This is a genomic window from Sporosarcina sp. NPDC096371 (assembly GCF_044762865.1).
Taxonomy (GTDB): Bacteria; Bacillota; Bacilli; order Bacillales_A; family Planococcaceae; genus Sporosarcina.
In genome coordinates, this window is sequence record NZ_JBIWFE010000005.1 from 230,687 (window position 1) to 288,357 (window position 57,671).

Genomic DNA, 57,671 nt, shown 5'->3' on the forward strand with positions numbered 1-57,671 from the left:
TAAGAGTACGGACAAGGGGGCAAGCTTTAAGCAGTTGGCCTTTTACGGAGAAATCGATTTTCATTATATGGCGGTGGGATATGATTCGAATGCCATTTACGTATTCAACGAAATGCCAACGAACGAGATGTCTCAAGGATTTCATTATTCCATAGATGAAGGAACGACTTGGCAGCAGCCGGCTATGAATGGATTCACTGCTGAATCTATCTCTAACTTGGCCGCTCATCCGACACGTCAGGAAGTCATTGCAATCGGCAGTGAAGATGGAGTATTTCTATCAGAAAATTATGGTGAAGATTTTACCTTGGTGCATGACACGGCTATGATTACGTATGTAACATTGACGGAAGCAGGAGGGTTATATGCGAACTTTGCCAATGAAGAAGTGAAAATCACGTCATTTGCAGTAGACGGAAATGAAGAGCGAGACATTCCAGTAACGACGAAACAACCGATTGCTTATATCGCAGTGAATCCGGACAATCAGCAGGAGCTAGTCATCGCAACTTATAATAATGATATTTATCTAACGACAGACGAGGGTTCCACTTGGGAAACGCTCGCTGATAGTGGAGAATTAGCAAATTAGCAAAGGTAGGTGACAAGATGTCGCCAGCAGCAGAGAAAAACAAGAAGGAAAATAAGAGGAAATCACTATTATTGCTACTCCTCTATGTAGCAACCGCTTTATTTACAAGCTGGTTGCTAGTTGTATTGATTTTCACATTCTTTTTTTCGCATGAACAAGTGAAAGAACAGCATTTTGGGGATGAAAAGATTGTTACCACGAGTTCTGATATAGATGAGCCTATACTACCGGTAGAACCATTACACAGAGATGAACTTGTACCGCCTATGAAGGATTTATTGAAAGACATTGAATTTGATCAAGAGCGCTTTGAAGAGCTATTTGAAAATATGAAGTCACTAAGTGACAAGGAAGTAAGTGTATCGCATTCTACTTTTGGACGGAAGGTCATTTATATTTATCATAGTCATAGTCGAGAATCCTTTTTACCGTATTTGAAAGGTACTAATAAGCCAGGCGAGGCTTTTCATTCGAAGGCAAATATTACGGCTGTTGGAGAGCTGCTTGGAAGAGCACTTGAAAAAAGAGGAGTAGGGACGAAAGTAGATTCGACTGATATTGTACAACAATTAGATGTGAGAGGGCTGGACTATGCTAGTTCTTATACTTTATCCGGAGAACAGGTACGGGCTGCACGTGCTGACAACAAGGACTTGGAAATTTTCTTGGACATCCATCGTGATTCGCTGCGGAGGGATTCGACTACCGTAGAGGTAAATGGCAAAGACTATGCACGTCTGTTGTTTGTTGTGGGAACAGGCCATGAAAATTATGAAAGTAATCTGTTGTTTGCGGAAGGCTTAAATGATCTTCTCATGACTAAGTATCCCGAGTTGTCAAAAGGAGTCCTCCAAAAAGATAGTCGTCAAGGGAATGGTGTGTATAACCAAGATATCTCACCAAATGCAGTAATTGTAGAAATTGGCGGCGTCGATAACACACTAGACGAACTCCAGAGGACGACGGAAGCGTTGGCAGATGTACTCAGTGACTATTATTTTCACACTAAGTGATGAAATAACCAACTTAACAGATACCCCATAAGGATAAATGTCAGAAATGAACCGATAGGCACAGCCCGACGATTATGTAGAATAAATTCGGATATACTTGTCGCTGCAATTAAGCTGATCGAAATGCCTAGCAAATTGCCTTGTGCCAGATCAGTTAAATTTACATAATGACCAATCCATATAAACAGACTAAAGCACATCGATAAGCTGATAAAAACAAGCAGTAGGCCCCATAATTTTTTGCCTTGGGATAGCATTGCCGTTGTCAAAGCAAATCCTTCGGGCAGATGATGGAGTATGGTGGAAGTGGTGATGGCGATGCCGAAAGTGGAATCGCCTAGTGCGTTTCCGATGGTCATACTAAGTGGAATCGTGTGAAGTAACAAGGCGATTGTTAGCAAGAAAAGGGATGGTGTTTTAGCAGTTGTTGGATGAGATACATTGCGAAGCACTTGAAATAATAGATACCCCATCAGGGCACCAAGGATGATGCTGAACGTTTGGTACATGTGTATAGCGCTTGGAATGATGTCAAGGGCTAGTAATCCGACCAAGAATCCACCGCATAATAGGGATAGACCTTGTGTAGTTTGTTGGAATAGTTTCGAAACGATCCATGCAAAAACGCCGCCTGCGCTGACGCTCATAAAAAGGAATCCACCCAGTATCATGGCACTCAACTGCTTTTTCCTCCTAGCCCGAAGTCTTTTTAAAATCACTATATGCATCAGGTAGAAGGGGTAGCAAAAAAGATTTCTTATTCACCTCTTGACATACTGTATAGGGGTATAGTAAATTGAAGATGTTGATGGAGCAAGTGGATCGTAAAATTATTTTTTTGAATAAAATATACCCCCTACCTGTATTGGGAGCGTGAAGGCGGTCATACTGATATAACACGAATGGGGTACATGAAGAAAGTAGGATTTGATGTGGAGAAAATGGTTAAAATAGCTGTCAATGGCGGAATCGCATTCGGCTCGAAACTGAATGCGAAGCAATTAGCTGTCATAGCAGCGTATATGAATGAAGGCGATGAGCTGGAGATGACGACGTTCCAGCAGTTATATATCGAGGTAGCAGAAAGTAAAGTAACAGAGATGACCGAGCGATTTGAGGAAGTGGGCTTGGCCTGTTATCCAGTTGGGAACTTTGTGAAAAGCCTACGGACCTGTAATTTCTGTAAAGGTGAGGAACAAGAAGGGATGCCCGTAGCCAAAGAACTCAATAAGCGCATTGCCGGACAACCAGTGCCATTTACTTTACGACCTGCTTATACAGGATGTCCAGTTGGCTGTGGTGAACCATTAGTCAATGACATTGGTGTAATGAAAGGAAGAAACGGGTATGATTTATATGTAGGAGGCAAAGCAAAAGGGCTAGATGCTACAGCGGGGACATTATTGCTCGCACAGCTACAGCCGGATCAATTATATGACGCTGTGGATAAAATCATTTCGCTGTACACGGAACAAGGAAAAAGAAGGGAACCTTTCTTCAAATTCGTCAATCGATTTGGTGTAGAAAATTTGAAGAGTGAACTCGTTGACCCGCTTCAGCTAAAATGCTAGTGTAGGGGTACGGGGTATCTGTACCCGTTTAAGGAGTGATAATGTGGAGGAATCAACAAAACAAACGGTTCAACCAAATAAGCAACAGCTTCTCAATCGCTTAAAGCGTGTGGAAGGACAAGTACGAGGCGTCCATCAAATGGTGGAAAATGATCGGTATTGTGTCGATATTTTACACCAGATAAGCGCTATCCAATCAGCGATGAACAAGGTTTCATTAGCTCTATTAGAAGACCATACGCATCACTGTGTCGTCAACGCCATTAAAGGGCAGGATGGGGAAGCAGCGATTAAAGAATTAATGGACGTTATGAAAACGATGATGAAGTAAAGAACTTTTTCACATTGCTTGACATACCTATAGGGGGTATGTTAAATTGGCGATAATAACTAAATAGGAGGTTTTAATTATGAAAGAAATTTTAAAAGTAGAAGGTATGTCATGTGGGCATTGTGTAAATGCAATCGAAACAAGCGTTGGCGAATTGACGGGTGTTTCAGCAGTTGCAGTGGATCTTGCTAACAAAGAAGTTGCTGTAGAATTTGACGGTGCAGCGACATTAGCACAAGTTAAAGAAACGATTGAAGACCAAGGCTACGACCTTGCTTAACTGAAGTTCCGCTTACACCATGTGGGGGTATAAAGCGGTGGAGGAGATTGTACCTCTTGCTAGGTATAATCCTTCTTTTTGAAAAAAATATACCCCCACCTAGTATCGGAGGAGAAATAACATGGCATCAGCAGAAAAAACATTACAAATTAACGGCATGACGTGTGCAGCCTGTGCGAATCGCATTGAAAAAGGATTGTCCAAAATAGAAGGTGTGGAAAAGGCCAATGTCAACTTTGCTTTGGAACGATCGACCATTGTCTACGACCCAGAAAAAACAAATGTAAATGAGTTTAAAGCTAGGGTAGAGAAGTTAGGGTATAGCGTTGTGCAAGAAAAAGTCGATTTTGATATTTCAGGTATGACGTGTGCGGCTTGTGCGACAAGAATCGAAAAACGTATCAATAAAATGGATGGCGTTACAAATGCGAACGTTAACTTCGCGCTGGAAACCATTGCAGTAGAATTTGACAGTAAACAAATTGCAACGACAGAAATGATGACAGCTGTTAAGAAAATGGGGTATGAACTCATTCCCAAACAAGATAGTAAAGACAAAATGGATCATAAGGAACAAGAAATTAACAAGCAACAAAAAAAGTTCATCTTTTCACTAATCTTGACGATACCTTTGTTATGGACCATGGTGGCACACTTTGAGTTTTTATCCTTCATCTATATGCCTCATATTCTGATGAATCCGTGGGTACAGCTGGCATTTGCAACACCTGTTCAATTCATCATCGGTGGTCAGTTTTATAAAGGGGCTTTTAATTCGCTACGCAATAAAAGTGCCAACATGGACGTTTTAGTAGCACTGGGTACGAGCGCAGCTTATTTCTACAGCCTTTACCTATCGATCGAATGGATGAATACAGGAAAAGTTGGTAGTCCTGAGTTATATTTTGAAGCATCCGCAGTTATTATTACATTGATTGTACTGGGTAAATTATTTGAAGTTCGTGCAAAAGGTAAAACGAGTCAGGCGATTCAAAAGTTGCTCGGCTTACAAGCAAAAACAGCAAGAGTGTTACGTGATGGCGTTGAAATGGAATTGCCAATCGAAGAAGTCATCACAGGCGAAATCATTCTCGTGAAGCCGGGTGAAAAGATTCCGGTGGATGGTGAAATTATTGAAGGGCGTTCTGCTATTGATGAATCGATGATTACGGGTGAAAGTCTTCCGGTCGATAAAGTAGTCGGTGACGTTGTCATTGGGGCAACGATCAATAAGAATGGTTCCTTGCAAATTAAAGCGACAAAGGTTGGGAAAGATACTGCATTAGCGCAAATTGTAAAAGTGGTGGAAGAAGCACAAGGATCGAAAGCAGAAATCCAGCGTTTAGCAGACAGGATTTCGGGTATCTTTGTACCGGTTGTTGTGGTCATTGCGGTTGCAACGTTCTTGATATGGTTCTTTATGGTGACGCCTGGTGATTTCCGTTCGGCATTAATTCCAACGATTTCGATCCTGGTCATTGCTTGTCCGTGTGCACTAGGATTGGCAACGCCGACGTCGATTATGGCAGGTTCAGGTAGAGCGGCTGAAATGGGCTTATTGTTTAAAGGTGGAGAACATCTAGAAAACACACGCTCTATTGATACTGTCGTGTTGGATAAAACAGGAACAGTGACAAAAGGTGAGCCTGCTTTGACAGACATTACAGTCACGAAAGGCTTTACGGAAAAGGAAGTACTGCAATTAGTGGCAACAGCTGAAAATCAATCGGAGCATCCTTTGGCACAAGCGATTGTGAAAGGTGTGAAAGAAAAAGGCTTGTCACTGCTTGATGTGACAGATTTTGAAGCATTACCGGGCTATGGTATTCGAGCGATGGTGAGTGGCAGAGAAGTATTGGTCGGTACTAGAAAATTAATGAATGAGCATAAGATTGCGCTGTTGGATTCGAATGCAGCAATGGAAAAGCTTGAGAGTGAAGGGAAAACAGCGATGTTGATCGCTGTGGACCAACAACTTGCAGGTGTTGTGGCGGTAGCCGATACGGTGAAGGAATCGTCGGAAGAAGCCATTGCCAGAATGCAGGCATTGGGTCTAGAAGTGATTATGCTGACAGGCGATAACCAACGAACGGCAGAGGCAATCGGTCGCCAAGTTGGTCTCGCGCATGTTATTGCGGAAGTATTGCCTGAACAAAAAAGCGATGAAATTAAAAAGTTGCAAGACCAAGGCAAGAAAGTGGCCATGGTCGGCGACGGTATCAATGACGCGCCAGCACTTGCCATGGCGAATATCGGAATGGCTGTTGGAACAGGGACGGATATTGCGATTGAGGCGGCAGATATTACGTTGATGCGCGGCGATTTAAATAGCGTGGCGGATGCGATTATTATGAGTCGTAAAACGATGCGTAATATTAAGCAAAACCTCTTCTTCGCATTTTTCTACAACACAGTCGGAATCCCAATCGCAGCACTCGGTTTGTTAGCCCCGTGGGTTGCCGGTGCAGCAATGGCGTTTAGTTCGGTGTCAGTTGTTTTGAATGCATTGCGTTTGCAAAAGGTTAAATTGTAAAAGGAATGAAGCCATGCGGGAAAGATCCTGCATGGCTTTCAATCTATAGTAGAAGGGGGATATTCTTGTGAAGAAAATGCAATTAGAATTGTACACAAGACCTACGTGTTCGGATTGCCAAGATGCAAAAGCATATCTTGCGGAGAATCAAATTCCGTATATTGACCATGATTTATCGAAAGAACCCGACAAGGAACAAGAGCTTATCAAGTTATCAGGCGCAAGAATGGTGCCGACGTTTGTTTTTAGAAACAAATCACTGCTCGGAATGATGAGTAAACCGAAAGTACTTATTGGCTTTGAGATGAATTATGATGAAGTCGTAGAGATGCTAGGCGACTGAGCTTCGTTGTGAAACCTATCCTGCATAAATTCTCCATATTTTCTTGTTACACTGCAAAGAAGTAAACAAGAAAAGGGGAGAAACAGGCGATGGCACTGAAAATAAAAATGACAGCATTAGCGATAAGCCTATTAGTAATCGGCGGTTGCGGGAATACCAATTCGAAACCTGATGAAGAAATGGACCATTCAAAAATGAGTGACGAAGAAATGGATCATTCAATGATGAGCGGCGATATGATGGAAAATGGACATATGAGCCATGATGATATTGTCAGTTTAAACAACTCAACAGGGGAAAATGAATTAAAGATACCCCCGATGTTGGAAGCCGATAACGAGGATGGCGTGGCATACACAGTTAGAGCTCAACAAGGAACAACTGAAATTTTCAAAGGAACTCAAACCAAGACGTCGGGGTATAACGGTTCGTTTTTGGGCCCTATGCTTCGTTTGGAAAAAGGCGAAACGGCAATAATTAAAACGATCAATGATCTGGAAGAAGAAACGACATTTCATTGGCATGGACTGGAAGTGTCCGGGGGGGGAGATGGGGGACCGCATAGCGTACTTGCACCTGGAGAAGAAAGAATCATTGAATTTGAAGTGACGCAAGAGGCAGCGACGTTATGGTTTCATCCACATGCGGTCGGAAAAACGGCTGAACAAGTATACAACGGATTGGCTGGTTTGATTTATATTGAGGATCGAAATTCGACAAGTCTAGGATTGCCAAGTGATTACGGCAAGAACGATTTTCCTTTGATTGTTCAAGATCGGACTTTTGATGCTGATAAGCAATTGGATTATCATTCCGTTATGAATGAAGATGGAACAGCGGGAGATACGTTACTGATCAATGGTACGGTGAATCCCAAATTAACCGTCCAGAAAGAAAAAGTACGTCTTCGCCTGTTGAATGGATCAAATGCGAGAAACTATACATTTAAATTAAATTCGGGTGATGATTTTGTCCAAATTGCTACAGATGGTGGATTCTTGAATGAACCCGTGACATTGAATGAAGTGACATTGACACCTTCTGAACGTGCGGAAATCATTGTGGATTTTTCACAATTATCGACTACAAAAGATGTAGCACTCATTAATGAAGAAGGGGCTATTCTTTTACCGTTTGAGGTGAAGGACCAACACGTAGTGGTGAAACAGGCTAGTGAAAAAATGAATGATTTTTCAGTGACAGCAGAAGAGAAGGCACTGCCTGTGACAAAGAAGGTCGAGCTATTTGGCATGATGGATCAGGTCACGATCAATGGTAAGAAATTTGACCCGGATCGTATCGATTTCATACAGCAACAAGGTGTAACGGAAGTGTGGGAAATTTACAATAAACCGGATATGATGGGCGGCATGATCCATCCTTTTCACATCCATGGTACACAATTTAAAGTGATCTCAAGAAACGGGGAAGAACCGGCGGAAAATGAGAGAGGTTGGAAAGACAGTATCTCCATAGCGCCAGATGAAAAAGTGAAAATCGCTGTCCAATTTAAACATAAGGGTGTCTATATGTTCCATTGTCATATTCTTGAACATGAAGAAAATGGTATGATGGGGCAGATAAAAGTGGAATAAGAAACAATCTTTTGGCATGAAAGGTGAGACACCAACGAATCACAGGTGCTCACCTTTTTTTCATTGTCAGCTGAAATGAGGCTAGGGGTAGATGAATAGAATCTCGATTAAATTAGCGGCTTACTTTTTCATTGCTGTCCTGATCATGGAAGTATTCCTGATGGTGTATTTGCATCAAAATATACTAGAGGAAAGGACTGACGAGGAATACGCTCGATTAGTGGCCAGTGGTGCAAATCATCGTGATGTATTGGAAGACAATTATTCGAATACTACGATTGAACATATTGCATTGATGGAGTCGGATGGGGATCGAGAAGTTGTTATTATCAATCGCCAAGGTATCATTGCAAGCAGTTCTGATGACCATCTACTCATTGAACAATCACTTAAACATGTGCGTAATCTGGCTGCCAATACGGAAGGAATTGTCATTGCTGATTGGAAATCGTCACCTTATATTGTTAGTGTGCATCCTTATCACATAGCGTCAGGTCCATCGGGATATGTGGTGATGTATCAAAGTACCGAACCGATTAAGCTGTTAGTGAATAAGTTAAACTTGCATTTTGGATTGGCGGGTGTGACGAGCTTTGTGGTGCTATTCATCATCTATGCGATCCTTTCTAAATTGTTAACGCGCCCACTCATTCGAATGAAGGAAGCAACGGAGAAATTGAGCAATGGTGATTTTAATGTCAGCCTGCCTGTTGTAGGGAATGATGAGTTAGGAGAGTTATCGGGCTCTATTCAAAAACTAGCGACGGATTTGGAACGACTAAAAACAGAGCGCAATGAATTTCTCGCATCCATCGCGCATGAATTAAGTACGCCTTTAACGTATTTGATTGGTTATTCAACGATAGCGATGAGACAAGGGTTGAATGAGCAAGAGCGTCAGCACTACTTGTCCATTATTGTGGAAGAATCAAATCGCATGAAGGACCTTGTTAAAAACTTATTGGATTTAGCAAAAATGGATGAAACAACGTTTACAGTGTCAAAAGAGCTTTTTTGGACACGGCCATTTTTTGAAGATATGCAGCGGCTTGTGGAGCCTTCTTTTAACATGAAAAATGTACAGCTTGCCGTACGATGCGACGTAGATTTTCAAATCCTAGCCGATCCATTGCGGTTGGAGCAAATTGTGTTGAATTTATTGGACAATGCTTTGAAATATTCAGCTGAAGAGACCGAAGTCACGCTAGAAGTTTATCAAAAGAAAGAGAAAACAGTCATACGTGTGACGGATGTTGGCATGGGCATCCCATCGGAAGAATTGGCGTTTATCTTTGAAAAGTTGTATCGAGTTGAAAAATCGCGCTCTCGTACGTTTGGAGGAACGGGTATTGGTCTTGCGGTTGTGAAGGAACTGGTTGAAGCGCATGGAGGTAGTATTGAAGTAGAAAGTACCCTGGGAAAGGGGAGCAGGTTTACAGTCACTCTGTAAAAAGGAGGCTTTAGTATGCGGACGATTTTGTTAGTGGATGATGAGCCAAGAATGCTTGATCTGATTGAATTATTTTTGAACCCACAAAGATTTACATGCTTGAAGGAAACAAGTGGGGAGCGGGCCTTAGCACGACTTGAACAGGAAAAGGTTAGCCTCGTGTTACTCGATGTTATGATGCCAGATTTGGATGGCTGGGAAGTGTGTAAAAGAATACGTGAATTTTCCGATGTTCCGGTGATTATGTTGACGGCGAGATCTGACAAGCTCGATGTGGTGAAAGGGCTTGGTGTAGGAGCAGATGACTATATTACCAAACCTTTTGATGAACGCGAGTTAACAGCGAGGGTCCATGCGATTTTACGCCGTTTTCCAGAGGATGAGCTGATTATTTATGGTGATTTCACGTTGGATAAAGACACGTTTTCACTACACTATCATGGTATAGAAGCGCAATTGACGTTAAAAGAGTTTACGATTATTGAGGCGTTGATGTCACGACCGAAAAAAACGTTTACCCGTGAAATGGTATTGCATGCAGCGTGGGAATTTGATACATATACAGATATTCGAACGGTCGATTCGCATATACGAAATTTAAGAGACAAGTTAAAGAAGCTAGGCTTTCCGATGGATGAATTTTTGAAAACGGTGTGGGGAATTGGTTATAAGTGGAGTTAAGCAGAAACGATGATGAACAAACGGGTGGTGCTTGAATGGTGTATGGATGGCTATCAAAGTTGAGTGCAACAATTAGTGAGCCGCTCACGGGTCTTATGCATTCTTTTGCAGATGAACCAATGATTTTTGCGCTTTTGTTAGGGTTAATAGGCGCTGCTGCTCCTTGTCAGTTGACGGGAAATTTGAGTGCAATGACTTTTTACAGCAATCGTGCAGTTCAGATGAAAAATGATTGGATCGAAGTGATCTTTTTTATCGCTGGGAAAGTAGTTATTTTTAGTTCGCTTGGCTTGCTAGTCTGGCTATTTGGTCAATCATTTGAGACGAAAATGACGGAGTATTTCCCCTTGTTACGTAAAGTGATTGGTCCGCTTATTGTGATGACGGGGCTTGTTTTGCTGGGGGTTCTTAAGCTAGGGTTTTTACACAGGTTGACCATGCGTATTCCCATGCGGCTGCGTGAAGGGAAAGTGGGCTCGTTTATGTTGGGTGCTAGTTTCTCTCTGGCCTTTTGTCCAACGATGTTCGTCATTTTCTTTCTGTGGCTGATGCCTGTAGTTGCGACGACTTCTTATGGGTTTATTCTGCCGACGGTGTTTGGTATTGCGACGTCGATTCCGCTTGTTTTACTGTTTTTTTTCATCTGGTTCTTTGATGCAAAGCGTTTGATTATGAGGCGGAGCAGGAAAGTAGGAGCAATGATTCAACGGGTTGCCGGCGTACTTCTTGTGATAATTGGTTTATTTGATACGGTAACTTTTTGGGGTATTTAAATCGTGTTCTCTTCGCTAATTTTTTGCGGAGGGGCACTTTTTTTATTCACATATGGGTGGTGGCGATAAGGCTCTTCAATCGGTTCAAGATGGCAAGAGATGTGACAGAGTTTCAAATCTATTTGAAAAATGAAGATTAAAATGTTGCGTTAGGGAAACTTCTAGCATACAATGACAGTATAATGAGAAATTATTAGATGAAATTTATATAGAAAGGGAGAACCACTATGCTAGAATTTTTTATGGGGCTAGATCCCGTTTATCAAGCCTTGATCGCAACTCTATTCACTTGGGGGATGACCGCGATTGGTGCTGCGTTAGTATTTACGACGAAGACGGTCAATCAAAAATTAATGGACGGGATGCTAGGCTTTGCGGGTGGTGTAATGATTGCAGCGAGTTTTTGGTCACTGCTAGCACCTGCTATTGAAATGGCGGAGAGTGGACCCTTTCCTTCCTGGTTCCCTGCTGCTTCAGGATTTTTACTAGGCGGACTATTCTTATGGGCTGCAGATAAGATCATACCTCACTTGCATCCGACTTCTTCCATGAAGGACGCGGAAGGAATCCACCCAGAAAGAAAGCGCCGTAGTACACTATTGATATTTGCGATTACACTGCATAATATTCCTGAAGGATTAGCAGTTGGTGTCGCTTTTGGCGCGGTGGCTGCCGGCTTCCCATCGGCGTCATTAGCGGCGGCTATTGCTTTAGCTGTCGGGATTGGGATTCAAAACTTACCGGAAGGCACAGCGGTTGCAATGCCTTTGCGGAGAGATGGGATGTCTCGTAAAAAAGCTTTTATGTACGGACAATCTTCGGGAGCAGTCGAGCCGATTGCCGCCGTCATTGGGGTTCTCGCAGTTACATTGATGGCACCGATTTTGCCATTTGCGCTAAGTTTTGCGGCAGGAGCGATGATTTTCGTCGTCGTAGAAGAAGTGATTCCAGGCTCGCAGGAAAATGGCAACAAAGATTTGGCTTCCATGTGCTTAATGATCGGATTTACTGTCATGATGATATTGGACGTGGCATTTGGATAAGGAATAATAAAGTAGGCGACTTCACTTCGGTGAAGTCGTTTTTTTTGTAGGATAAGCATGGATAACTATATATGTTGAACTTATGATTTATAAGTAATATCCAGCGAAGGCGCCTTATTGCGAGAGGCATCCCCAAGCGCCGAGCGTTATTAGCAAGCATTTTTAGTTCAAACTAAATAGCATAATTTTAGCTCCTCACTCCTATACTGTGTAGTAAGGAATTTTACAAGATTACTAGATGCTTCATAAATATGTGAATACATTGAACTAAGATGTCTTCGAATGAGTAGCGTTAGCCCAGCCTTAATTGGAAACAGACTACGATCAATATGTAGTAGAAGTAGCAATCTCTAAATAACTAGTCAGCGTGTTTGTCTGAAAGATCATGAAGACAAGGGGGATTTTAGCATGAATATACTAGTAACGGGTGGGGCTGGATTTATCGGATCGAATTTTATCCAACATATGCTTTCCTCATACGACTATACCGTTATCAATTTGGATGCATTAACGTATGCAGGAAATCTGTCTAATCTTGAAGAGGTTGCATGGAGGTCAAACTATCATTTTGTCAGAGGGGAAATAGGTGACGCCCAACTGGTACAAGAACTTTTTGAGCGCTACGACATTGATGTAGTCATTAACTTTGCAGCTGAAACGCATGCGGATCAAAGCATGACAAATCCCGCTCGTTTTTTGACAACGAATGTGACGGGCACGCAGATCCTTCTTGAGGCGGCAAAGTGTTATTGGCAAGCGAATCCCGAGGATGCAGCTTGTAGAAGGTTTATTCAAATCTCGACGGATGAAGTATATGGGACTGTCGATGAAGTAGGCCTGATTTCAGAAGAAACAAGTCTATCCCCGAATAGCCCATATACTGCTTCAAAGGCATCTGCGGATTTAATGGTGAGGGCATATTACGAAACGTATGGGCTGCCCATCCTGATTACAAGATGTTCAACGAATTATGGTCCTTATCAATTCCCTGAAAAATTCATTCCCTTAATGATTGAAAACGCATTACAAGATAAACCACTCCCTCTTTATGGGGATGGCAAACAACGAAGGAATTGGCTTCATGTACACGATCATTGTTTGGCAATCGATGCCGTTCTCCATAAAGGAGAAATTGGTGAAGTGTACAATATTGGTGGCAGTCATGAAAAAGAAAACCTTGAAGTCGTTAAATTAATACTGAAAGCATTAAGGAAAAGCGACTGTCTGATTGAATTTGTAGAGAATCGTTTAGGGCAGGATAAAAGGTGCGCTATCGATTATTCAAAAATAGAAAAAGAACTTGGTTGGGTACCTCGCTATACCTTTGAGCAAGGTCTCAAATTAACCATTGATTGGTATTTGGAGCATGCAGACTGGACAGGTTTTAGGGAAAAAAGGGGAGACTATGGGGCCTATACGCATTGATTGTACGATTGAAAAGCTCTTTTTGGAATACAAAAATTCAATAGGGGTCTAATGTGCAAACAAGAAATGATGATTGTTTCGAGTATGTTGGAATCGGCTAACGTACGTGTAATGCGTGTAAAGTAACGAAAAATCTTCACCCAACTTTTCATGTTGGGTGAAGATTTTACTTAGATGAGTCGCCATTATTTTTCTTCTTCTTCGGATAGGGCCTTATCATTAATCCCATCTCTTTGCGTTCCTTATTGAGTTCCTTATATAGCGAAACCATCATACCGATGATGACGAAGGAGAAGGGTAACGCTGCGATAATCAAGGCATTTTGCAGTGCAGTCAATCCGTTGGCAGATAGTAGGATGATAGCAATTGCTGCTTGAGCAATTCCCCATGTTAATTTGACGACGTTAGGTGGGTGAAGTGATCCATATGTCGTCTGCATACCAAGGACAAATGTTGCTGAGTCTGCTGATGTGATGAAAAAGATAGCGATCAGAAGAATAGCGACAATCGATAGTATCATGGACATCGGTAATTCATGGAAAACAGCAAAAAGGGTTTCTTCGGTTAAAAGATTGGTCAGATCTACGCCTTTTATTTGTACATCCATTGCAGTGGAACCAAAAACAGAGAACCAGAAAAAACTGAGTAATGTTGGTAAAAGCAGGACGCCTACGAGGAATTCGCGTATGGTTCGTCCACGTGATACACGGGCGATAAATATACCGACAAACGGTGACCATGAGATCCACCAAGCCCAGTAGAAAATCGTCCATTTATTAATCCATGCTCGATTATTATCATCGAGTGGTGCAGCACTGAAACTCATACGGGGCAAGTTTTGAAAGTATGAGCCGATTGTGTCGGTAAATGTATCGAAAATCAACATAGTAGGACCGAGAATCACAACAAGAATAAGAAGCAGGGCCGCAAGCACCATATTTGCATTGGACAAATATTTAATCCCTTTACTAATGCCAGACCAAGCAGAAGCCACAAAGAGAATGGTGACAACGATGATAATAACGACTTGAACGGGAAAACTAATCGGTAAATCAAACAAGTAAGAGAGTCCGCCATTGATTTGAATGGCGCCGAAACCGAGTGTTGTCGCAACACCTATAACAGTCGCGAAAACAGCAAGTACGTTAACGATTGTGCCGGCCGCACCATTCATTCGATTGCCAAATATCGGTCTTAATGTTGCAGATATTAGCCCAGGTTCTCCTTTTCGGAATTGAAAATAGGCAAGTGACATGGCGACGATTGCGTAAATTGCCCATGCATGAATGCCCCAATGGAAAAACGTATAACGCATCGATTCTTTAAATGCAGCGTCCGTTCCAGGTTGTTCTGTGGCAGGATCTATCGCGAAGTGGGAAAGCGGTTCCGCCGCGCCCCAGAAGACGAGTCCAATCCCCATCCCAGTTGAAAATAGCATCGCAAACCAACTGATTCGAGAGTATTCAGGTTTTTCATCGGGCTTGCCAAGTGTAATTTGTCCCATGGGGCTGACGATAAAGAATAGACAGAACAGTACAATGGCTGTGACGAACAGTAAATAATACCAACCAAACGCCGATGTGATAAAGTTCTTCATATTATCGGTCACAGTTTCGAAACTCTCGGGTGCTAGTGCGCCATACAACACTGCTATGCATACAAGTCCAAGAGTAATCCAGAATACATTTGAGGTATTTTTCATCTAATCACCTGTATTTTCTTTGTGATAATGATACACGTTGTACAGAGTAATCTTGTCCATTTTTCGTTATGGGTATGCACTTGGATTTTTTTTCCATTTGTTAGTTCTACATAAAAAACAGCAATTCCGCATAATGGAATTGCTGTTTTCAATGGTCTTTACTTAGAAACAGGTAAACCGATCGATTTGATTCAAGCTGATTCCCGTATACTCCCATCTTCTGCGTCTCTGACGCCATCTGTAGCCTGCAACTGAAGTTGGGCCGACAAAGACGGGAAAGAACCAAAAGCCCTGTCTTCTTGAAAGCCAAACGTATGTCATCCTATAGAGGCAACCACGAATGGCGCCGGGGTCTACTGCAAATGCTTGGTGCGTTGGATAAGCAGGAACGGTGTTCGGTGGTGGTGACGTTGGGCCTTGGTGGCCTGGCGATTGACCAGGATTCCCGTTGGTAGGTGGTCGTCCCGGAGGTCCGAATCCTGGAGGCCCGAATCCTGGAGGTCCGAATCCCGGAGGTCCAAAGCTTGGTGTACTAGGTACTGGCGGTCTAAAGCTCGGTGTGCTAGGCACTGGCATTCCGAAGCTCGGCGTGCTAGGTCTTGGTGGTCCAAAGCCTGGCATCCCAGGTCCAGGAGCGAATGCCTGCATGTCGTTTCCAACCATACGTTGTTCTGGCATAAAGCCTTGCATATCATAGCTCATCATACCTTGTTGTGATGAAGAATCTTGCATGTCATAGCCCATCATATTTTGCTGAGGTGAGAATGCTTGCATGTCATAGTCCATCATACCTTGCTGAGGTGAGATTGCTTGCGTGTCATAGCCCATCATATCTTGCTGAGGTGAGAATGCTTGAGTGTCATAGCCCATCATTTCTTGCTGAGATGAGAATGCCTGCATGTCATAGCCCATCATATCTTGCTGAGGTGAGAATGCTTGCGTGTCATAGTCCATCATTCCTTGTTGGGGTAAGGATGCTTGCGCGTCATAGCCCATCATACCCTGCCCAGGGGAGAATCCCTGTGAGCCATAGCCCATCATCTGGCCGCCAGCTCCGTATCCTGGCATACTTTGAGTATTGTTTCCCTCATATCCCTCGGGTAATCTTGGGGACCATTGCTGTCCGCCTTGACCATCCGGTTGCATGTTGACCATTCGTCCACTCCTTCCAAGTGATTCCATCTAGTCTATGCAACCATTGTGAAAAAGGAATGGACTATAATAGGTAGGATTATCTCAAAACTCCTCTGCGTTAATCATACTAGTAGCAATTTCTAATGCTTTTTTGGTATGCCCATTTTTAGTGTAATAATTAAAGAGATCACGTTTATAACTTTGTGCAATCATCGTGTAGCCATTTCCATTGAAATACGGTAAGACTTTAGTAGCTAAGTAGGAATAATAATGTTCTTCTTGTTGAAGAATAGAAAACTGATGTAAGGTGAAAATAGATTCATACATTGTATCTGCACTGTCAGTTGCGATTGTGAGGCCCTCATTGACGAGCATCTGTAATTCCTCTTGGGGTAAAAACTTACCTTTTAAAGCGCTACGAATATAACCATCTAATGACAATAAATAAAGCGTGGATGTACGATCTTTCAATTCCATTGATTCTTTGTATAGCTGACCCGCCCTCTGATATTTCTCTCTTCTTAAGTGCTCATATGCAAAGTTATGAAGGACTTTTGCCTTTTTATCGGGGGCATTACAGAGCTCGCACAGGTTAATCAGATTTTCATATTGTTCAACTGTATTTTTAAAATCACGGTGCTGATCGGATTCGACTTGAATAAGCATCAGGTTTTCCGTATCGATAATACGTAAGAATTGATTTGTTTTCCTAAAGAAATTTAGTGCTTTCTCTGCGTAATAATAGGCAAGTACTGGTGAATGAACACTATGGTAAGCCGCTCCCAGATCGTAGTAAATGGAAGGGTCGGAGTAGTTTTTAAAATCAATACTGTTTAATGTGTCAACTGATTTTATATGTTCATCAATAGACATATAGTAAAGCCCGAGTATATGTTTGAATAAGTTGGTTTCGTAAATAGATAAATGATTATGGCTTACTTGAATTTGTTCAATTAGCTTTTTTGCTTTTTTAAGATTACCTTTTATGACATTAAATTTTGCCTGGAGTAATTTGTAATACGTTACGTGTTCTGATATCTCGAACAATTGATTATTTGCCAGCTCGTTATTAATGCGCAATGCCTCCTGCATGTTCCGGGAGATGATGACCTCGTGCCAATAATCGAGTTTTATTTTCAAGTTTTTTAAATTTGCGAGCTCTTCTTCTATATTTATGTTCAGTCGTTTCGACAACAATACGGTTATTTCGGGGGAATACTCGGTTAAGCCCCTTTCAATTTTGCTTATATGCGTGACTGAACAAACGCCTTCTCCTAGTTGTTCTTGGGTTAACTTTTCCTTCTTACGATAAAACTTGATTATTTTCCCTTCATACATAGATAAGCCCCCCTTTGGTATATGTTCATTCACATGATTACTTTTATAGATAAATTGAATTTGTTGGTGATTCCGATTTGCTATACAATGCCCTGAGCACCAGGCAAGTCGGAAAAGATTGAGAGGGGAAAGGAATATTTTTGATAGACGATTGCTAAGTAATACAAATAAATACCTATCAGTCTTGTTCACGTTGACTCAACAATAAATACTTACTTCTTTAGGACTTAGTCTCCTATTATTGATATACATATTATTATTTTTCATTAATTGGGGTAATTTGAAAAATATTTCTTTCTTACATCATCAAACATTAATTCTTTATTACAACTCGCAAGTATTGAAGCGTGAGTAAATCTTCCATTGTCGTCTATTGCAGTATAAGTAGTATAATGCAATCATTTATAATTGCCAAATTATTTCGAGTAAATGTAATGCTAGGAATAAGTTTACTAGATACTTAGAACCTTCTTGTCACCTAAATTAGAGTCCTATTGTAACGTGGTGGATGTAAAAAAATGAGTCTTTTTATGCAGGTCAGGAGTCCGGGTAATCATAATTACCCCAATATATAGTTAGATAAAATGGTTTAAATTTTATATTGAGGGATGTATTGGTAGTTATCTATTGTTTAATCCTTTGGACGAGTGCTAGAGGCTCTACAAATCTTTTTTGAAAGTTATTCAATCAATAGGGAGTGGATAAAGTGAGTAAAGAAAAAAAGATGAAGAAAATGCCCACACGATTCGCGAAAGCTATGATGACAGCCTTATTATTGCCAGCGACAATGTTTCCTGCTATGCCATCAGTTGAGGCTACAAATGGAACAATAGACGTCAAAGAAATTTTAAATAATCTTACTGATGATCAAAGAAGATCACTCAACGAATTAAGGGCGCTAGCTGGGTTTACAATCGATCCAGCCATCAATCTTGTAAGTGAAGAGCCTGTAAACGTTATTGTTCAATTTAAGCAAGATCCTGCAAAGATTGAAATGGCTAAACAGAAAAATAAACCTAGTCAAGCTTCACTTTCAGCAATGGAAAAGAAAGTAGATACTTCGCATAAGCAATTTAAAGATGCAATTCGGGGCTTATCCAACGGTAAAAGGTCCGTTGACATCACGATTACACACGAGTATCGTGATGCGTTTAACGGCGCAGCCATCACAGTAGCAGGCAATATAATTGAAGAAATGGTGAAAACTGGCGTCGTCGAGCGAGTGTGGAAGGACGAGGAAGTAAAGTTAGATTTGCCAGAAATAAAGGAACGAGCCATCAAGCCTAAAATGATTGACAGTATTCCGCAAATTGGAGTAGACAAGCTTCATGATGAGGATATAAAAGGACAGGGGATTAAAGTCGGAGTCCTTGATACAGGCATTGACTATAATCATCCAGACTTACAAGGGGCGTACGCTGGATACAAAGCAGTTGAAGGACAAGACCCAAGTAAAGTGGATCCTAATAGCGTAAAAGGATGGGACTTTATCGATAATGACGCTGACCCTATGGAAAGAACTTATGACGAGTGGAAGGCGTCAGGTCAGCCGGAGTACGATATGAATGGTAATGCCTATTATACATCACACGGGACGCATGTTTCGGGAACAGTTGCTGGACAAAAAGATAATAACGTAGACTATGCTGTAAAAGGTGTAGCACCAGATGTCGATTTGTATTCCTACCGCGTACTTGGATCATATGGCAGCGGGTCAATAGCGGGAATTCTTGCAGGTATTGATAAAGCCGTGAAAGACGAAATGGATGTTATCAACCTATCTCTTGGTGCAAATGTAAACGATCCACTATCACCACTGTCAGTGGCTGTCAACAATGCCATGCTAGCTGATGTAGTAACGGTTGTAGCAGCTGGAAATGCTGGACCGGGAGCTATGACGGTAGGAACTCCTGGAACTGGTGCCCTTGCCATTACTGTTGGGGCTAGCGATGTGTCTCAGTCCATTCCAACATTTACGGGAAAAGCAAATGAAGAAACGTTTGTAGATGTTCAACTGCTAGCGAAAAATTTTGCAGATAAGATGGAAGGTTTCCAAAATAAATCGTATGCCATTGTTGATATAGGGTACGGGAAAAAGAGTGATTATAAAGGAATAGATGTAACAGGAAAAATCGCGCTCATTGAACGTGGTGAGCTTTCATTTGATGAAAAAATTAGTAATGCTAAAGAAGCGGGAGCGGCTACTACGATTGTTTACAATAATGAAGCCGGTCAAATTCCGTATTATCTTGGCGAAGGCACAGGATATATTGCATCATTCCGCTTATCAAAAGAGGATGGAAACAAGCTAAAGGAAGCGCTTACAACGGAATCTCGTGAAGCAATAGATTCAACGGAGTTACCTGAATCAGTGGAATTACCAGAGTTAACAGAGGCAACTGAAGTAGCAGAATCAATAGAGTCAATAAAATTAACAGAAGCAACTGTGGTAGCAGAGCCAACAGTATCACCGAAATCATCAGAATCGGTCTTTACATTTGGAGAATTGGGACATACAAAATCGCAAGGCGATTATTTAGCTGATTTTAGTTCAAGAGGGCCTGTCGCGCAAAACTATGACATTAAACCAGATGTTGTCGCCCCTGGCGTTGCTATATACTCAACAGCTCCATCATTTATCAATGATCCAGATGGACATACGTATGATACGGCCTATGTAAGAATGCAAGGGACATCCATGGCATCTCCGCATGTAGCGGCTACAGCGGCGCTCATTTTACAGGAGAATCCTGACTATACACCGTTTGATGTGAAAGCAGCCTTAATGAATACGTCCGTTGATTTACAAGAGGATTATTCGGTTTATGAAGTAGGAGCTGGACGAATTAATGCATATGATGCGGTGCATGCAGGTACATCCATTAAAGTACTCGATCAAACTGAAATGGTAGAGGGCGACGAAATTGTTGAAATTGATGAAGAAACAGCGTCATTTTCGTTTGGATCTCATTACCAATCAGAAGATGGGAATGCAATTGAAGCTGGAAAGACAATGACTATTGAAAACCGTCAAACAGTAGAGAAGAAGTTTGCGTTCGACGTTGAATTTTTACAGGCAAAAGGTGGTAGACAACATGCCACGGAGAATGGTGTTCAATTTGATATGCCAAATTCTATAACAGTTACAGCTGGGGAAACTACGGAATTGGAACCTACGATTCATATTCCCAAAAATGCTGCAGAAGGAACTTATGAAGGCTATATCCATATTGTGAATGAAAGTAATCCGGATGAACGTTATCAAGTGCCATTTGCAATCCGTGTGACAGGTAAAGGAATTGATTACGTAGAGCTAGAAAGACCGGCAATCACGAATGAATGGGATCAGTTCCATGCGTATCTACTGCCCTTTACACCCGTTAATTTCAAATTTAAAAGTCCGATGAAAACTGTTGATATCATCGTAAAAGATAGCAAAACGGGGGAACCGATTGGATATGTTGGATCATTACTTGATGCATCTGATATTATGCCAGGTACTGCAATGTCTATCATGCAAGGGTTTTCGGGAATTGTAAATCCATTGACCAATGATCCGTTATATCCAATTTCAAATGAGATAATCAAATTACCAGAAGGTGGCTACACATTTGCCATGATTGCAACCGATTTACAAGGAAACACTTATACAACAGAAAACGTTGCAGTCGTTGATAATACAAAGCCGGAAATGACCTTTAAGGATTTAAAACCAGGAATCTATGAAGTAGATGAGTCGATGTACACAGATGAAGATGGACATCGTGCGGTATGGGTTCATACAAATATTCAAGATTCGTCGATCGATTACCTAAGGTCTAAGGGACTCGATTTTGACCAATCAGCAAACAGTACAGTTTACTATGAAGGCTCGCCATTTCCGACTGGCTATGTGCCCGTAAAAGAAAATGGTGACATGAAGTTTGGTGTTGCTGCTGAAGAGTTTGAAAATAAGCCATACGTTCTTGGTTTACAAACATTTGATATGAGTACAACTGTGCGGTATGACCATTATGTCTTCATGAAAGAGGGGACATTATATGCCACTCCTTCGTATGATAAATCCAAGGTACAAAGTAAAGAGGAAATCACGGCCACATTGACTTTAAATAATGTGAAGGAACTAGTGGCTGGACAATTCGATGTAGGATTTGCAAACAAACATTTCAAGTTCAAGGGTGTAAAAGTAAATGCAGTATTTAAAAAGTATGCGGAAGACAATAATCTAGGGATTAACATAAAAGAACCAACATTTAAAGATAATTACGATGAAACAATTGTAACTGTTGGGGCTTCACTTGAAGGTTCTACTTTTGAAGGCATTAATGGGGATCAGGCTTTTTTAGATATTACCTTTGAAGTGATTAATGATGAGTATTATTGGGGTTCTTACGGCTTTAAATATACAAACGTGACTTATACCGGAGTGAATAAGGTAGAGCCTGTAAAAATTCCGGTTTTCGGGCAAAACGAATTTGATTTTAATCCGAAAACCGCTAATGTGGAAGGCCATATCATACCGGAGTCTCTTATGAACGAATACGGAGAAGTTGATTATGACGTGGACTTAAGTAAAATAGGCGCCAAAGTCTATGTGAAATCTCCAAATGGTAAAAAATATGGAAGTGACGTCCAAAAAGATGGCACATTCTCTATTGAAGGAATTCTGGCACAAGAAGGCGAATTCAAGCTAATTGTAGAAGTACCAGGACACTTAGATAGTGTAAGTAGGGTAAAGGTCGCTCAAAAGGTTGATGGGGATTGGAGAGGTAGATCGACTAATGCTTATCCACCATTTAATTATGCAGGCGATGTCAATCAGGATGGCGTGATTGATATTATGGATGTCATGCGTGTTGTTGCGCAATATGGCAAGAACGATAAAGCAACTGACATCAATCAAGATGGCATTGTCGATGAACAAGACATTCGATTTATCGAACAAAACTTCTTGAGGGTAGGACAAGGCGTTGATAAAAAACCAGCCGAGAAGTTAGGTAAAAAAGGATTGAATGATTTCTTACAATCAATAGGCCTTAAACCGAAGAAGTCATGACAATCGATATGAAGTGATTCAATGGGATACTTGCACACAGTTTAGTTGTGTGCAAGTACCTGTTTACTAGACTAAACATGCTATTTCTAGTAGCAGATAGCATGTCCTTGAAAAGATTGGAATATCAGGACTTAAGCTCCTATTCTAGTAAGCCATCCCGATATTCCAAATCATGTATCAAATTTATTGGGGTAATTCACATAAGACTCTATTTCACTTCGTTGAAACCTAACCTTATCTTCTTTTGGAGCCACGACTTGCAATCTAAGTAGTATAGGATATTCTTTGAATTTGTTTAACTAGTCGAAGTACCCGGAAACTAGAAACTAGCTATTTCCTCCTGCTTTTTCGTCTGTAGATAAGTGCTTATGTAATGTGGGGAAATGAAAAAAGTAGTCCATAATGCACGATTATAATAGACTGATAAATCGCAATTACCCCAATACATAGCCGCTTGAATTGGTGTAACTTTTATAGCTAGAGGGCGTGACGTTCCTATACATCTCTTTATAAAGTCTTATAAGGATTAACAGGGAGATGGAAATTGGTAATTAATCTAGAAATACATACAAACAATTAGGGAGTGAAGAACGTGAGCAAAGAGAAAAAGACCAAAAAAATGCCAACAACATTCGCCAAAGCGATGATGACGGCACTATTACTACCAGCAACAATGTTTCCCGCTATGCCATCAGTTGGGGCTGCAAATGGAACAGTGGACGTCAAAGAAATTTTAAATAATCTTACGGACGAACAAAGAAAATCGCTTAACGAATTAAGGGCGGAAAAAGGGTTTAAAATCGATCCAGCCATCAACCTTGCAAGTGAAAATCCTGTCAACGTGATTGTTCAATTTAAGCAAGATCCTGCGAAGGTTGTACTAGCTAAACAGAAAAATAAACCTAGTCAAGCTTCCCTTTCAACAGTAGAAAAGAAAGTAGATGCATCGCATAAGCAATTTAAAGAGGCAATTCAAGGCTTATCCAAGGGCAAAAGGTCCGCTGACATTACGATTACGCAAGAGTATCGAGATGCTTTTAACGGTGTGGCGATCACAGTAGCAGGAAATGTGATTGAAGAACTAGTGAGAACGGGCATTGTCGAGCGCGTGTGGATGGATGGAGAAATCAAGCTTGATTTGCCGGCAGTGAAGGAACGAGCTATTCAGCCTAAAATGATTGATAGCATTCCACAAATTGGCGTGGACAAGCTCCATGATGAAGATATTAAAGGGCAGGGCATTAAAGTTGGAGTCATCGATACAGGCATCGACTATAATCACCCAGATTTACAAGGAGCATATGCTGGATACAAACCAGTTGAAGGGCAAGACCCAAGTAAAGTGGATCCAGACAGCGTAAAAGGATGGGACTTTGTCGATAATGATGCAGATCCTATGGAAGAGACGTATGACGAATGGAAAGCGTCAGGTAAGCCTGAGTATAACGAACTTGGCAATAGTTACTATACGTCACACGGTACACATGTTTCAGGAACAGTTGCTGGACAACAAGATAATAACGTCGACTATGCTGTAAAAGGTGTAGCACCAGAAGTTGATTTGTATAACTACCGCGTACTAGGGCCTTACGGCAGTGGGCAGATCAGTTGGATACTCGCGGGTGTCGATAAAGCGGTAAAAGACGGAATGGATGTTATTAATCTATCCCTTGGTTCAGATGTAAATGATCCACTATCCCCGATGTCGATAGCTGTTAACAATGCCATGCTTGCTGATGTCGTAACGGTTGTCGCAGCTGGAAATGCTGGACCGAGAGCCATGACGGTTGGAACACCTGGAACTGGGGCGCTTGCCATTACAGTTGGGGCGAGTGATGTGGCACAGAACACGCCAACATTTACGGCAACTGCAAATGAAGAGACGTTTGTAGATGTCCAATTACTAGCGAAAAATTTCAGTGATAATATCGAAGGTTTCCAAAATCAATCGTATGCAATGGTAGATGTAGGATTAGGTGCAGAAAGCGATTATGAAGGAAAAGATGTAACAGGGAAAATTGTACTCATTGAACGCGGTGAGTTGTCATTTGATGAAAAAGTGAACAATGCCAAAGTAGCGGGGGCAGCAGCTGCAATTGTTTACAATAATGAAGCTGGACAAATCCCGTATTATCTTGGTGAAAACACAAAATATCTTCCGGCATTCCGTGTATCAAAAGAAGATGGCGTGAAATTAAAACAAACGTTAGCAACAAAATCAGTGGAGTTACAAGAATCACCTGAGCCTGCGGAAGTCATCGAGGCAGTTGAATCAACAGAAGCAACCGAGTCAACAGAGGTAGTTGAATCAACAGAAGCAACCGAGTCAACAGAGGCAGTTGAAACAACGGCGTCAACTCCATTAACAGAAACAGTCTTTACGTTTGGAGAAGTAGGAAATACAAAATCAGAAGGCGATTATTTAGCTGATTTCAGTTCAAGAGGGCCTGTCGCGCTGACTTATGATATTAAACCTGATGTTGTGGCTCCAGGTGTAGCGATTTACTCTACGTATCCATCATTTATCAACGATCCAGAAGGAAATGATTATGCGACTGCCTATGCCAGAATTCAAGGGACATCCATGGCATCTCCGCATGTAGCAGGAACAGCAGCGCTCATTTTACAAGAAAACCCTGACTATACGGCATTCGATGTGAAAGCGGCACTCATGAATACATCGGTTGATTTACGAGAGGATTATTCGGTTTATGAAGTAGGAGCTGGACGTATTCATGCATATGATGCAGTTCATGCAGATACATCTATTAAAGTACTAGATCAAACTGAAATGGTAGAGGGCAATGAAGTGGTTGAGATTGATCATGAAACAGCATCATTTTCGTTCGGGACTCATTACCTATCAGAAGATGCGATTGAGGATGGAAAAACGATGATTATTACAAACAGTCAAACAGAAAATAAGACATTCACGTTTGATGTTGAATTTTTAGAAGCAAAAGATACTAGGCAGGATGCTGCAAAGAATGGTGTTACATTTGAGGTTCCAAATACTGTAACGGTTTTAGCGGGCGAAACGGCAGAACTGAAGCCGACGATTCACGCTCCAAACGATGCTGCAGAAGGAACATATGAAGGCTATATTCATATTGTGAATGAAAGTAATCCGGATGAAAACTATCAAGTTCCATTTGCCATTCGTGTAACAGGTAAAGGAATTGATTTTGTACGGTTGGAAAGACCAGCAATCACAAATACGTGGGAAAATTTCCACGCGTTTCTTATTCCGTTTACACCTGTAAGCTTCCAGTTTAAAAGTCAGATGGAAACAGTTGATATCATCATAAACGATGAAAAAACTGGGGAACCAATTGGATATGTTGGATCATTATATGGAGCATCCAATATTATGCCGGGTGCTGAAATGTCTATCATGCAAGGATTTAGTGGAAGTATCTATCCGTTTACAAACGATCCGTTGTACCCGATTTCAAATGAGGTTGTCAAATTACCTGAAGGCGCGTACACATTCACGATGATTGCATCCGATGCAGATGGAAATACGTATGTGAATGACAACATTGCAATCGTTGACAATACAAAACCTGAAATGACCTTTAAGGATTTAAAGCCAGGCATCTATGAAGTGGATGAGTCTATGTATACAGTCGAAGATGGCCAAAGTGCGGTATGGGTCCACACGAATATTCAAGATTCGTCAATCGATTACCTAAAATCTAAGGGACTAGATTATGACCAATCAACAAACAGTACAATTTACTATGAAGACTCATCCTATCCGAGCGGCTATTTGAAAGTGAAAGAAAATGGTGACATGAGGTTTGGTGTTGCTGCTGAAGAATTTGAGAAAAAGCCATACCAACTCGGTTTGCAAACATTTGACATGAGTACAACTGCAAGGTATGACACTTATATCTTTGCGAAAGAGGGGACATTATATGCCACTCCTTCGTATGATAAATCCAAAGTACGTCTGAACGAAGAGATTACGACTACATTGACCTTGAATAATGTGAAGGATTTAGTAGCTGGGCAAGTTGATGTAGGATTCACAACTAAAAACTTTAAGTTCAAAGGTGTTAAAGCAAATAAAGCATTTAAACAGTATGCAGAAGCCAATAATCTTGACATTACATTGGACGAGCCAGTATTGAAAGATAATTACAGTGAGACGATTGTTACACTTGGGGCTTCACTTGATGGCACTTCTGTAGAAGGTATGAGTGGTGATCAGGCATTTTTGGATGTGACCTTCGAAGTGATTAATGATGAGCATTATGCGGGCGCTTATGGCTTTAATTATAAGAATTTAAGCTATACCGATGTGAATAATCTAAAGTCGGAAAAAATCTCGATTTTAGGGAACAAGCAGTTCAATCTGATTGCGCAAACCTCTAAGGTAGAAGGCGTTATCTTACCGGAAATGATTCTGAACGAATACGGAGAACCTAATTACGGCATTGACTTAAGTAAAATTGGTGCCAAGGTCCATGTGAAGGCTCCAAATGGTAAAACATACGGCAGCGCTGTTAAAAAAGATGGATCATTCTTTATCGAAGGAATTCCTGTACAAGAAGGCGACTTTAAGCTAGTTGTTGAAGTACCAGGGCACCTGAACAGTGTCAGTGATGTGGATATCACCAATAAGATTGATGGGGATTGGAGTGGTAAATGGCTTCGCGTTTACCCACCATTCAATTACGCGGGAGATGTCACGAAGGATGGCGTAATTGATATTATGGACGTTATGCGTGTCGTTGCGCAATATGGCAAGAAAGATAAAGCAGCAGACATCAATCAAGATGGCGTTGTGGACGAGCTTGACATTCGTTTAATCGAACAAAACTTCTTAAGAGTAGGACATGGCGTTAATAAAAAACCAGTCGACAAATTAGGTAAAAAAGGATTGAATGACTTCTTACAATCTTTAGGGCTTGAATCGAATAATGAATAACGATTGAAATGATTCAATGAGGATACTTGCACACAGTTAGACTGTGTGCAAGTGCCTTTTTGATAGTCTACACATTCTAGTAATAAAAACATGGGGGAATGAAGAGATGAATAAAGCAAAGAAAATGTTATTGGGTACGGCACTTGCGGGGACATTGGTTGTATCGGCTGGATTCGGGACTTATTCATGGTTTACTTCAGAAACAAATGCACAGGGGTCTATGACAAACGGTGTGTTGGCCATTAATGACGGAGCGGATATCGATACGCCAATGTTTGAAGGGACTAAATTCGCCCCTTCACAACTACAATACGGGGAATGGTTGTCACTTGAAAATACGGGCGATCTAGATACACATATTAAAGCGACGTACAAACACGCTGTCGATAAGGCGTCATTAGAAGGCTATGAAGTCGGCTATATGGCTATGAAATATACAGTAACACCTGATAAAGATGTCTATGAAGATTCTAAAATAAAGCTTGAAAACCTATTCAAAGGAACGACAAATGAACGTTCTATCGCTACTGCTAGCAATATAGAAGGAGTAGAAATCCTTGGAAATGTGTTGTCTCAGGCAGAAGTGAAGTCAGGTGAAATCGTATTCGGAGAAGGTAGCGAAGATGATTTTTGGCAGTTGGATGAAGGGCAATATATCGACATCATGGTCGGTATTAAGTTGGATGAAAATGCCGGCAATGAATACCAAGGGGCAATTTACGATGCGACATTTAACGTAATGGCTAAACAAACAGATGAGGGTGCGAAATACGAAAACGAATAAAAAAGACTAGTTAGATCGATTGACTAAGCAAACTGAATGGATAAGCAAAGAAGAGGCTGTCTCTAAAAAATCAAGATTTTTTAGAGACAGTCTTTATTGTTTTCATCATTTAAGTTTGTGAACGATTGACATAGATAGATGTAAAAAGATTGGTGAATCCATTTTATAATCCAAAAAAATATACTTTTAAGAGTCTAAAGGTCCTATTATAACTAGCTGTCACATTAATTTAATTCGTATATCGAATTTTTTGGGGTAATTTGCATTAGACTCTATCTCACTAGGTTAAACCTTACTACAATCGCCTTTTGTAAGCATTTGAAATAGGGGTAGTCTAGAAGTCTTTGTTTGAAATTATCTAACTACCGCATATAGTTTGATTATATTTGAACTGAAAACTGAATATATAATCCTTCTTTTTTGCGTCAGACAAGTTCTTTTGTAATGTGTTGGAACAGAAAAAGTGGTTCGTAATACACTTGTTATGTAGTCTGATAATTGGAATTACCCCAAAGCGGAATTGTTTGAATTGGTGTAAATTTTATAACTAGGGACGTGACGTTTCAACAAATTTCGTCAATTTACCAAGGAATATACAAAGAATCGGGGAGTGAATAACGTGAGTAAAGAAAAAAAGAACAAAAAAATGCCGACAAAATTCGCAAAAGCTATGATGACTGCACTATTATTGCCGGCTACTATGTTTCCTGCAATGCCATCCGTTGATGCTGCTAATGGAACGATAGATGTCAAAGAAATTTTAAATAATCTTACGGATGCACAAAGAAAATCGCTGAACAAATTAAAGGTGGAAAATGGGTTTAAAATTGATCCAGCTATCAATCTGATGAGTGAGAAACCTATCAATGTAATTGTGCAATTTAAGCAGGAGCCGGCAAAGGTTGAACTAGCGAAACAAAAAAATAAACCTAGTCGTAGTTCTGTTGCTCAAGTAGAAGCAAAGGTCGAGCAATCTCACAAACAATTTAAAGAAGTCATTCAGAACGTAAACAAAAGTAAAAAATCTGCTACCATCACCATTACACATGAATATCGCGATGCGTTTAATGGTGTTGCCATCACGGCAGCAGGTAATGTAGTGGAAGAACTAGTACAAACTGGCGCTGTTGAGCGTGTTTGGAAAGACGAAGAAATAAAGATTGATTTACCAGCAGTAAAAGAACGAGCGATCCAGCCTAAAATGATTGATAGTATTCCACAAATTGGCGTGGACAAACTTCATAATGAGGATATTAAAGGACAGGGGATTAAAGTCGGGGTCCTTGATACAGGAATTGACTATAATCATCCAGACTTACAAGGTGCCTATGGTGGATACAAAGCAGTTGAAGGACAAGATTCAAGTAAAGTGGATCCTGACAGCGTAAAAGGCTGGGACTATATCGATAATGATGCTGATCCTATGGAAACGACGTACGACGAATGGAAAGCGTCAGGTAAGCCAGAGTTTGATTCACAAGGCAATGCCTATTATACATCACACGGTACACACGTTTCGGGGACAGTTGCTGGTCAACAAGATAATAACGTGGACTATGCTGTAAAAGGTGTAGCACCAGAAGTGGATTTATATAACTATCGCGTACTAGGGCCGTATGGAAGTGGTCCGACAAGCGGAATTCTTGCAGGTATTGATAAAGCTGTGAAGGATGAAATGGATGTTATCAACCTATCTCTTGGGTCGAATGTAAACCAAGCACTAAATCCATTGTCAATAGCTGTTAACAATGCGATGCTTGCTGATGTCGTAACGGTTGTAGCAGCTGGGAATGCTGGACCGGGAGCCGGAACAGTGGGAACACCTGGAGCTGGTGCACTTGCCATTACAGTTGGGGCGAGTGACGTGTCACAGGTCACGCCAACATTTAAAGCGACAGCAAATGAAGAAACGTTTGCAGATGTACAACTGCTAGCGAAAAATTTCACAGATAATATTGAAGGCCTCCAAAACCAATCGTACGCAATCGTTGATGTAGGATTAGGTGCAAAAAGTGATTTTGCAGGAAAAGATCTAACTGGAAAAATTGCGCTTATTGAACGCGGCGAGCTTGCATTTGATGAGAAAGTTCGTAATGCCAAAGAAGCAGGTGCAGTGGCAGCGATTGTATTCAATAATGCACCGGGGCAAATTCCAGTTTATATGGGTGAAAGCACAGGCTATGTAACATCATTCCGTATTTCCCAAGAGGATGGCAAGAAGTTAAAAGAAGCGCTTGCAGCAAATGTAAGTGAAGAAACAGAGGCAGTAGAGTTACAAGAAATAGTTGAGTCTGTGGAAGTGACTGAAGCAATTGAGGTAACAGAAGCAACAGATGCTACGGAACTAGTGAAACTAACTGAAGCGGATGAAGTGAAAGAGCTAACGGAGCCATCTACGACATCAGAAGTGGTCTTTACATTTGGTGAAGTAGGAAATACAAAATCAGAAGGCGATTATTTAGCCGATTTTAGTTCAAGAGGACCTGTTGCAGGAACCCTTGACATTAAACCAGATGTTGTCGCACCAGGTGTAGCAATTTACTCAACGTATCCATCATTTATCAATGATCCAGAAGGAAATGATTACGCAACAGCTTATGCAAGAATTCAAGGAACATCCATGGCATCTCCGCATGTAGCTGGAGCAGCAGCGCTCATTTTGCAGGAGAACCCTGACTATACGGCGTTTGACGTGAAAGCAGCATTGATGAATACGTCCGTTGATTTACGTGAAGATTATTCGGTTTATGAAGTTGGGGCTGGCCGTATTAACGCTTATGACGCGGTTCATACAGATACGTCCATTAAAGTACTTGACCAAACTGAGATGGTAGAAGGTGGCGAAGTTGTTGAGATAAATCAAGAAACAGCGTCATTTTCATTCGGAGCGCATGCTCCATCAGAGGATGCGATTGAAGAAGGAAAAACAATGGTTATTAAAAATAGTCAAACCGAAGATAAAAAGTTCGCATTTGATGTCGAATTTTTACAGGCTAAAGGGGACCGACAAGATGCGGCGAAAAATGGCGTTCGATTTGATGTTCCAAATACTGTAACGGTTCCAGCTGGGAAGACGACAGAATTGGAACCAACCATTCATGTACCAAAGGATGCTGCTGAAGGAACCTATGAAGGCTATATTCATATCGTGAATGAAAGCAATCCGGATGAGCGCTACCAAGTCCCATTTGCGATTCGGATAACAGGGAACGGAATTGATTTTGTACAGCTGGAAAGACCAGTTATCACAAATAGCTGGGACTTCCCTCATGAATACCTAATACCATTTACACCCGTCATTTTCAAATTTAAAAGTACGATGGAAACAATTAATATCATCATAAATGATGCTGAAACTGGAGAACCAATTGGACTTGGTGGGTTCATATCCGATGCATCCTATATCCCAGCAGGTACTGAAATGTATATCACACAAGGATTTACAGGGCATGTAAATTTGTTTACGGGCGATCCATTGTACCCGATTTCAGATGAATTATTCGAATTACCTGAAGGGAACTATACATTTACATTGATTGCAACTGATTCAAAAGGAAATACCTATGTAAATGAAAACGTTGCAGTCGTTGATAATACAGGACCTGAAATGACCTTTAAGGATTATAAGCCAGGGATTCACGAAGTAGATGAGTCTATGTACACGGATGAAGATGGACATCACGCGGTATGGGTCCATACAAATGTTCACGATGCATCGATTGACTACCTGAAATCAAAGGGACTGAATTATGACCAATCATCAAATCTAACTGTTTACTATGAAGATTCACCATTCGCTGCGGGACTTTTACCGGTAAAAGAAAATGGGGATATGAAGTTTGGTGTTCTGGCAGAAGAGATTGCAAATAAACCATACAAGCTTTCTTTATCGACTATTGAGTTGGGGACAACAGAAAGGTTTGACAGATATACCTTTGTGAAAGAGGGGACATTGTATGCCGCTCCTTCATATGACAAAACGAAAGTACAACTCAATGATGAGGTTACTGCTACATTGACGTTAAACAATGTGAAGGACCTAGCAGCTGGCCAATTTGATGTAGCATTTGCAAATAAACACTTTAAGTTCAAGGGTGTACAAGCAAGTGATGCATTGAAAAAGTATGCAGCTGATAATAATCTTGAGATTGCATTAAATGAACCGACATTTAAAAATCAAGATACCGATACAATTGTAACGCTCGGAGCTACCCTTGAAGGGGCTTCTTTAGAAGGGATAAGTGGTGATCAAGCCTTTTTAGATGTTACTTTTGAAGTGATTAACGACGAGATTTATGACGGTACTTATAGCTTTGACTTCCGGAACATAGCGTATACTTCGGTTAAAGAGGACAAGCCGGTAACGGTTCCTCAGATCAAACATGACCTGATCACGATTCTTCCGCAAACGGCTAAAGTACAAGGTTATATCTCACCGGAAGCACTTCTTGAAGAAGATGGAGAAGTTGTTTATGGTGTGGACTTAAGCAAAATAGGTGCTAAAGTCTATGTACAGGCGCCGAATGGCAAAAAATTTGCAGGAGATCTCGATGAAAATGGTGTATTCTTCATCGAAGGGATTGAGGTGCAAAAAGGCGATTATAAGATAATCGTTGACGTACCTGGCCATTTAACAAGATCAAGTATTGTAAAAGTCGTCAACGAGATTGATGGAGATTTGACGGGTCGTTGGCTTCGTACTTTCCCACCAATTAATTACGCAGGTGATGTAAATAAAGATGGCATGATCGACATTATGGACGTTATGCGTGTTGTTGCGCAATATGGTACGAAAGATAAAGCTGCAGACATCAATATCGATGGCATTGTGGACGAGCTTGACATTCGTCTAATCGAACAGAATTTCTTGAGAACTGGACATGACGCTGGGAAAAATAAAAAACCAGTTGAAAAGTTAGGGAAAAAAGGATTGAATGATTTCTTACAATCACTTGGTCTTACACCGAATAAGTAATGAGTAGATAGTAAGGATTTCAACGGGGATATTTGCACATAGCCAAGCTGTGTGCAAGTACCTATTCAAAAAACAGAAGATTTAACTTATACTACTATTAAGAATATAGGGGGAATTGAGATATGAACAGAGCGAAGAAAATGTTATTGGGTACGGCACTTGCGGGGACATTGGTTGTATCGGCTGGATTCGGGACTTATTCATGGTTTACTTCAGAAACAAATGCACAGGGGTCTATGACAAATGGTGTGTTAGCCATTAATGATGGAGCGGATATTGATACGCCAATGTTTGAAGGGACTAAATTCGCCCCTTCACAGCTACAATATGGGGAATGGTTGTCACTTGAAAATACGGGCGATCTAGATACACATATTAAAGCGACTTATAAACATGCTGTCGATAAGGCGTCATTAGAAGGCTATGAAGTCGGCTATATGGCTATGAAATATACAATCACACCTAGCAAAGACGTCTATGAAGATTCTAAAATAAAGCTAGATAACCTATTCAATGGAACGACAAATGAACGTTCTATCGCTACTGCTAGCAATGTATATGGGGTAGAAATCCTTGGTAATGTGTTATCTCAGGCAGAAGTAAAGTCAGGTGAAATCGTATTCGGAGAAGGTAGCCAAGATGATTTTTGGCAATTGGAAGAAGGGCAATATATCGACATTATGGTCGCTATTAAGCTGGATGAAAATGCCGGCAATGAATACCAAGGGGCAATTTACGATGCGACATTTAACGTAATGGCTAAACAAACAGATGAGGGTGCGAAATACGAAAACGAATAACCTTTTTTGGGACAAAGACTCATAAAGCCGATGGAGCGAGGGAGATGAATTTATGGCAAAGAGAAAACAAGGCCTTCTGCTAATTAGTAGTTCAATTACCGTTTACCTTCTTGTCTTTGCCATGGGGAAATACGACACTTCAGCGTGGTTTGTGAGTGAAACAAATGCAAGTGGTTCACTAGAAAATGCGACAACAGAAGATTTACTGGTCAAAACAGCTGAAGTTATCTCCTATGAGACAGGCGGAGTTGTCTCGGTTAATGTGGAGGTCACAAATATATTCGACGTAGACATTCCGATCCAACTGGAAGAATACGACGTTAATTTAGCCCCAGGTGATACCTTTTCTGAAGTAATTCAACAACAAGTTCCACTGGATGCAACAGAAATTAATTTGCAATTGACGGGGTTTCGAAACTATATTAATGAGTCCTTAACGATTCCGGTAGATCCAGCATTATTGCTGGAAACCATCCCTGTGGAGCCAGAAGAGGAACCCGAGATAGATGACGCGCAGCCGGATAAGCCAGAATCAGAAGTACCCGACGAAAAAGATAAGGGTACAGTGCCTGAAGAACTTGAAAAGCCTACGGGATCTGAAAACATCGACAAGATAACAAAGCCAGGTGATATCGATAAGATAACACCACCCGACAAACAAGTTGAAGTGGACAGCCATTCATAAATGAAAAGACTATCCCTAAAAATCATGGATTTTTAGGGATAGTTTTCATTGCTTAGGGGAGTTTTGGTCCCCACTGAAGCAACTTACATACATAAAAAATGTAACCAATTAGAAAAGAGTGAATAAGTGATGGGTATTGTAAGAAAGGGTTTATCCGTAGTTTTTCGTTTGATAATAGCGATTATGATTATGTTAATTGTAATGTTTGTTTACCAATCTTTCAAAAAAACAAATGAGCCAACATCTTTCTTCGGCTATCAACCGCTCACTGTGTTATCAAATAGTATGAATCCTAGCTTTGAGACGGGTGATATGTTTTTTGCAAAAAAAGTAGACCCAGGTGAAGTGAAGGTGGACGATGTGATCACTTTCAAAGAAACGGGCGGTAAGTTAATTACGCATAGGGTTATTGAAGTGGTCAATAACAGTGGTGAGGTCGGTTTTGTAACGAAAGGTGACAATAATAACGTCAAAGATGAAGAAGTGGTAAAAGGTGAAAATCTAATTGGTAAACAGGCGTTCATTATCCCGAATGCCGGGTTTATTGCAAAGTTTTTGAGAAGCCCGATTGGATTGATCGTACTTATACTTCTTCCTTTAGCTATTTATATTGGTTTAGAAGTTTATGATCGTAAAAAGTCTGTTGGAAAAACCCGTAACATTGTGGGTGACTGACGGTCATCAACTATAAGAACATAAAACGACTGGTACTCAAGACACAGTTGAGTACCGGGCGTTTTATGATTATGAAGACCAATCTGCTTGGTAAAAAAGAACCAAACTATGTGTGAGTCATATTGACTAAAATGGATTTTTATTTGTTAGCTCTTATTGTAAAAGTTTATGATTTTCGCCATTATTTTAAGTGTTTATGAGTTGGTTTTTGGTAAATATTTCATTATTATGATTGTGATAGCCTATATGTAACATGATCTAAATGATTCATAGGTAAATATAGGGTATTATGTTATATTGGAAAAACAAATAAAACTAAATAGGCAAACCTATGGAAATGTAGGGACGCAAAACTACAGGGACTAACGTTAATAACCATGTCAGCCAGTTGCCAAAGAGTACTTGATACTTTTTGTTTATGTGAGGTTTATTTAATGCTACCTCACATAAATCAAATCTACTCTTAGGAGTAGTTTTTTTGTGCATTTTTATGGAAAATAATTCATTAGGAGGAAAAATGATGTCGAAATTGATGGCGATTGTCCTATCCGCCGCTCTGTTTTTCAACATGTTGAGTGGCCCAGTTACTGTTTTAGCGCATGAATTCCAAAGTGAGATTGAAGTGGAAAACGGTGTGGAAAGTGAGGGGGCCGAATCTAATAAGGCGACGGTTAGTAAATTTGATTTATATAAAGATGAGGCCATAAATGCTTATAATCAGGTATTTAAAATGGATGAATCCTCGATAAAGTCTATCTCAACGAACGGCGGAAGATATGCAAGTTCTTTTCTTGAGTATGCAATAGACGGAAATCTTGCGACCCATTGGGAAACTGGTAAACCGAATAAAGCTGAATTTAAAAATGAGATTGTCGTTCATTTCAATGAAACGACGCAATTAAATCGAATCGTCTATGCTGCTAGACAATCAAGTGCAAAAGGTAAAGGCTTTGCACAAGAGTTTGATATATATGGTTCAACTACTGAGGAAGGTGATTTTGGTTTAGTTTCCTCTGGAGAATATAAAGGATCCACTGGAGATCTTGTTGAAATCCAATTTGCACCAACAGAATTTAAGAGAATTAAATTTGTTTTCACAAAAGCAAATCAGGATTGGGCAAGTGCAGCAGAGTTAATGTTTTATAAAGAAGATGCTGTCTCTTCTAAAGTAGAAGGCTTATTTACAGACGGTACAATGAGTAAAGTGGTTGATGCGTATAACAGCATAGAAAAGATCAATGCTTTAGAAAATGAAGCAAAAACGCATCCCTTGTATAAATCTAATCTCAAAGATCTATTAGATTTAGCAAAAGCAAACGTAAATGGGGAAGTAATGGTTGAGGGAACGCTTGTTGAAGCAGAACAGCACGGGGATATGGTGCAACATGTGAAGCAAAATTTGAAATTTGGTTTTGGTAATAACCTTCAACCAACCGGATTTGCTGCCCAGCCAGGTGATAAGGTAACTGTCTATGTGGATGCAGAAAGCAAAAGCCCATTACCTAAGTTATCATTTGCACAACAAGAAGGTGCTTGGTCCAGCTGGAGAAAAGATGTCAACCTAGTAGCAGGTAAAAATGAGATAACTGTACCGGCAATACCGAAAGATGGCTGGTATAACAAAGCAGTGACACCTGGGGGAAGTATTTACATTATTAACCCTTATACAGAAGAACAACAAGGAAAAGCCCCGGTATTACGATTTGAAGGTGTCGAGAAAATCCCATTTGCCACTGAAAATACAGACGTTGACGCGTTTAAATCATTCTTAATCGATTACAAGAAAAAATTAGATGATGACAAGGAAAGGCACCCAAATGTTGTAGAAAGAGAAGTCCTGGATATTTTTGAGTTCGTGAGTGATCATATTTTCTGGACAGGAACAGCAACAGGCGCTTACAAAACATATATAGAAGATGGTTATAGTCCGCTCGAAACGATCGAGTCTTACAACATTCATATGAATGAACTGTTTAAGTTTTATGGTTTAGATGCAAGTAGCGAAAGTCATGACCCTAAATATATGAGGGATAATGTAAGACTTGCTCAACCTTTTTCCTATATGTATGCTTGGAACGATCATATTGGAACATTGGACGATGTAATGGCCAACCACTTAATCCCATTCGAAGTGAGAGGTCCTTCATGGGGCTTAACGCATGAAATTGGCCATCGAATGGATGTAAATGCTCGGTTATATGGTGAAACTACGAATAACATGTTACCGCAATATATGTCTGCTTTTTATAATAAAACAGATAACAGAATACCCTATGAAGCAAACCTCTATAAAAATGTGTTAAAAGAAAACTTGAAAGATTATAACGCACAAGGCGTTTTCGAGAAGTTAGGTGTATTTTGGCAAATCGAATTGTATAGCCCAGGATACTGGGGGAAATTAAATAGAGTATATAGAGAAAGAGATGTGCAGCTTACAAACGGTGACAGCTCTAAACAACAATATTTAGTTGAATTCTCCTCCGAAGTATTGGAATTGGATTTAAGTGAACATTTTGCTAGACACGGTTTTGTGGTTAATGAAGAAACAAGAGAAAAAACTAGCAAGTATCCGAAGCCCGATAAATTATGGTATTTAAATGACTCTGTCGTGGGGTATGAAGGAAAAGGAATCGAAGATAAAAAGGCTTCGGTTCGAATTGACATCATTCCGAATACAGGGGATAAAACCAATACGTTAACTTTCACATTTGATAAGTGTTATCAAGAAGACTTTTTAGGGTATGAAATCATAAGAGACGGTGAGATTGTAGGATTTACTTCTTCTACTAGTTTTATTGATAAAGGGATAGATACAAGTAAAAACTACACCTATCAAGTTGTTGTCTATGATAAAAAATTAAACACACTAGCACCAGAAGAATATAAATCATTCAAACCAATGTTATCTGTTGAAGAACATGTAACGCTAAAATTACATCAAGCGTTTGATCCGATGGACTATGTAACAGCTATTTCCTATCAAGGTCATGATATTACGCAAGATGTAGTTGTGAAATCATCTAACGTAGATGTTACGAAAAAAGGTAACTATGAAGTTATATATGAAGTAATAAATGAAGATGCAAAAGAAATAAAAACAGCAGAAGTTACTGTAGTAAGTGATTATGCATACATCTCAGATCAAAATGCTAAAGCTGTAAGCGTAGGCTGGAGTACTTTAAAGAAAGACGCAGCACCAGCTGGTGGAGCCATTACGCTTCTTAGACAAGGAGTAGCAGCAACTTATGCGAAAGGCATTGGTGTACATGCCAATTCGGAAGTTGTGTATGATATCGAAGGAAAAGGCTATGATTTCTTTGAAAGCTATATTGGAATTGACCAGGCAATGAAAGGAAGACCTTCATCCGCAACATTTGAAGTGTGGGTAGATGGTGAAAAACAATTCGATAGTGCTGTATTCAAAGAGAACACGGAACATGAATTTGTGAAAGTTGCTATAACAGGTGCCAAAGAAATTAAACTTGTGACGACGGACGCAAAAAATAATGGAAACACAGCAGATCATACAGTGTGGGCAGATGCTAAGTTTGTAAAGAACTCTAGTAATCCTTCCTTAACAATACCGAAATCTGTCTCGACTAAAGTAGGACAAACCATTACTTTACAACAAGAGTATTCAGCAATGGATCCAGAAGATGGAGACTTAACTGCTAAAGTCGTAGTAACTGGAGAAGATCAGGTAAACTTCAATCGAGCTGGTAAATACGACATCATCTATAAGGTAGTAGATAGTGATGGCAATGAAACCGTTCAGACTCGAACAGTTGCGGTCGTTAATATGGAAGATTACAACTATGTATCTGACTTTGACTGGCAGTCTACACAAAACAGCTATACTGCTCCTAAGAAAGATATCTCTATAAGTGGGAAAACACTACGATTAACGGACGACAATGGGCATGAAGTCGCTTATGAAAAAGGGATCGGAGCACATTCCAACTCCACGATTGTCTATGATTTGACCGATAAAAATGCGGATTACTTTACATCATTCATCGGTGTAGATAGACAAATGTATGGTTCTGTTGGTTCCGTAACTTTCGAAGTGTATGTGGATGGCGAAAAGAAATTTGATAGTGGCTTAATGAATTCTACAGATGTGCAAAAATTTATTGAAATTGATACGAATGGCGCGAAAGAACTGAAGTTAGTCGTCACGGATGGTAAAAATGGCAATGGCTCAGACCATGCAACATGGGGCGATGCTAAATTCCATTACGCAAATTCGGAAAGAGTGTACACATATGATTTAGAAAAGGCTATTGAAGATGCAAAAGTGCTGGACGTAGAGGGCTACACAGAAGAAAGTGTCAATGCGTTCGTATCTAGTCTTATCAAAGCAGAAGAACTTTTGGCTAACAAACATGCTACGCAAACAGAAATAGATCAGGCAATAGCAGCAATACAACAAGCGACAGAAGGTCTACTTGAAATGGAAGTAAATCCAGTTATCACAATAAAAGATAGATTCTTAGAGCAGTCTATAAAAGCAACATTGGGTCTAACTGAAAGCATAACGTTAAGTGATATGCACAACCTGACAAGTTTATCGAATCGTACGGGGAACGTTACAACGCTTGAAGGGCTAGAGCATGCGGAAAACTTAGTGACATTAGATATCGTCGGGAATAAAGTGACTGACTTTTCTCCGCTGAAAGGATTAAAGCAATTAGTAAACGTAGTCGCTAATCCTCAAATAATGGTAGTGGGGGAAGTAAGTGGACCGGTAGTTGAACTAGAGAATATCGTAAAAGATTTGACTGGAAGTAAGGTACTTCCTAAAGAAGCCCGAATGAAACAAGCGAATACGGGTAAAGTGGTCGTTATCGATGTGAATGAATTCTCGCAAAATCTTGATACGTTCACAATTGATCTTTCCGATGAAAGCAAAGGTGTCTACGTGTTGACAATGAAATTTGATGTAAATGGTAACGAAATCCAATTAGGGTATTTGGTTGTCAACAAGTAATAGGTATGCCAAGAAGCCCGAGGTAGTGATGCATTCACTTCCTCGGGCTTTGCCGATGAACGATTGTAATGTGATATCTTTTACGCTTATTCAGGTTAAATCAGCAATAGTTGCCAACGTTTTTTACGTATTGTGCTTTTATTATGCTATACATGGAAGAATTTCAATTTAATTGGGGTAATTTGAAGGGGTTCTTTTTTACTCTTTTTGAATTTTGATATCTTTGTTACAATAAATTGCTTTTGAACCGTACTGTAATCTACTATTGCTGCCTATTGTGATAGTTGGAATATAGGAAAATGATGTGTAATCATCTAATTATTATGTTAATTTAGATAATAACGAAACTGCATCTAGATATTTGAGCCTTCCTTGTTGTTTTAGGGAGGTTCTTTTGTCATGTAATAAAAATAAAAAAGTAGGTCCCAATGCATAAAAGTAAAACCTTGATAATCCGAATTACCCCAATAACATGTTATTGGAATTGGTGTAACTTTTATTATGATGGATGTGAAATGACTATACATTCAGATGATTCTAAGAAAGAAGGAAAGGGGAAAGAAAGGTCTATTTATCGATGAGAAAGTTATACAACTAATTTGGGGGTTGGAAAGTGAGAAATGAAAAAACAGCTAAAAAGATGCCGATGAAAATCATATCAACTATGGCGCTAGCGCTATTATTACCGGCTACTATTTTTCCGGTGGGACCATCAGTCGGAGCAGCAAGTGGGTCAAATGATGTCAAAGAAATGTTAAACAATCTTACGGATGAACAAAGGAGATCTCTTAACGAATTAAATGTGGACAAAGGATTTACCATTCATCCAGACATCAATCTAAGGAGTACATTACCTGAACGGGTGATTGTTGAATTTAAGCAGGAACCGGCAAAAGTAGAAATGGCAAAAAATGCAGGACAATTAGTAAAGAAAGTTTCGCAAGCCGATTTGAACAAAAAAGTAGAAGAATCCCATAAAAGGTTTAAAGCAGAGCTAAACAGCCTAACCAAGTCCGAGCGTTCGACGATGAGTGCAGAGGATTATGAGATTACAAGGGAATACCGAAATGCCTTGAATGGTGTCGCCATGACATTGCCTGGGAATGAAGTGGAAGGATTATTTCGGACAGGCGTTGTCAAACGTATTTGGAAAGACAAAGAGATACAGCTGACGCTTCCGGAAGATGTACAAGTTGAACCCAAAATGATGGATAGCATCCCACAGATTGGGGTCGATCAACTGCACGCTGAGAATATTACAGGACAAGGCATTACGGTTGGCGTTATCGATTCGGGAATTGATTACAATCATCCTGATTTGGCCAGTGCTTATGCTGGTTATCGCGCAAAAGAGGGCGAAGATGCAGGGAAGATTGATCCGGCTAGTGTCAAAGGGTGGGATTTTGTTAACAATGACGCTGACCCAATGGAAACAACGTATCAAGAATGGAAAGCGTCAAATAGTGTAGAGTTTCATCCTGCGACTGGCTCAAGTTATTATACCAGCCACGGAACGCATGTATCGGGGACAGTAGCCGCAAATCCGGATTCAAATGTTGCCGGTGCTGTAAAAGGGGTAGCGCCCGATGTAGATTTGTATGTTTACAGGGTATTGGGCCCGTATGGTATGGGTTCAGATAGTAATGTGATTGCCGGAATTGATAAAGCAGTAAAAGATGAAATGGATGTTATTAATCTATCGTTAGGAACGGACGTGAATGATCCGTTAGATGCGGGGGCTATTGCTGTAAATAATGCCATGCTTTCAGGGGTTGTGACGGTAGTGGCTGCAGGTAATTCAGGTCCAACAGCGGGAACGATTGGATCACCTGGGGCGGCAGCACTTCCAATCACAGTGGGAGCAAGTAATGCATCACTAGCCATCCCAACATTTAGTGCAAACTACGAAAACGAAGCATTTACAGATATCCAATTGTTAGGAAAGAATTTCACAGATAATCTAGCCGAATTAGAAAACCAATCCTATCCAATCGTTGATGTAGGAATGGGAAGTAAATCTGATTATGTTGGCAGAGATATGAAGGGGAAAATCGCCTTCATACAACGAAACGGTCAGAGTTTTCCTTCGCAAATTTTAACCGCAATTGAAGCGGGAGCAATGGCTGTTATGATGTATAACGATTTAGAAGGTCAAATTCCGTATTATGTAGGCGAGGATGTAGTGCTTGTTCCCTCATTCCGCATGTCAAAAGAGGATGGGCTTCGACTAAAATCAATTTTGACGGATGAAACACAGTTTACTTTTGGCACATTAACAAACACGCATACTAAAGGCGACTTATTAGCATCGTTTAGTTCAAGAGGACCTGTTGTTTCGAATTATGATATTAAGCCAGACTTAGTAGCACCGGGCGTAATGGTATATTCCACTTTTCCAGGTTTTATGAATGATCCGGAAGAAGGAAAGAACTATGATATAGCGTATGCTCGTAATTCTGGAACTTCAATGGCTGCTCCACACGTAGCAGGAACTGCGGCATTAATCTTACAACAGAATCCTGCGTTTTCAACTTTTGATGTGAAAACAGCATTGATGAATACAGCCGTTGATTTACAGGAAGAGTATAACGTCTATGAAGTTGGGGCTGGACGTATGGATGCATACGAAGCGGTTCATACAGATGTAGCCGTTCAAGTGCATGATAAGACGCAGCATGTAGAAAATGGAGAAGTCGTTGAAATTGATGACATAACGGGTTCGATTGCATATGGCTATCATTTTCCAAAGGGCGAGGAAGCCATTATAGATAGTCGAAAAGTAGTTATCGAAAATAAGGGATCTGGGGATAAAGAGTTTACCATTGAAGTAGACTTTTCAACAGCAAAAGGAGACATTCAAAACGCTGAAGCCAATGGTGTTCTAGTAACATCTTTGGATACGATTAAAGTTGAAGCAGGTAAGAGGGAAGAAATACAACCAACAATTGAAGTCCCGTGGGGTGCAGATACTGGGAGGTATGAAGGTTACATTCGGATGACGAATACACAAGACGAAAATGACAGCTATAAGATTCCATTTTCGATTCGTGTAGCTGATGAAGGACTCGAATATGCCCGAGTAAGTAGGCCGATGATGACAAATGAAACGTATTTCCATCCCTATTTAACACCGTATGTAAATTTATACTTCCAATTATCAAGTCCATTAACAACCATTGATCTACTTGTGAAAGATCAGGAAACAGGTAAAGCAGTTGGGTATATGGGAACGCTCAATGCTAGTGAGCTTATGCCAGGTATGGGCTATACCATGCGTGGTGGATTTAATGGCGAGGTATTTCCATTTACCGATGATCCCGCGAATCCGATTGCCGATAAGAAAATAGCGTTAACAGAGGGTGTGTATACACTTGAATTTATTGGACGTGAAGCAGAAGGAAAAACATTTACAAAAAGTTCGATTGTGATGATAGACAATACCCCTCCAGAATTTGAATTGTCTATGGAGCCTGGGATTTACGAGGTAGACGAGTCTATGTATTCAATTGAAGAAGGTTATAATGGGCCAGCAATTTGGGTACATGGAAAAGTGTATGATTCAGCTGTAGATGTACTCAAGTCAAAAGGTATTGCCATCGACCAATCTACAAATGGCGTCATGTGGTGGGAAGATTCGATGTACGTACATGATTTGCTTAGTCTAAGTGCGGAAGGGAACTTTAGAATCCCTGCTGCGAAAAGTAAGATTGAAGGTTATGACGCGAATAATCCATTGACTTCCAATCTATTCGTGTTTGATAATGCAACAGCGGCTACAAATTTCCTTGAGACAACCAATAAATATACGTGGTTGAAAAAAGGAACAGAGTATATGAAGTTAACTTACGATAAAAAGAAGGTTCACCTAAATGAATCCATTACAGTGACGATGAATATGAATAATGTGAAAGAATTTTCTGCAGGAGAATTTAGATTACCATTTAATACGAGTCTATTTAAATTCGAATCAGCAAAAGTAAATGACGAATTTAAGAGGTATGCTGAAGAAAAAGGCGCAACGGTTAAACTAGATCAGCCTAAGGTAAGCTCTGGAACAGTCAGTATAGCCGCGTCGGTTGACCAAAAAGACTTTAGCCTTGATGAGGATTTACCGTTTGTTGATGTTACATTTACATTGACCAATGATAAATTCTACGAGAACTCTGCACAGTTTGAATTAAGTATGTTTATCTTAAAGAATTCAGTGGAGTCTGATCGTAAGCCAATTCGAGTCTATCATGAGGAGAATTTTTCAATTATCTCAAAGTCCTCAATGGTAGATGGTAGTATTAAACCTGAAGCTTTTTTGGGTGAAAATGGAACACCAGATTATAATGCGCATAACTTTATAAAAATTGGTGCTAAAGTATACGCAAAAACAGCGGACGGGAAAAAGTATAACGGTGAGATTGATAAGTATGGTTTCTTTGTGATTAATGGCGTACCTGTTTCAAAAGACGACGTTGAAATTTATGTGGAAGCACCTGGACATCTAACGAGTAAATTGGCAACACAGATTGGTCGTACGATTGATGGGGAACTTTCAGGAGAGTTTTATAGAGCGAGTATTGGGAAAAGTTATGCAGGAGACATTAATGGCGATGGCATGATTGATATGAATGATGTAATGCGAGTCGTGGCTCATTATGGCAAGTCAAATGCGCAAGCAGATATTAATCAGGATGGCGTTGTAGATGAAAAAGACGTTCGTTTCATCGAAGCCAACTTCTTAAAGATCGGGCCTACTGCAAGTAAAAATGCGAAGCCGGTTGAGAAGAATGGGAAAAAAGGATTGCAGGAATTATTGCTTTCGATTGGTTTGGAAGCGAAGGAATAAATGTTAGATGTTCCTTTAAAGGGGCGTTTCAGGAGGGGATGAATTCCCCTCTTACATATAGAATCCTCTTAACACCGCTCGGCGCTTGGGGATGCCTCCCGCGATAAGCCTAATAGAAAACCGCTATTAGTCTTATCGCTTCGGCTACCCCAGTAGGCGCCTTTGCTGGAGATTATAGAAAATCACTTTTTCAACATACATATATATCTTTAATATAAAAGAAGAAAAAACCATAGAGAAAGTTTCAGCCGCCAAAATTGCATCTTTGGCGGCTTATCTCTAGGTGGAAGCCATGCTATTCTTTCGTCCCAAAAAGCTTCAGCACTTCGAGTATCTTCGCTTCTGGAGAGCGAAGGATGAAGGGCTACCATATGATTATCGAAAAAAGAGTGTAGGGATGCGACAAAGTCGCATCCCTACACATCCAGACATCTCGGTAATGGTATAGAAGTAATTCAATCCAAAGCAACAATTCACGTATCGCCCAGTGTGTGATTTTAATGTATGTTAAGGGGGCTGCCTGACATGGTAGTCCTTTTTTTATTTTATGCAAACTTTTTCTAGTTTCGGCGGTCTAATGTATAAGTGGGAATGGAGGTGGGGTTTTGGATGACAAGAAATTGGCGGTGCAGGCTATCGCGGGAGATGATGATGCATTTCTTGCGCTTATGCTGACACATAAAGAAGCGCTTTATCGAACTGCGCTTGCTTATTTGAAAAATAAAGAAGATGCACTGGAAGCAGTTCAAGAAGTGACATTTCGTGCTTATGAAAAAATCCATTCATTGAAAAAGCCTGAGTATGCAAAGACGTGGCTTATCCGAATTATGATGAATTATTGTCGCGATGTCCTACATAAACAAAAGCGTCTGTTGTTGAATGAAGAACTTGTCATGCAGCAGGGCGTTAGTGAGGATTATACCTATCTTGAAGTCGAAGAGGCGATGCAGCAACTAACCGACGAACAACGCGAACTCATTCATTTGAAATATATACAGGACACCAAAATTAAAGAAATTGCTGAATTGACTGCGACTCCAGAAGGTACGGTTAAAACGAGATTGTATAAGGCACTCAAGTCACTTCGTTCGTTCATTGAGGAGAAGGGGGAGATCCGCCGTGTTTAATGAAGAAGATAAGTTGGCGAAATGGAAAGAGGAAATTGAAAAAGCTGATATGCCGCAAGATGAGCTTGAAGGTGCGATTCGGCAAGGATTTCAGCGGGCTCAACATGCGAAACAAGTAAAAAAACGTCCTTTTGTTAAACGCGGTTTGTGGACTGCGATGGTTGCAGCAGTACTGCTAATCACATTTATTACCTCAATCCGTGTGTCTCCTGCTTTCGCGAATGCAGTTTCTTCGATACCTGGGATGGAGAAGATTGTTGAACTTGTTCGGGATGATAAAGGGCTACAATCGGCAATTGATAATGATCATTATCAGGAAATCGGCGTGTCGGGTGAATCATCGGGCGTTAAAGTGACAGTCGATGGCATCATCGCAGACGAAATGAACCTTGTGTTATTCTATACGATTGAATTCAGGGAAAACCATAAAAGTGATGTCGTTAATCACGTTGGAATTAAGGGGGCAAATGGAGAAGATTTGAAATGGGGAGGGATTTCCCAGAACTACACCTCGGATTACCATGATAGTATGATTTCTACTAATTCAATCGAAATCGATTTTCAAGAACCGCTATCAACGAAAAACGTAGTATTGGAATTTGAAATCATCGGTGGTAATGGGGAAACTGAAGTGATTAAACTGCCATTTACGATAGACATGAATGATGTGGCAAGTAAGAGGTATACGCTGAATGAAGAAGTCATTGTGAACGGGCAATCGATGACAATCGAGGATGTAACAATTAGTCCAGTTAGAACAGCTATTCAGGTGAAATTTGATCCTAAAAATACGATGAAGATTTTCGGATTTGAGGATCTTCAAATTGTAGACGAGAAAGGGAAAGTATGGAGTTCAATTGCAAATGGTATGACGGCAAGTTCCGATGGGGAAAAACCGAATGTCGTGACTTACTATTTACAAAGCAATTACTTCGAAAAACCAAAACATCTTTACTTGGAATTCGGGAAATTGATGGCGATGGAAAAGGAGGAGGCCTATCTGTTAATTGACACGGATAAAAGGGAAATACTGAAGCAGCCAAAGGACGCTAGATTCAGCAATTTGACTACGTTAGACAATCACATCAGTATGGATTTCCGTGGTGAGAAAAACTTCACCCATCATCCATTCAGCTTTGACTTTTTTGATGCAAATAATGATTCATACTCTATTTCATGGAGTGGAATGCCAAGTGGAGAAATGGAATCGACACTAGTGATGGAAATGCCTGAGGAGCGATATAAAAATCCAGTAAGACTCGCAATATATGGCTATCCTTCTTATATCGAAAAAGATGTGAAGATCAAAATTAAATAACGAAAAGTTCCATGGTAGCGTAGCCTACTGTGGAACTTTTTTGCATTGGTAGCCGAAGCGATAAGATAAAGGAGGGATGCAGTTCAATCCTTCCCTAAGCGCCAAGCGTTGTTCAATGTGATTCTTTATTTCAATTCATATACAAACTTCATCCCTTTATCCCACTACAACAGCATCACATTACCAGAGACTAAACTTTCTGAAAATCGGACAATAAAGCGCTTACATCGTGTACGATAGTAGTAGATTAGTCAGGAGGGGTTCCGAATGGGAGAAGCAGCTGAACGAGTAATCCGTTACCGGGGGACGGAGCTGAATACGAAGGGGTGGCAGCAAGAAGCGGCACTTCGTATGCTGATGAATAACTTGGATGCAGAAGTGGCGGAGCATCCAGATGAGTTAGTTGTGTATGGGGGAATTGGTAAGGCGGCGCGCAATTGGGAGTCTTTTGACGCGATTGTTCGCTCGTTGAAAGAACTTGAAAATGATGAAACATTACTTGTGCAATCGGGGAAACCGGTTGCGATATTCAAGTCACATACAGATGCACCGAAAGTATTGATTGCGAATTCGAATCTTGTTCCGGCATATGCCAATTGGGAGCATTTCCACGAGCTCGATAAAAAAGGATTAATGATGTACGGGCAAATGACAGCGGGCAGTTGGATTTACATCGGTTCGCAAGGCATTGTGCAAGGGACGTACGAAACGTTTGCCGAACTGGCGAAGCAGCATTTTGGGGAGTCATTGAAAGGGACCATTACATTGACGGCTGGACTTGGGGGAATGGGCGGTGCTCAACCACTTGCCGTTACGATGGCGGGCGGTGTTTGTATAGGCATCGAAGTCGATGAAACGCGTATTGATCGTCGCATTGAAACCCGCTATACCGATGTGAAAACAGCTTCTTTAGATGAAGCAATTCGTTTAGCAGAAGAAGCAAAATCCAAAGGTGAAGCGTTGTCTATTGGGCTTCTTGGCAATGCAGCTGAAGTATTACCAGCGATGATTGCCCGCGGGTTTATTCCAGATGTTTTAACAGACCAGACATCGGCACACGATCCGCTGAATGGCTATATTCCAGTAGGTATGTCGCTTGAGGAAGCGGCGGTACTACGATCATCAAGTCCCGAAGACTATGTAAAACGGTCAAAAGCGTCGATGGCTACACACGTCGAAGCGATGATTGACATGATGGATAAGGGCGCGATAACGTTTGATTACGGTAACAATATCCGACAAGTGGCGAAAGACGAAGGTGTCTCACGTGCATTCGATTTCCCTGGATTTGTACCGGCGTATATTCGTCCGCAATTTTGTGAAGGAAAAGGTCCGTTTCGCTGGGTCGCACTTTCAGGGGATCCGGAAGATATTTATAAAACAGATGAAGTGATTTTACGAGAGTTTAGTGACAATACGCATTTATGCAATTGGATTCGGATGGCGCAAGATAAAATCCAATTCCAAGGACTGCCGTCACGTATTTGCTGGCTTGGGTACGGGGAACGTGCACGATTCGGAAAAATCATTAATGATATGGTCGCTTCGGGCGAGCTGAAAGCGCCAATCGTGATTGGGCGAGATCACCTCGATTCTGGATCGGTAGCATCCCCAAACCGAGAAACAGAAGCGATGAAAGATGGTTCGGATGCCGTAGCGGATTGGCCGATTTTGAATGCGATGATCAATGCAGTCGGCGGTGCGACGTGGGTTTCGGTGCATCATGGCGGCGGCGTTGGCATGGGCTACTCGATTCACGCGGGGATGGTGATCGTTGCGGATGGCACGAAAGAAGCGGAAGCACGAATCGAACGTGTATTGACGACGGATCCTGGAATGGGCATCGTTCGACATGTCGATGCAGGCTATGAACTAGCAGAGAAAACAGCTCGGGAAAAGGGAGTCAATATCCCGATGATGGCAAAAGAGGTGAGTCCACAATGACCCATATCGTTTGGATTAAACATGCATCTCAACTTGCAACGTTGGCGCAGGTCGGCAAGGGGCCACGCATAAAAGATGCCATGAACAATATTTCAATTATCAGAGATGGTAGTGTCTGGATTGAGGATGGCGTCATCCAAGCAGTAGGCACGACACGGCAACTTGAAGAACAGTTCAAAGAACGTGCGCATGAAGCTGACATTATGGATGCGACAGGCCATCTTGTTACGCCGGGACTTGTTGATCCGCATACGCATGTTGCTTACGGCGGCAGTCGCGAACGCGAATTTGAAAAGCGGCTACAGGGTGCAACGTATATGGAAATCATGAATGCAGGTGGAGGCATTCATGCAACGACAACGATGACACGAGAGGCAAAGGAAGACGAGTTGGTGGAGCAAGCGAAACGCCGACTGGATTCCTTTTTACAACATGGTGTGACGACGATTGAAGGGAAAAGTGGCTACGGGCTTAATCTCGAAACGGAATTGAAGCAGCTCCGTGTCATGAAGCGATTGCAGGAAGAACATCCGATTGACCTAGTTCCCACATTTATGGGTGCACACGCTGTCCCAACTGAATATAAAGGGCAAGAGGATGCCTATATCGATCTCGTTGTGAATGAAATGCTACCAGCCGTTGCCAATGAGAAACTTGCGGTCTTCAATGATGTGTTCTGCGAAGTGGGTGTGTTTACACCCGAGCAGTCGGAACATATCTTGGAAGCGGGGAAAAAGTATGGACTGATTCCTAAAATCCATGCAGATGAAATCGAACCGTACGGCGGGGCGGAACTGGCGGCCAAAGTTGGGGCCATTTCGGCAGAGCATTTATTAAAGGCCTCTGAAGAAGGCATTGCGGCGATGGCTAGTGCGGGGACGATTGCTTGTTTATTGCCAGCGACTGCACTTTTCCTCAGAGAGCAGGCTGCGGAAGGTCGGAAAATGATTGATGCGGGCGTACCAGTTGCGATTTCAACGGATTGTAATCCTGGGTCATCCCCTACAACATCGATGCCATTGGTTATGAATCTTGCCTGTATTTCGATGCGCCTAACACCATCTGAAGCATTGACTGCCGCGACGTATAATGCGGCATGTGCCATTCAGATGGAAGACAAAGTGGGATCGATTGAGCCGGGGAAACAAGGGGATATCGTGTTGTGGGATGTTGCGAATTACCAGGAGCTTCAATATCTATTTGGTGTCAATCATGTCAAAACAGTGTGGAAAAAAGGTGTAAAAGTTGTTGGGTGATTAAGGGGTAAAGGATGGTTGTCATGATTACATTAACGGGTTCATCTCTTCGGCTTGATGAGATGAAAGCTATTTTATATAGAGGGTCCGGGGTTTCATTGGACGAAGAAGCGTTGGTGCGCGTGCGTAAAAGTCGTGCGGCGGTGGAGAAGATTGTCCGGGAAGAGCGGACCGTGTACGGGATAAATACGGGGTTTGGTAAGTTTAGTGATGTGAAAATTGATGAGAAGGATACGAAGGCTTTGCAATTGCACTTGATACGCTCGCATGCTTGTGGTGTTGGGGAGCCGTTTCCAGAAATGGTTTCACGGGCAATGGTTGTGCTTCGTTTGAATGCGCTACTGAAGGGGTTCTCGGGTATTCGGGTAGAAGTGTTAGAACGGTTTGCTTATATGGTAAACAATCGTATTCATCCGGTCATCCCACAACAAGGGTCACTTGGTGCATCGGGCGATCTTGCGCCATTGTCGCATCTAGCGCTCGTTTTGCTTGGAGAAGGGTTCGTCTGGAAAGAAGGAAAACAAGTTCCGGCGGAGGTTATTTGGAAAGAACATGGCCTAACTCCGATTGTGTTGGAAGCGAAAGAAGGTCTAGCGCTTATTAATGGAACGCAGGCGATGACGGCACAAGGCGTTGTCAATTATTTGGAGGCGGAGTCACTAGCTTTTAATAGTGAGTGGATCGCGGCGATGACAATGGAGGCATTACACGGTATTACCGATGCTTTCCATCCGGCAATCCATGAAGCGCGTGGTTATCCGGAACAAGTGGACGTGGCGGCACGGATACTTAAGTGGTTGGAAGGTAGTTCGCTGACGACTATTCAAGGAGAAAAACGTGTGCAAGATGCGTATTCCATTCGTTGTATTCCACAAGTGCATGGTGCCAGCTGGCAAGTGCTTGGGTATGTGAAAGAGAAATTGGAGATCGAACTGAATGCCGCAACCGACAATCCCCTTATATTTGATGATGGCGACACGGTTGTATCGGGTGGGAATTTCCATGGGCAACCCATTGCCTTCGCTATGGATTTCTTGAAGTTGGGTGTTGCGGAGTTGGCAAATATCTCAGAACGGCGCATCGAGCGATTGGTGAATCCACAGTTAAATGAAGGATTGCCGCCGTTCCTGAGCCCAGAACCTGGCTTGCAATCGGGTGCAATGATTTTGCAATATTCGGCAGCGAGCCTCGTGTCGGAAAATAAAACCCTGGCACACCCGGCATCTGTTGACTCGATTCCGTCATCTGGTAATCAAGAAGACCATGTCTCAATGGGGACGATTGGGGCAAGGCACGCCCATGCGATTATCAAAAATGCTCGACATGTCCTGGCGATTGAAGCATTATGTGCGCTGACAGGCTGTCACATTCGTGGAGTCGATCAAATGGCGCCGAAAACCAAGGTGAAATTTGAAGAGTTAAGGGAAATTGTGCAGCCGATAGATGAAGATCGTATTTTTACACCGGATATTGAGAGGATTGCCCAGTTTTTGGTGGGGTGAGAGTGGGAGAGCTGAAGCTGGAGTTATATGCTTCGGCTTTTTTATGTGAAAGTGAATAAGTGTCCAACCATTTCCCGAAAACGTCCAACAACGCAAGAAGTCCCCCATTTCCTATCACTTTCCACGTGATTAATCTTCCATTTTTCATTCCAAATATGATTCGAACCTATATGTTATGATAGGGGGAGAAATGATTTGAAAGGAAGTATTCAATGGATCATCAAGAAAAACCACATATTTTATTAATCGACGGGATGGCCCTGTTATTCCGTTCCTTTTTTGCAACGTCTGCAATGGGGCATTATTTCCCAAACGCAGAAGGTACGCCGACTAATGGAGTGCAAGGGTTTGTGCGTCATACGATGACAGCGACTTCGCTATTCAAGCCTTCACATATGGCGGTTTGTTGGGATATGAGTTCGCACACATTTCGCAATGAGTTATTCGACGGATATAAAGCGAATCGTCCTGAACCTGCACCGGAGCTGGTTCCGCAGTTTGATATGACACGAAGTGTTTCTGAACTGATTGGTTGGAAAAACTATGGTATTCAAGGTATGGAAGCGGATGATTTGATCGGATCGATGGTCGCGACATGGGATGGCAAAGCGGATATTACCATCGTTACGGGGGATAAAGACCTGCTGCAACTGCTTAGACCTGGTGTCCGCATTGCATTTATGAAAAAAGGATACAACGTGTATGATATCTATACATATGAACGCTTTGTAGAAGAATACGACATATCACCAAAACAGTTTATCGATGTAAAAGCCTTTACAGGCGATACAAGTGATGGTTATCCAGGTGTAAAAGGAATTGGACCAAAAACAGCATTGAAATTAATAAAGGAATATGGCTCGGTGGAAGGTGTTATTGAGTCCCTACATGAATTAACTCCTGCGATGCGTAAGAAAATTGAGGAAGATATGGAAATGCTTCTTCTATCGAGAAAGCTAGCGGAAATCCATTGTGAGTTGGAGATGGATGATTCGGTAGAAGAGTTTACAATTCCGATGTTCGATGAGGATGTACGGAAATCGATGGAGCAAAAAGGATACTCGATGATTGTAAGACATGCAGATTCGCTTTTGAATAAATAATAAAAACTCTCTTTACGGAATATATTCGTAAAGAGAGTTTTTGCATTTAACTTTTCGGTTCAATCTTCACAAACGATAACACAGGTTTATTGCGCTTATATGACACATGCCGCACTTGGCTCGGTCGGTTTCTTGTTCCATTATCATGAATGATAAGCTCAATATCATCTTCTTTTTCTTCATAGCCAATCACAGGCACCCAGTGGTAATCAAATTCATAAGTACCACGCCAACGGAAATTAAACCATTTATCAAACTTTGCAGCAACGATTCGGCCGTTATCAATTTGCCGCATTAGCTCTTCACTATCACATTCGCCAACGGTCCATTGGGCTCCTAGTAGTTTCCGCATATTGTATATGAATTGGCCTTTGGCAAGTCCAATTTTTGTGCTACCCAGTCGTGTATATAATTCGTTGGCATCGAAGGGGCATGCCGCCGGGGGGAATTGTTCCATCATGATACTGGCAGTGACGGGGCCACATGCGGAAGGACGGAAAGATGCCTTGATATCTTCAGCGTATTGTGACTTTCCGGTTACATTCAATACTTTTTTCACATTGTTCACCGTCGTTTTCGTTAGAGTTCACAAGAAGGGGCAGTGCTGTTTTTAAGTTACTATAGGTTTCAATTTCAACATGGATGTTTGCTTGTACGATTTGCCGAGCGAGCTGTGGATGAAAACCAACGAAGATAGGGCGGATACCCATCCATTTCAAGGTGGCGTTCAGTTGACCGATTTCAGACGCAAAGACGTTACAGCTAAGTTGGGAAAGGTCATTTGTTTCTACGCCTGTAAAATCAACAACAGCACAATTCATATCCTGATGCTCTGCGAAATAGTCGAGAACCCGAGTGCGAATCGATTCAAGGCGACTGGGACTTATGGTGCCGGTAATCGGCACAAGGATTGCATCTTCGATGAGGGAAGTAATAATTGGGGCGGATAGTTCGTGAATGATAAGTTCATAGTGCGCAATTTTGGATTTTAATTGTTGAATTTCTTTTTCGAGGACCATGCTTACACCTCACCACTATTTTTCTCAAGTATATAATAATTTGGAAAAAAGAACCATAAATAAAAACGAATAGACCGAAGTCTATCCGTTAAGGAGTTGAACTTATTTCTCTACACTCTCAAGAAAGTCAGTGACTTGCTCAGGTGATTTTGCATTTGCGCTGTGCAAATGAGCTTGCTTTTGTCCGTCTTGGAAAATCAGTAAGCTTGGAATCCCCATAACATCATACTTTTCAGCGATTTCTGGTAGCACGTCACGGTCAATGTCATACCATGTGTACATATCGTATTTTTCGATGATAGGATCGATGAACATATCCATTCGTGTGCAGTCAGGGCACCATCCTGCCTGGAATTTGATAAGTGCTTTGGAATCGCTAGCAATAATTTGGTTGAATTGTTCAGTTGTTGTAATTGGTTTCATCTTAATATTCCCTCCTTCATATAATAAGTGTACAATGATTGCCGTTATGTCGGTAGTGAAATGCTCTGGACTCTATTAGTAGGATTATTCGCAATTTAAATATTGCGAAAACTAGATTTATGTTCTACACTGAGAGATATAGAATTGCTTTCTATTTTTTTTTTGCCTACAAAATGAATGGCTATTCATTCAAATGGATAGAAGGAGGATACTTACGTGACTTATCAAATTAAAAAAGCAGCCGTTTTAGGTTCGGGCGTCATGGGATCGGGTATTGCAGCCCATCTTGCAAATATCGGCATTCCGGTTCTGCTATTGGATATTATTCCCAGCACGTTAACGGAACAAGAAAAAGCGCAAGGACTTTCACTGGAACATCCTCAAGTACGCAATAAGATTTCGGCAGGCGCTGTACAAAAACTCCTCAAACAAAAGCCGGCACCACTTACAACAAAGAGCAACCTGGCTCTTATTGAAACAGGGAATTTGGAAGATGACTTAGAAAAGTTGAAGGACGTTGATTGGATTATCGAAGTCATCGTCGAACGACTTGACATAAAAAAAGCATTATATGAAAAAGTTGACGGTGTTCGTAAGCCCGGTACGATTATTAGTTCGAACACTTCAGGGATTAGCATTGAAGCAATGGCTGAAGGGCGTTCGGAAGATTTTCGAAAACACTTCCTGGGCACGCACTTTTTTAACCCACCGCGCTATTTGAAACTATTGGAAGTGATTCCAGCAAGCACGACGGCTCCTGAGGTAGTCGAATTCATGACGAGATTCGGCGAAGATCGTTTAGGGAAAGGCGTTGTCATTGCAAAAGATACCCCGAACTTCATTGCGAATCGGATTGGTACATATGGACTGCTGATCACGCTACGTGAAATGGAGAAACGTGGGTATTCCATCGGGGAAGTTGACTCCGTGACAGGCACACTGATTGGCCGTCCGAAATCAGCCACGTTTCGTACGTTAGATGTCGTCGGACTAGACACATTCATGCATGTAACGAAAAATATGTACGACAAAACGGAAGGCGAAGAACAGAAAGTATTCGAGCTACCGTCGTTTATGACGAAGATGATCGACAATGGCTGGATTGGTGCAAAGGCAAAGCAAGGATTTTATTTGAAACAAGGGAAAGACATTCTAGAACTAGATACAGAGACGTTTGAATACGGACCAGCGAAAAAATTGAAGACGCCTTCCATTGAACTTGCTAAGCAACAGAAAGGCCTTGCCAATAAAGTGAAAACACTCGTATACGCAAATGATCGAACCGGAGAAATTCTATGGCATATTCTAGCGCCGACATTATTGTACGCGGCAGAGCTAAATGGTGAAATCGCGGATGACATCGTTGCGATCGATAATGCTATGAAATGGGGCTTCGGTTGGCAGCAAGGACCGTTTGAAATTTGGGATGCCATCGGCGTTGCAAAGTCGATTGAAAAGATGAAAGAACAAGGGGCAGCAGTGCCTGCATTTGTTCAACGTTTGTTCGATAAAGGCTATGAAACTTTCTATAAAGAGCTAGATGGAGATCTTTATTTCTTTGATGGCGAAGATTACAAACTTGTACTGGTGAACGAAAAAGCCATTGATTTGAAACGATATAAGAAAAAATACGGTGTCATCAAAAAGAATGCTGGCGCCAGCTTGATTGACCTTGGAGATGGCATCGCACTCCTAGAGTTTCATTCACAATCGAATGCCATTGGACTCGATATCATGCAGATGATTACCTTCGCGGTGGATGAAGTGGAGAAGAATTACAAAGGGCTTGTCATTAGCAACCAAGGGAAAAACTTCTGTGTGGGTGCGAACCTTGGGATGATTCTAATGGAAGCGCAAGATGATAATATCTATGAACTCGAATTTGTCATCCGGACGTTCCAAAACGCTTTGATGAAAATCAAGTATTCTACGAAACCAGTAGTAGTAGCACCGTTTGGTATGGCGCTCGGCGGTGGGGCGGAAGTATGTCTGCCGGCAGCACATATTCAAGCATCGATGGAAACGTATATCGGATTGGTAGAAGTGGGGGTTGGTTTGATTCCTGGTGGTGGTGGGAACGTCAATCTGTATGCCAAACATCTAAAAGGATTGCCAAAGGGTGTTCATGTCGATTATCAATTTGTGGCGAATAAAGTCTTCGAAACCATTGCGATGGCGAAGGTGTCCACTTCTGGTGAAGAAGCACGTGAAAATAACTTTCTCGATTTTGCAGATGGTGTCAGTGTGAATGCTGATCACTTGATTTACGATGCGAAACAAGTGGCACTAGGATTATATGAAAACGGCTATATAGCGCCGAAACGCGAAAAAATCCCCGTAACAGGCGACTCTGGTTATGCGACAATGCTGCTTGGGGCGGAGGGCATGTTCTTGTCAGGCTTTATTAGCGAACATGATTTGAAAATCGCGAAGAAGT

Annotated in this window: 36 protein-coding genes and 1 riboswitch (2 of these 37 running past the window's edge); of the genes, 29 read left to right on the plus strand and 7 right to left on the minus strand. The window is 41.2% G+C overall.

Annotated features, from left to right (window positions below; all coding sequences use genetic code 11):
* On the plus strand, positions 1 to 592 hold the 3' portion of the coding sequence (locus tag ACIQ0H_RS15025; RefSeq protein WP_403416244.1) for a F510_1955 family glycosylhydrolase. 323 nt of this gene lie to the left of the window's left edge; only the last 592 of its 915 coding nucleotides appear in the window; the start codon falls outside the window, past its left edge; the stop codon is at positions 590 to 592.
* Between the two features lie 17 nt (positions 593 to 609).
* Positions 610 to 1,605 (plus strand): stage II sporulation protein P, encoded by a 996-nt coding sequence (locus tag ACIQ0H_RS15030; protein ID WP_403416247.1) that lies wholly within the window; start codon positions 610 to 612, stop codon positions 1,603 to 1,605.
* On the opposite strand, the gene ACIQ0H_RS15035 is transcribed toward ACIQ0H_RS15030, so the two are convergent.
* Entirely contained in the window at positions 1,593 to 2,276 is a 684-nt protein-coding gene (locus tag ACIQ0H_RS15035) for a ZIP family metal transporter (RefSeq protein ID WP_403416562.1), read from the minus strand. The genes ACIQ0H_RS15030 and ACIQ0H_RS15035 overlap by 13 nt on opposite strands.
* Positions 2,277 to 2,516: 240 nt before the next feature.
* Here ACIQ0H_RS15035 and ACIQ0H_RS15040 point away from each other — a divergent pair, with 240 nt between their 5' ends.
* From ACIQ0H_RS15040 to rfbB, 11 genes are all read left to right on the plus strand, one after another.
* The gene (locus ACIQ0H_RS15040; RefSeq protein ID WP_403416249.1) at positions 2,517 to 3,176 is read left to right on the plus strand and encodes a nitrite reductase; all 660 of its coding nucleotides are present in this window, start codon (positions 2,517 to 2,519) and stop codon (positions 3,174 to 3,176) included.
* 43 nt (positions 3,177 to 3,219) lie between these two features.
* A complete protein-coding gene (locus ACIQ0H_RS15045) occupies positions 3,220 to 3,507 on the plus strand; it encodes a metal-sensitive transcriptional regulator (protein WP_403416250.1) in 288 nt (95 codons plus the stop codon).
* 79 nt (positions 3,508 to 3,586) lie between these two features.
* Positions 3,587 to 3,787 (plus strand): copper chaperone CopZ, encoded by a 201-nt coding sequence (gene copZ / locus ACIQ0H_RS15050; RefSeq protein WP_403416253.1) that lies wholly within the window; start codon positions 3,587 to 3,589, stop codon positions 3,785 to 3,787.
* A gap of 121 nt (positions 3,788 to 3,908) precedes the next feature.
* Complete coding sequence (locus ACIQ0H_RS15055) at positions 3,909 to 6,320, plus strand: heavy metal translocating P-type ATPase (RefSeq protein ID WP_403416255.1); 2,412 nt, start codon at positions 3,909 to 3,911, stop codon at positions 6,318 to 6,320.
* A gap of 76 nt (positions 6,321 to 6,396) precedes the next feature.
* Positions 6,397 to 6,663 carry a glutaredoxin family protein gene (locus ACIQ0H_RS15060; RefSeq protein WP_403416565.1) on the plus strand — a complete coding sequence of 89 codons (267 nt, stop codon included), beginning with the start codon at positions 6,397 to 6,399 and terminating at the stop codon, positions 6,661 to 6,663.
* Positions 6,664 to 6,752: 89 nt separating this feature from the next.
* Complete coding sequence (locus ACIQ0H_RS15065) at positions 6,753 to 8,258, plus strand: multicopper oxidase family protein (RefSeq protein ID WP_403416258.1); 1,506 nt, start codon at positions 6,753 to 6,755, stop codon at positions 8,256 to 8,258.
* A gap of 91 nt (positions 8,259 to 8,349) precedes the next feature.
* Positions 8,350 to 9,708, plus strand: a complete 1,359-nt coding sequence (locus ACIQ0H_RS15070) for a HAMP domain-containing sensor histidine kinase (protein ID WP_403416260.1) — start codon at positions 8,350 to 8,352, stop codon at positions 9,706 to 9,708.
* 15 nt (positions 9,709 to 9,723) lie between these two features.
* Positions 9,724 to 10,389 carry a response regulator transcription factor gene (locus tag ACIQ0H_RS15075; RefSeq protein ID WP_403416263.1) on the plus strand — a complete coding sequence of 222 codons (666 nt, stop codon included), beginning with the start codon at positions 9,724 to 9,726 and terminating at the stop codon, positions 10,387 to 10,389.
* 35 nt (positions 10,390 to 10,424) lie between these two features.
* The gene (locus ACIQ0H_RS15080) at positions 10,425 to 11,162 is read left to right on the plus strand and encodes a cytochrome c biogenesis CcdA family protein (RefSeq protein ID WP_403416265.1); all 738 of its coding nucleotides are present in this window, start codon (positions 10,425 to 10,427) and stop codon (positions 11,160 to 11,162) included.
* A 227-nt stretch (positions 11,163 to 11,389) separates the two neighbouring features.
* Entirely contained in the window at positions 11,390 to 12,205 is an 816-nt protein-coding gene (locus ACIQ0H_RS15085; RefSeq protein ID WP_403416268.1) for a ZIP family metal transporter, read from the plus strand.
* A 408-nt stretch (positions 12,206 to 12,613) separates the two neighbouring features.
* A complete protein-coding gene (gene rfbB, locus ACIQ0H_RS15090; protein WP_403416271.1) occupies positions 12,614 to 13,630 on the plus strand; it encodes a dTDP-glucose 4,6-dehydratase in 1,017 nt (338 codons plus the stop codon).
* A gap of 166 nt (positions 13,631 to 13,796) precedes the next feature.
* Here rfbB and ACIQ0H_RS15095 read toward each other — a convergent pair whose 3' ends face one another.
* The 3 genes from ACIQ0H_RS15095 to ACIQ0H_RS15105 form a co-directional block, all read right to left on the minus strand.
* Positions 13,797 to 15,332: a glycine betaine uptake BCCT transporter gene (locus tag ACIQ0H_RS15095; RefSeq protein ID WP_403416273.1), complete on the minus strand. Its 1,536-nt coding sequence runs from the start codon at positions 15,330 to 15,332 to the stop codon at positions 13,797 to 13,799.
* A gap of 162 nt (positions 15,333 to 15,494) precedes the next feature.
* Positions 15,495 to 16,487 carry a hypothetical protein gene (locus ACIQ0H_RS15100; RefSeq protein ID WP_403416275.1) on the minus strand — a complete coding sequence of 331 codons (993 nt, stop codon included), beginning with the start codon at positions 16,485 to 16,487 and terminating at the stop codon, positions 15,495 to 15,497.
* 81 nt (positions 16,488 to 16,568) lie between these two features.
* Entirely contained in the window at positions 16,569 to 17,804 is a 1,236-nt protein-coding gene (locus ACIQ0H_RS15105) for a helix-turn-helix domain-containing protein (RefSeq protein ID WP_403416277.1), read from the minus strand.
* A gap of 706 nt (positions 17,805 to 18,510) precedes the next feature.
* On the opposite strand from ACIQ0H_RS15105, the gene ACIQ0H_RS15110 reads away from it, so the two are divergent.
* From ACIQ0H_RS15110 to ACIQ0H_RS15180, 15 genes are all read left to right on the plus strand, one after another.
* Complete coding sequence (locus ACIQ0H_RS15110) at positions 18,511 to 22,860, plus strand: S8 family serine peptidase (RefSeq protein WP_483882537.1); 4,350 nt, start codon at positions 18,511 to 18,513, stop codon at positions 22,858 to 22,860.
* Between the two features lie 592 nt (positions 22,861 to 23,452).
* Positions 23,453 to 27,796: a S8 family serine peptidase gene (locus tag ACIQ0H_RS15115; RefSeq protein ID WP_403416279.1), complete on the plus strand. Its 4,344-nt coding sequence runs from the start codon at positions 23,453 to 23,455 to the stop codon at positions 27,794 to 27,796.
* Between the two features lie 106 nt (positions 27,797 to 27,902).
* On the plus strand, positions 27,903 to 28,580 hold the full coding sequence (locus tag ACIQ0H_RS15120) for a hypothetical protein (protein WP_403416282.1): 678 nt from the start codon (positions 27,903 to 27,905) through the stop codon (positions 28,578 to 28,580).
* A 619-nt stretch (positions 28,581 to 29,199) separates the two neighbouring features.
* Positions 29,200 to 33,555 carry a S8 family serine peptidase gene (locus tag ACIQ0H_RS15125; protein ID WP_403416284.1) on the plus strand — a complete coding sequence of 1,452 codons (4,356 nt, stop codon included), beginning with the start codon at positions 29,200 to 29,202 and terminating at the stop codon, positions 33,553 to 33,555.
* 122 nt (positions 33,556 to 33,677) lie between these two features.
* Positions 33,678 to 34,355: a hypothetical protein gene (locus tag ACIQ0H_RS15130; protein ID WP_403416287.1), complete on the plus strand. Its 678-nt coding sequence runs from the start codon at positions 33,678 to 33,680 to the stop codon at positions 34,353 to 34,355.
* Positions 34,356 to 34,407: 52 nt separating this feature from the next.
* Positions 34,408 to 35,040, plus strand: coding sequence for a hypothetical protein (locus ACIQ0H_RS15135; RefSeq protein WP_403416289.1), 633 nt, complete (start codon positions 34,408 to 34,410; stop codon positions 35,038 to 35,040).
* A gap of 129 nt (positions 35,041 to 35,169) precedes the next feature.
* Positions 35,170 to 35,715, plus strand: a complete 546-nt coding sequence (locus ACIQ0H_RS15140) for a signal peptidase I (RefSeq protein ID WP_403416292.1) — start codon at positions 35,170 to 35,172, stop codon at positions 35,713 to 35,715.
* Positions 35,716 to 36,027: 312 nt separating this feature from the next.
* Positions 36,028 to 36,111, plus strand: a riboswitch (cyclic di-GMP riboswitch).
* A 124-nt stretch (positions 36,112 to 36,235) separates the two neighbouring features.
* Positions 36,236 to 40,705 carry an NPCBM/NEW2 domain-containing protein gene (locus ACIQ0H_RS15145; RefSeq protein ID WP_403416294.1) on the plus strand — a complete coding sequence of 1,490 codons (4,470 nt, stop codon included), beginning with the start codon at positions 36,236 to 36,238 and terminating at the stop codon, positions 40,703 to 40,705.
* A 613-nt stretch (positions 40,706 to 41,318) separates the two neighbouring features.
* Positions 41,319 to 45,542: a S8 family serine peptidase gene (locus tag ACIQ0H_RS15150; protein WP_483882538.1), complete on the plus strand. Its 4,224-nt coding sequence runs from the start codon at positions 41,319 to 41,321 to the stop codon at positions 45,540 to 45,542.
* 605 nt (positions 45,543 to 46,147) lie between these two features.
* The gene (locus ACIQ0H_RS15155) at positions 46,148 to 46,669 is read left to right on the plus strand and encodes a sigma-70 family RNA polymerase sigma factor (protein WP_403416297.1); all 522 of its coding nucleotides are present in this window, start codon (positions 46,148 to 46,150) and stop codon (positions 46,667 to 46,669) included.
* The gene (locus ACIQ0H_RS15160) at positions 46,662 to 47,987 is read left to right on the plus strand and encodes a DUF4179 domain-containing protein (protein ID WP_403416300.1); all 1,326 of its coding nucleotides are present in this window, start codon (positions 46,662 to 46,664) and stop codon (positions 47,985 to 47,987) included. The genes ACIQ0H_RS15155 and ACIQ0H_RS15160 overlap by 8 nt, the downstream gene beginning before the upstream one ends.
* Before the next feature lie 267 nt (positions 47,988 to 48,254).
* Positions 48,255 to 49,931, plus strand: coding sequence for a urocanate hydratase (gene hutU, locus ACIQ0H_RS15165; protein ID WP_403416303.1), 1,677 nt, complete (start codon positions 48,255 to 48,257; stop codon positions 49,929 to 49,931).
* The gene (gene hutI, locus ACIQ0H_RS15170) at positions 49,928 to 51,187 is read left to right on the plus strand and encodes an imidazolonepropionase (protein ID WP_403416306.1); all 1,260 of its coding nucleotides are present in this window, start codon (positions 49,928 to 49,930) and stop codon (positions 51,185 to 51,187) included. The genes hutU and hutI overlap by 4 nt, the downstream gene beginning before the upstream one ends.
* A gap of 23 nt (positions 51,188 to 51,210) precedes the next feature.
* The gene (hutH, locus tag ACIQ0H_RS15175; protein WP_403416309.1) at positions 51,211 to 52,689 is read left to right on the plus strand and encodes a histidine ammonia-lyase; all 1,479 of its coding nucleotides are present in this window, start codon (positions 51,211 to 51,213) and stop codon (positions 52,687 to 52,689) included.
* A gap of 212 nt (positions 52,690 to 52,901) precedes the next feature.
* The gene (locus ACIQ0H_RS15180; RefSeq protein WP_403416311.1) at positions 52,902 to 53,792 is read left to right on the plus strand and encodes a 5'-3' exonuclease; all 891 of its coding nucleotides are present in this window, start codon (positions 52,902 to 52,904) and stop codon (positions 53,790 to 53,792) included.
* 46 nt (positions 53,793 to 53,838) lie between these two features.
* Here the strand turns inward: ACIQ0H_RS15180 and ACIQ0H_RS15185 are convergent, their stop codons facing one another.
* From ACIQ0H_RS15185 to ACIQ0H_RS15195, 3 genes are all read right to left on the minus strand, one after another.
* On the minus strand, positions 53,839 to 54,360 hold the full coding sequence (locus ACIQ0H_RS15185; RefSeq protein WP_403416314.1) for a cysteine peptidase family C39 domain-containing protein: 522 nt from the start codon (positions 54,358 to 54,360) through the stop codon (positions 53,839 to 53,841).
* The gene (locus ACIQ0H_RS15190; protein WP_403416317.1) at positions 54,308 to 54,811 is read right to left on the minus strand and encodes an STAS domain-containing protein; all 504 of its coding nucleotides are present in this window, start codon (positions 54,809 to 54,811) and stop codon (positions 54,308 to 54,310) included. Before ACIQ0H_RS15190 ends, ACIQ0H_RS15185 begins: the two co-directional genes overlap by 53 nt.
* Before the next feature lie 102 nt (positions 54,812 to 54,913).
* Positions 54,914 to 55,234, minus strand: coding sequence for a thioredoxin family protein (locus tag ACIQ0H_RS15195; RefSeq protein ID WP_403416320.1), 321 nt, complete (start codon positions 55,232 to 55,234; stop codon positions 54,914 to 54,916).
* A gap of 216 nt (positions 55,235 to 55,450) precedes the next feature.
* On the opposite strand from ACIQ0H_RS15195, the gene ACIQ0H_RS15200 reads away from it, so the two are divergent.
* Positions 55,451 to 57,671, plus strand: the 5' portion of a protein-coding gene (locus ACIQ0H_RS15200; protein ID WP_403416323.1) for a 3-hydroxyacyl-CoA dehydrogenase/enoyl-CoA hydratase family protein. The gene runs 164 nt beyond the window's last position; the window shows 2,221 of its 2,385 coding nt (coding positions 1-2,221); the start codon lies at positions 55,451 to 55,453; its stop codon lies beyond the right edge, outside the window.

Excerpts from the sequence above, each read along its gene's own strand:
- ACIQ0H_RS15030 (WP_403416247.1), top strand. The coding sequence starts at position 610 with ATGTCGCCAGCAGCAGAGAAAAACAAGAAGGAAAATAAGAGGAAATCA.
- ACIQ0H_RS15035 (WP_403416562.1), bottom strand. The coding sequence starts at position 2,276 with ATGATACTGGGTGGATTCCTTTTTATGAGCGTCAGCGCAGGCGGCGTT.
- ACIQ0H_RS15040 (WP_403416249.1), top strand. The coding sequence starts at position 2,517 with ATGAAGAAAGTAGGATTTGATGTGGAGAAAATGGTTAAAATAGCTGTC.
- copZ (WP_403416253.1), top strand. The coding sequence starts at position 3,587 with ATGAAAGAAATTTTAAAAGTAGAAGGTATGTCATGTGGGCATTGTGTA.
- ACIQ0H_RS15055 (WP_403416255.1), top strand. The coding sequence starts at position 3,909 with ATGGCATCAGCAGAAAAAACATTACAAATTAACGGCATGACGTGTGCA.
- ACIQ0H_RS15060 (WP_403416565.1), top strand. The coding sequence starts at position 6,397 with ATGCAATTAGAATTGTACACAAGACCTACGTGTTCGGATTGCCAAGAT.
- ACIQ0H_RS15065 (WP_403416258.1), top strand. The coding sequence starts at position 6,753 with ATGGCACTGAAAATAAAAATGACAGCATTAGCGATAAGCCTATTAGTA.
- ACIQ0H_RS15070 (WP_403416260.1), top strand. The coding sequence starts at position 8,350 with ATGAATAGAATCTCGATTAAATTAGCGGCTTACTTTTTCATTGCTGTC.
- ACIQ0H_RS15075 (WP_403416263.1), top strand. The coding sequence starts at position 9,724 with ATGCGGACGATTTTGTTAGTGGATGATGAGCCAAGAATGCTTGATCTG.
- ACIQ0H_RS15080 (WP_403416265.1), top strand. The coding sequence starts at position 10,425 with ATGGTGTATGGATGGCTATCAAAGTTGAGTGCAACAATTAGTGAGCCG.
- ACIQ0H_RS15085 (WP_403416268.1), top strand. The coding sequence starts at position 11,390 with ATGCTAGAATTTTTTATGGGGCTAGATCCCGTTTATCAAGCCTTGATC.
- rfbB (WP_403416271.1), top strand. The coding sequence starts at position 12,614 with ATGAATATACTAGTAACGGGTGGGGCTGGATTTATCGGATCGAATTTT.
- ACIQ0H_RS15095 (WP_403416273.1), bottom strand. The coding sequence starts at position 15,332 with ATGAAAAATACCTCAAATGTATTCTGGATTACTCTTGGACTTGTATGC.
- ACIQ0H_RS15100 (WP_403416275.1), bottom strand. The coding sequence starts at position 16,487 with ATGGTCAACATGCAACCGGATGGTCAAGGCGGACAGCAATGGTCCCCA.
- ACIQ0H_RS15105 (WP_403416277.1), bottom strand. The coding sequence starts at position 17,804 with ATGTATGAAGGGAAAATAATCAAGTTTTATCGTAAGAAGGAAAAGTTA.
- ACIQ0H_RS15120 (WP_403416282.1), top strand. The coding sequence starts at position 27,903 with ATGAATAAAGCAAAGAAAATGTTATTGGGTACGGCACTTGCGGGGACA.
- ACIQ0H_RS15130 (WP_403416287.1), top strand. The coding sequence starts at position 33,678 with ATGAACAGAGCGAAGAAAATGTTATTGGGTACGGCACTTGCGGGGACA.
- ACIQ0H_RS15135 (WP_403416289.1), top strand. The coding sequence starts at position 34,408 with ATGGCAAAGAGAAAACAAGGCCTTCTGCTAATTAGTAGTTCAATTACC.
- ACIQ0H_RS15140 (WP_403416292.1), top strand. The coding sequence starts at position 35,170 with ATGGGTATTGTAAGAAAGGGTTTATCCGTAGTTTTTCGTTTGATAATA.
- ACIQ0H_RS15145 (WP_403416294.1), top strand. The coding sequence starts at position 36,236 with ATGTCGAAATTGATGGCGATTGTCCTATCCGCCGCTCTGTTTTTCAAC.
- hutU (WP_403416303.1), top strand. The coding sequence starts at position 48,255 with ATGGGAGAAGCAGCTGAACGAGTAATCCGTTACCGGGGGACGGAGCTG.
- hutI (WP_403416306.1), top strand. The coding sequence starts at position 49,928 with ATGACCCATATCGTTTGGATTAAACATGCATCTCAACTTGCAACGTTG.
- hutH (WP_403416309.1), top strand. The coding sequence starts at position 51,211 with ATGATTACATTAACGGGTTCATCTCTTCGGCTTGATGAGATGAAAGCT.
- ACIQ0H_RS15180 (WP_403416311.1), top strand. The coding sequence starts at position 52,902 with ATGGATCATCAAGAAAAACCACATATTTTATTAATCGACGGGATGGCC.
- ACIQ0H_RS15190 (WP_403416317.1), bottom strand. The coding sequence starts at position 54,811 with ATGGTCCTCGAAAAAGAAATTCAACAATTAAAATCCAAAATTGCGCAC.
- ACIQ0H_RS15195 (WP_403416320.1), bottom strand. The coding sequence starts at position 55,234 with ATGAAACCAATTACAACAACTGAACAATTCAACCAAATTATTGCTAGC.